This is a genomic window from Acidilobus sp. 7A, assembly GCF_003431325.1.
Lineage (GTDB): Archaea > Thermoproteota > Thermoprotei_A > Sulfolobales > Acidilobaceae > Acidilobus.
On sequence record NZ_CP010515.1, the window covers coordinates 748121 to 804990 of the forward strand.

Annotated in this window: 60 protein-coding genes (2 of these 60 running past the window's edge); 31 read left to right on the forward strand and 29 right to left on the reverse strand. The window is 60.4% G+C overall.

Annotated features, from left to right (window positions below; genetic code table 11):
- From SE86_RS03805 to SE86_RS03820, 4 genes are all read left to right on the forward strand, one after another.
- Positions 1 to 534, forward strand: partial view of an alcohol dehydrogenase catalytic domain-containing protein gene (locus SE86_RS03805; protein ID WP_117355101.1) — the 3' portion only. The gene continues 459 nt to the left of window position 1, outside the view; 534 of the gene's 993 nt are visible here — the last part of the coding sequence; the start codon falls outside the window, past its left edge; its stop codon occupies positions 532 to 534.
- On the forward strand, positions 531 to 1295 hold the full coding sequence (locus SE86_RS03810; protein WP_117354353.1) for a CBS domain-containing protein: 765 nt from the start codon (positions 531 to 533) through the stop codon (positions 1293 to 1295). The genes SE86_RS03805 and SE86_RS03810 overlap by 4 nt, the downstream gene beginning before the upstream one ends.
- A gap of 156 nt (positions 1296 to 1451) precedes the next feature.
- Positions 1452 to 2750 (forward strand): histidine--tRNA ligase, encoded by a 1299-nt coding sequence (gene hisS / locus SE86_RS03815; protein ID WP_117354354.1) that lies wholly within the window; start codon positions 1452 to 1454, stop codon positions 2748 to 2750.
- Positions 2750 to 3505, forward strand: coding sequence for a PEP/pyruvate-binding domain-containing protein (locus SE86_RS03820; protein ID WP_117354355.1), 756 nt, complete (start codon positions 2750 to 2752; stop codon positions 3503 to 3505). Before hisS ends, SE86_RS03820 begins: the two co-directional genes overlap by 1 nt.
- Here SE86_RS03820 and SE86_RS03825 read toward each other — a convergent pair.
- The 3 genes from SE86_RS03825 to SE86_RS03835 form a co-directional block, all read right to left on the reverse strand.
- The gene (locus SE86_RS03825) at positions 3489 to 4001 is read right to left on the reverse strand and encodes a hypothetical protein (RefSeq protein WP_148666768.1); all 513 of its coding nucleotides are present in this window, start codon (positions 3999 to 4001) and stop codon (positions 3489 to 3491) included. The genes SE86_RS03820 and SE86_RS03825 overlap by 17 nt on opposite strands.
- Positions 4002 to 4057: 56 nt before the next feature.
- A complete protein-coding gene (locus tag SE86_RS03830; RefSeq protein ID WP_117354357.1) occupies positions 4058 to 4465 on the reverse strand; it encodes a hypothetical protein in 408 nt (135 codons plus the stop codon).
- A 135-nt stretch (positions 4466 to 4600) separates the two neighbouring features.
- Positions 4601 to 4771: a ribbon-helix-helix protein, CopG family gene (locus SE86_RS03835; protein ID WP_117355102.1), complete on the reverse strand. Its 171-nt coding sequence runs from the start codon at positions 4769 to 4771 to the stop codon at positions 4601 to 4603.
- Positions 4772 to 4953: 182 nt separating this feature from the next.
- Here SE86_RS03835 and SE86_RS03840 point away from each other — a divergent pair, with 182 nt between their 5' ends.
- Entirely contained in the window at positions 4954 to 5313 is a 360-nt protein-coding gene (locus tag SE86_RS03840; RefSeq protein ID WP_211096721.1) for a hypothetical protein, read from the forward strand.
- Here the strand turns inward: SE86_RS03840 and SE86_RS03845 are convergent.
- Both SE86_RS03845 and SE86_RS03850 read right to left on the reverse strand, forming a co-directional pair.
- Positions 5303 to 6337: a DUF1152 domain-containing protein gene (locus SE86_RS03845; protein ID WP_117354358.1), complete on the reverse strand. Its 1035-nt coding sequence runs from the start codon at positions 6335 to 6337 to the stop codon at positions 5303 to 5305. The genes SE86_RS03840 and SE86_RS03845 overlap by 11 nt on opposite strands.
- 89 nt (positions 6338 to 6426) lie before the next feature.
- Positions 6427 to 7191, reverse strand: coding sequence for an SDR family oxidoreductase (locus tag SE86_RS03850; RefSeq protein WP_117354359.1), 765 nt, complete (start codon positions 7189 to 7191; stop codon positions 6427 to 6429).
- 105 nt (positions 7192 to 7296) lie between these two features.
- Here SE86_RS03850 and SE86_RS03855 point away from each other — a divergent pair, with 105 nt between their 5' ends.
- Genes SE86_RS03855 through SE86_RS03870 form a run of 4 tightly spaced genes read left to right on the forward strand, consistent with a single transcriptional unit; the run spans position 7297 to position 9922 of the window.
- The gene (locus SE86_RS03855; RefSeq protein WP_117354360.1) at positions 7297 to 8193 is read left to right on the forward strand and encodes an ABC transporter ATP-binding protein; all 897 of its coding nucleotides are present in this window, start codon (positions 7297 to 7299) and stop codon (positions 8191 to 8193) included.
- A 3-nt stretch (positions 8194 to 8196) separates the two neighbouring features.
- The gene (locus SE86_RS03860; RefSeq protein WP_117354361.1) at positions 8197 to 8955 is read left to right on the forward strand and encodes a hypothetical protein; all 759 of its coding nucleotides are present in this window, start codon (positions 8197 to 8199) and stop codon (positions 8953 to 8955) included.
- A complete protein-coding gene (locus SE86_RS03865; RefSeq protein ID WP_117354362.1) occupies positions 8952 to 9566 on the forward strand; it encodes a hypothetical protein in 615 nt (204 codons plus the stop codon). The genes SE86_RS03860 and SE86_RS03865 overlap by 4 nt, the downstream gene beginning before the upstream one ends.
- 44 nt (positions 9567 to 9610) lie before the next feature.
- Positions 9611 to 9922, forward strand: coding sequence for an RNA-binding protein (locus SE86_RS03870; protein WP_117354363.1), 312 nt, complete (start codon positions 9611 to 9613; stop codon positions 9920 to 9922).
- On the opposite strand, the gene SE86_RS03875 is transcribed toward SE86_RS03870, so the two are convergent.
- Positions 9891 to 11225, reverse strand: a complete 1335-nt coding sequence (locus SE86_RS03875; RefSeq protein ID WP_117355104.1) for a signal recognition particle protein Srp54 — start codon at positions 11223 to 11225, stop codon at positions 9891 to 9893. The two genes, SE86_RS03870 and SE86_RS03875, sit on opposite strands and share 32 nt — an antisense overlap.
- Positions 11226 to 11298: 73 nt before the next feature.
- Here SE86_RS03875 and SE86_RS03880 point away from each other — a divergent pair, with 73 nt between their 5' ends.
- Positions 11299 to 12390 (forward strand): DUF711 family protein, encoded by a 1092-nt coding sequence (locus SE86_RS03880; protein WP_211096723.1) that lies wholly within the window; start codon positions 11299 to 11301, stop codon positions 12388 to 12390.
- On the opposite strand, the gene SE86_RS03885 is transcribed toward SE86_RS03880, so the two are convergent.
- Positions 12387 to 12833 (reverse strand): hypothetical protein, encoded by a 447-nt coding sequence (locus tag SE86_RS03885; RefSeq protein WP_117354365.1) that lies wholly within the window; start codon positions 12831 to 12833, stop codon positions 12387 to 12389. The two genes, SE86_RS03880 and SE86_RS03885, sit on opposite strands and share 4 nt — an antisense overlap.
- A 131-nt stretch (positions 12834 to 12964) precedes the next feature.
- On the opposite strand from SE86_RS03885, the gene SE86_RS03890 reads away from it, so the two are divergent.
- From SE86_RS03890 to SE86_RS03925, 8 genes are all read left to right on the forward strand, one after another.
- Entirely contained in the window at positions 12965 to 13588 is a 624-nt protein-coding gene (locus SE86_RS03890; RefSeq protein WP_117354366.1) for an archaellin/type IV pilin N-terminal domain-containing protein, read from the forward strand.
- A 325-nt stretch (positions 13589 to 13913) separates the two neighbouring features.
- The gene (locus SE86_RS03895; protein ID WP_117354367.1) at positions 13914 to 14624 is read left to right on the forward strand and encodes a hypothetical protein; all 711 of its coding nucleotides are present in this window, start codon (positions 13914 to 13916) and stop codon (positions 14622 to 14624) included.
- Positions 14625 to 14628: 4 nt separating this feature from the next.
- Positions 14629 to 15000 carry a hypothetical protein gene (locus SE86_RS03900; RefSeq protein ID WP_117354368.1) on the forward strand — a complete coding sequence of 124 codons (372 nt, stop codon included), beginning with the start codon at positions 14629 to 14631 and terminating at the stop codon, positions 14998 to 15000.
- A gap of 131 nt (positions 15001 to 15131) precedes the next feature.
- Entirely contained in the window at positions 15132 to 15521 is a 390-nt protein-coding gene (locus tag SE86_RS03905; protein ID WP_117354369.1) for a hypothetical protein, read from the forward strand.
- On the forward strand, positions 15491 to 16309 hold the full coding sequence (locus tag SE86_RS03910) for an ATPase domain-containing protein (protein WP_117354370.1): 819 nt from the start codon (positions 15491 to 15493) through the stop codon (positions 16307 to 16309). Before SE86_RS03905 ends, SE86_RS03910 begins: the two co-directional genes overlap by 31 nt.
- A 149-nt stretch (positions 16310 to 16458) precedes the next feature.
- Positions 16459 to 18021 (forward strand): type II/IV secretion system ATPase subunit, encoded by a 1563-nt coding sequence (locus tag SE86_RS03915; protein WP_117355105.1) that lies wholly within the window; start codon positions 16459 to 16461, stop codon positions 18019 to 18021.
- Positions 18018 to 19655 (forward strand): type II secretion system F family protein, encoded by a 1638-nt coding sequence (locus tag SE86_RS03920; RefSeq protein WP_211096725.1) that lies wholly within the window; start codon positions 18018 to 18020, stop codon positions 19653 to 19655. Before SE86_RS03915 ends, SE86_RS03920 begins: the two co-directional genes overlap by 4 nt.
- A 619-nt stretch (positions 19656 to 20274) precedes the next feature.
- The gene (locus SE86_RS03925; RefSeq protein WP_117354371.1) at positions 20275 to 21111 is read left to right on the forward strand and encodes a deoxyribonuclease IV; all 837 of its coding nucleotides are present in this window, start codon (positions 20275 to 20277) and stop codon (positions 21109 to 21111) included.
- Between the two features lie 417 nt (positions 21112 to 21528).
- Here the strand turns inward: SE86_RS03925 and SE86_RS03930 are convergent, their stop codons facing one another.
- Positions 21529 to 21849, reverse strand: a complete 321-nt coding sequence (locus tag SE86_RS03930; protein WP_117354372.1) for a hypothetical protein — start codon at positions 21847 to 21849, stop codon at positions 21529 to 21531.
- A 386-nt stretch (positions 21850 to 22235) separates the two neighbouring features.
- Here SE86_RS03930 and SE86_RS03935 point away from each other — a divergent pair, with 386 nt between their 5' ends.
- Complete coding sequence (locus SE86_RS03935) at positions 22236 to 24743, forward strand: tRNA(Met) cytidine acetyltransferase TmcA (protein WP_117355107.1); 2508 nt, start codon at positions 22236 to 22238, stop codon at positions 24741 to 24743.
- Positions 24744 to 24764: 21 nt separating this feature from the next.
- Here the strand turns inward: SE86_RS03935 and SE86_RS03940 are convergent, their stop codons facing one another.
- The 3 genes from SE86_RS03940 to SE86_RS03950 all read right to left on the reverse strand — a co-directional run bounded on the left by SE86_RS03940 (position 24765) and on the right by SE86_RS03950 (position 26531).
- Positions 24765 to 25253 (reverse strand): class I SAM-dependent methyltransferase, encoded by a 489-nt coding sequence (locus tag SE86_RS03940; RefSeq protein ID WP_117354373.1) that lies wholly within the window; start codon positions 25251 to 25253, stop codon positions 24765 to 24767.
- 198 nt (positions 25254 to 25451) lie between these two features.
- On the reverse strand, positions 25452 to 25943 hold the full coding sequence (locus SE86_RS03945) for a flavin reductase family protein (RefSeq protein WP_211096457.1): 492 nt from the start codon (positions 25941 to 25943) through the stop codon (positions 25452 to 25454).
- 15 nt (positions 25944 to 25958) lie between these two features.
- Positions 25959 to 26531, reverse strand: coding sequence for a hypothetical protein (locus tag SE86_RS03950; protein WP_117354374.1), 573 nt, complete (start codon positions 26529 to 26531; stop codon positions 25959 to 25961).
- A gap of 310 nt (positions 26532 to 26841) precedes the next feature.
- Between SE86_RS03950 and SE86_RS08345 the strand changes: the two genes are divergently transcribed.
- A complete protein-coding gene (locus tag SE86_RS08345; RefSeq protein WP_211096458.1) occupies positions 26842 to 27282 on the forward strand; it encodes a TspO/MBR family protein in 441 nt (146 codons plus the stop codon).
- 296 nt (positions 27283 to 27578) lie between these two features.
- On the opposite strand, the gene SE86_RS03960 is transcribed toward SE86_RS08345, so the two are convergent.
- The 3 genes from SE86_RS03960 to mvk all read right to left on the reverse strand — a co-directional run bounded on the left by SE86_RS03960 (position 27579) and on the right by mvk (position 30648).
- Positions 27579 to 28346, reverse strand: a complete 768-nt coding sequence (locus SE86_RS03960; RefSeq protein ID WP_117354376.1) for an ABC transporter permease — start codon at positions 28344 to 28346, stop codon at positions 27579 to 27581.
- Positions 28347 to 28349: 3 nt separating this feature from the next.
- Positions 28350 to 29360 carry an ABC transporter ATP-binding protein gene (locus SE86_RS03965; protein WP_174221358.1) on the reverse strand — a complete coding sequence of 337 codons (1011 nt, stop codon included), beginning with the start codon at positions 29358 to 29360 and terminating at the stop codon, positions 28350 to 28352.
- A 316-nt stretch (positions 29361 to 29676) separates the two neighbouring features.
- Complete coding sequence (gene mvk / locus SE86_RS03970) at positions 29677 to 30648, reverse strand: mevalonate kinase (RefSeq protein WP_158543113.1); 972 nt, start codon at positions 30646 to 30648, stop codon at positions 29677 to 29679.
- A 233-nt stretch (positions 30649 to 30881) separates the two neighbouring features.
- Here mvk and SE86_RS03975 point away from each other — a divergent pair, with 233 nt between their 5' ends.
- Positions 30882 to 32789, forward strand: coding sequence for an AMP-binding protein (locus SE86_RS03975; protein ID WP_117354379.1), 1908 nt, complete (start codon positions 30882 to 30884; stop codon positions 32787 to 32789).
- Between the two features lie 494 nt (positions 32790 to 33283).
- On the opposite strand, the gene SE86_RS03980 is transcribed toward SE86_RS03975, so the two are convergent.
- From SE86_RS03980 to gcvH, 6 genes are all read right to left on the reverse strand, one after another.
- Positions 33284 to 34057 carry a tRNA (adenine-N1)-methyltransferase gene (locus SE86_RS03980; RefSeq protein ID WP_236747358.1) on the reverse strand — a complete coding sequence of 258 codons (774 nt, stop codon included), beginning with the start codon at positions 34055 to 34057 and terminating at the stop codon, positions 33284 to 33286.
- A gap of 112 nt (positions 34058 to 34169) precedes the next feature.
- Positions 34170 to 35078 carry a succinate dehydrogenase/fumarate reductase iron-sulfur subunit gene (locus tag SE86_RS03985; RefSeq protein WP_211096459.1) on the reverse strand — a complete coding sequence of 303 codons (909 nt, stop codon included), beginning with the start codon at positions 35076 to 35078 and terminating at the stop codon, positions 34170 to 34172.
- A gap of 11 nt (positions 35079 to 35089) precedes the next feature.
- The gene (locus SE86_RS03990; RefSeq protein ID WP_117354381.1) at positions 35090 to 35446 is read right to left on the reverse strand and encodes a succinate:quinone oxidoreductase; all 357 of its coding nucleotides are present in this window, start codon (positions 35444 to 35446) and stop codon (positions 35090 to 35092) included.
- Positions 35447 to 35457: 11 nt separating this feature from the next.
- Positions 35458 to 35961: a succinate dehydrogenase gene (locus SE86_RS03995; RefSeq protein WP_117355110.1), complete on the reverse strand. Its 504-nt coding sequence runs from the start codon at positions 35959 to 35961 to the stop codon at positions 35458 to 35460.
- A gap of 4 nt (positions 35962 to 35965) precedes the next feature.
- Positions 35966 to 37717 carry a succinate dehydrogenase/fumarate reductase flavoprotein subunit gene (locus tag SE86_RS04000; RefSeq protein WP_174221335.1) on the reverse strand — a complete coding sequence of 584 codons (1752 nt, stop codon included), beginning with the start codon at positions 37715 to 37717 and terminating at the stop codon, positions 35966 to 35968.
- A 105-nt stretch (positions 37718 to 37822) separates the two neighbouring features.
- Entirely contained in the window at positions 37823 to 38248 is a 426-nt protein-coding gene (gcvH, locus tag SE86_RS04005; RefSeq protein ID WP_117354382.1) for a glycine cleavage system protein GcvH, read from the reverse strand.
- A gap of 204 nt (positions 38249 to 38452) precedes the next feature.
- Here gcvH and tldD point away from each other — a divergent pair, with 204 nt between their 5' ends.
- From tldD to SE86_RS04025, 4 genes are read left to right on the forward strand one after another with little or no spacing between them, the layout of a single operon-like run.
- Positions 38453 to 39790 (forward strand): zinc metalloprotease TldD, encoded by a 1338-nt coding sequence (tldD, locus tag SE86_RS04010; RefSeq protein WP_117354383.1) that lies wholly within the window; start codon positions 38453 to 38455, stop codon positions 39788 to 39790.
- A gap of 1 nt (position 39791) precedes the next feature.
- Positions 39792 to 41048, forward strand: coding sequence for a TldD/PmbA family protein (locus SE86_RS04015; protein WP_117354384.1), 1257 nt, complete (start codon positions 39792 to 39794; stop codon positions 41046 to 41048).
- Between the two features lie 48 nt (positions 41049 to 41096).
- Complete coding sequence (locus SE86_RS04020) at positions 41097 to 41600, forward strand: hypothetical protein (protein ID WP_117354385.1); 504 nt, start codon at positions 41097 to 41099, stop codon at positions 41598 to 41600.
- Between the two features lie 10 nt (positions 41601 to 41610).
- The gene (locus SE86_RS04025; protein WP_117354386.1) at positions 41611 to 43272 is read left to right on the forward strand and encodes an SLC13 family permease; all 1662 of its coding nucleotides are present in this window, start codon (positions 41611 to 41613) and stop codon (positions 43270 to 43272) included.
- Between the two features lie 101 nt (positions 43273 to 43373).
- On the opposite strand, the gene SE86_RS04030 is transcribed toward SE86_RS04025, so the two are convergent.
- The 4 genes from SE86_RS04030 to SE86_RS04045 form a co-directional block, all read right to left on the reverse strand.
- Positions 43374 to 44552, reverse strand: coding sequence for an MFS transporter (locus tag SE86_RS04030; RefSeq protein WP_117354387.1), 1179 nt, complete (start codon positions 44550 to 44552; stop codon positions 43374 to 43376).
- Positions 44553 to 44606: 54 nt separating this feature from the next.
- On the reverse strand, positions 44607 to 46058 hold the full coding sequence (locus tag SE86_RS04035; RefSeq protein ID WP_211096461.1) for an APC family permease: 1452 nt from the start codon (positions 46056 to 46058) through the stop codon (positions 44607 to 44609).
- A 52-nt stretch (positions 46059 to 46110) separates the two neighbouring features.
- The gene (locus SE86_RS04040; RefSeq protein ID WP_211096462.1) at positions 46111 to 47271 is read right to left on the reverse strand and encodes an alanine--glyoxylate aminotransferase family protein; all 1161 of its coding nucleotides are present in this window, start codon (positions 47269 to 47271) and stop codon (positions 46111 to 46113) included.
- A gap of 467 nt (positions 47272 to 47738) precedes the next feature.
- Positions 47739 to 49463 (reverse strand): M28 family peptidase, encoded by a 1725-nt coding sequence (locus tag SE86_RS04045; RefSeq protein WP_117354388.1) that lies wholly within the window; start codon positions 49461 to 49463, stop codon positions 47739 to 47741.
- A 71-nt stretch (positions 49464 to 49534) separates the two neighbouring features.
- Between SE86_RS04045 and SE86_RS04050 the strand changes: the two genes are divergently transcribed.
- Together SE86_RS04050 and SE86_RS04055 are read left to right on the forward strand one after the other, a co-directional pair.
- Positions 49535 to 49903 carry a hypothetical protein gene (locus SE86_RS04050; protein ID WP_117354389.1) on the forward strand — a complete coding sequence of 123 codons (369 nt, stop codon included), beginning with the start codon at positions 49535 to 49537 and terminating at the stop codon, positions 49901 to 49903.
- A 493-nt stretch (positions 49904 to 50396) separates the two neighbouring features.
- Positions 50397 to 51164, forward strand: a complete 768-nt coding sequence (locus SE86_RS04055; protein ID WP_148666769.1) for an enoyl-CoA hydratase/isomerase family protein — start codon at positions 50397 to 50399, stop codon at positions 51162 to 51164.
- On the opposite strand, the gene upp is transcribed toward SE86_RS04055, so the two are convergent.
- Positions 51161 to 51805, reverse strand: a complete 645-nt coding sequence (gene upp / locus SE86_RS04060; RefSeq protein WP_117354391.1) for a uracil phosphoribosyltransferase — start codon at positions 51803 to 51805, stop codon at positions 51161 to 51163. The two genes, SE86_RS04055 and upp, sit on opposite strands and share 4 nt — an antisense overlap.
- A 122-nt stretch (positions 51806 to 51927) precedes the next feature.
- Between upp and SE86_RS04065 the strand changes: the two genes are divergently transcribed.
- The 3 genes from SE86_RS04065 to SE86_RS04075 are packed head-to-tail and all read left to right on the forward strand — an operon-like array spanning position 51928 to position 54090.
- Positions 51928 to 52266, forward strand: coding sequence for a hypothetical protein (locus SE86_RS04065; RefSeq protein WP_117354392.1), 339 nt, complete (start codon positions 51928 to 51930; stop codon positions 52264 to 52266).
- Between the two features lie 10 nt (positions 52267 to 52276).
- Positions 52277 to 53305 carry a V-type ATPase subunit gene (locus SE86_RS04070; RefSeq protein ID WP_117354393.1) on the forward strand — a complete coding sequence of 343 codons (1029 nt, stop codon included), beginning with the start codon at positions 52277 to 52279 and terminating at the stop codon, positions 53303 to 53305.
- 35 nt (positions 53306 to 53340) lie between these two features.
- A complete protein-coding gene (locus SE86_RS04075; RefSeq protein ID WP_117354394.1) occupies positions 53341 to 54090 on the forward strand; it encodes a methyltransferase domain-containing protein in 750 nt (249 codons plus the stop codon).
- A 213-nt stretch (positions 54091 to 54303) separates the two neighbouring features.
- Here the strand turns inward: SE86_RS04075 and SE86_RS04080 are convergent, their stop codons facing one another.
- Both SE86_RS04080 and SE86_RS04085 read right to left on the reverse strand, forming a co-directional pair.
- Entirely contained in the window at positions 54304 to 54534 is a 231-nt protein-coding gene (locus SE86_RS04080) for a sulfurtransferase TusA family protein (RefSeq protein ID WP_117354395.1), read from the reverse strand.
- A gap of 54 nt (positions 54535 to 54588) precedes the next feature.
- Positions 54589 to 54933: a hypothetical protein gene (locus tag SE86_RS04085; protein WP_117354396.1), complete on the reverse strand. Its 345-nt coding sequence runs from the start codon at positions 54931 to 54933 to the stop codon at positions 54589 to 54591.
- A gap of 77 nt (positions 54934 to 55010) precedes the next feature.
- Here SE86_RS04085 and SE86_RS04090 point away from each other — a divergent pair, with 77 nt between their 5' ends.
- On the forward strand, positions 55011 to 56075 hold the full coding sequence (locus SE86_RS04090) for an FAD-dependent oxidoreductase (RefSeq protein WP_174221336.1): 1065 nt from the start codon (positions 55011 to 55013) through the stop codon (positions 56073 to 56075).
- Here the strand turns inward: SE86_RS04090 and SE86_RS04095 are convergent.
- On the reverse strand, positions 56072 to 56506 hold the full coding sequence (locus SE86_RS04095) for an NUDIX domain-containing protein (RefSeq protein ID WP_117354398.1): 435 nt from the start codon (positions 56504 to 56506) through the stop codon (positions 56072 to 56074). The two genes, SE86_RS04090 and SE86_RS04095, sit on opposite strands and share 4 nt — an antisense overlap.
- Positions 56507 to 56640: 134 nt before the next feature.
- Positions 56641 to 56870, reverse strand: the 3' portion of a protein-coding gene (locus tag SE86_RS04100) for a hypothetical protein (RefSeq protein ID WP_211096463.1). It continues 70 nt past the right edge of the window; the window shows 230 of its 300 coding nt (coding positions 71-300); its start codon lies off the right edge, out of view; the stop codon is at positions 56641 to 56643.

The following is a 56870-nucleotide window of genomic DNA, read 5'->3' on the forward strand; positions in this document are numbered from 1 at the left end:
GCGGGCGTCTCGCCGGGTGACGTGGTTGTAATAGTTGGGGCCTCGGGCAACACGGGCCAGTTTGCGCTCCAGCTCGCAAAGATGATGGGAGCCAGGGTGTTAGCGGTGAGCAGCAAGAAGTGGCCACTTGAGCTGGGGGCCGACGAGGTGGCGCCAGTAGAGCAGAGCTACGAGGTCCTGAGGAAGATGACGGGCGGCAGGCTGGCTGATGTCGTGGTAGACGCCGTGGGGACCCCCACGCTGCCGACAAGCTTGAAGCTACTCGACAGCAGGGGGAGGCTCATAATATTTGGGGCCCTGAGGGGCAGCTCCCTCTCGCTCTCGGCCACGGACCTCTACAGCAGGGAGCTCAGGATAGTGGGCACCACGGGCGGCACCAGGGGCGAGTTTATGAGGCTCATAGACATGGCCTCCCGAGGCCTGCTCAAGGTGAAGGTCTGGAGGAGGCATCGGCTCACGGAGGCCAGGGAGGCGTTAAAGCTTCTGTTCTCAAGGGAAAGGGACGGCAGAGTGATGCTGGTGGCAGGAAGTTGAGCGAGAACGTCATAGCTGTTGCCTCGAGGCCTGTGCTCTCAATAGGGGCTGACAGCAGCGTTAAGGAGGCCGCTGAGTTCATGGCCTCGAGGAACGTGAGGAGGCTACTCGTAACAGAGGGCGGCAGGGCTGTAGGCGTCTTTAGCGCCTTCCACCTCATAAGGGCCCTCGCGACCGGGACCGACCCCTCAGCAAAGAGCGTCTCAGAGGCAGGCCTTGAGGTCCCGGTCTACGTCGAGCCCACGACGCCAGTGATAGAGGCCGCGAGGATCATGGCCTCCAGGGACGTGACCTCTGTTTTAGTGGGCAGCGAGGACAACCCGCTCGGGATACTTACAACGCATGACGTGGTCTTCTCCCTCCCCTCGCTTAGGTTCGGCCGCGAGGACCTCCACGGCGCCCTAGTCCAGGGCTACCCGACGCTTGACCCTGAGGCAACGCTTCTTGAGGCAGCATCCGTCATAAGCTCAAGGGGAGTGAGCGGGGTCCTGATAATGGATGGCGACGACTTCATAGGGGCCCTGACGGTCAGGGAGGTTCTTCAGGCCTACGCCTCAGGAGGGAGCCAGGCCCTCTCCTCAAGGGTCGCCGACTTCCCCATGCCCCCGCTCGCTCACACAGACGAGGGGGCCAGCGTTGGGGAGGTAGCTGAGGCCATGGAGTCAGTGGGCTCAGACATGGCGGTGGTGTTCTGCGGCAGGCGCGCCTGCGGCGCAGTTGACGATATAACTTTGACCAGATGGCTGGCCTCAAGGCTTTGAGCCTCGTTGCCGTGACAAAATGAGCGACAGGCCTCACCCCTCAGGGCGGGGAGGGGGTCAGATACATGGTTCCCAGGCAGCCGTAGAGGGGCTGTCGGCCTGCACCGCTGAGCTAAGCCTTAAGTTACGCTCCCCCTAGCCTTCCTAGGGTCAGCTTTGGTTGAGCTGAGGCCGCCGAGGGGCTTCAGGGACGTGCCACCGGAGCTTGCAATTCTCAGGAAGGACCTCATATCAAGGCTTGAGGCAGTCTACAGGAGGTATGGCTTCGACCCCCTTGAGACGCCCGCCGTTGAGCACTGGGAGGTCCTGGCAGGGAAATACGGCGAGGAGGCCGAGGGGAGGCTGATATGGAGGTTCAAGGACCCTTGGAGCGACAGGGAGTACGCCCTAAGGTACGACCTGACGGTTCCCCTTGCAAGGTTTGTGGCCTCCCACCCTGAGATGCCGATGCCCTTCAAGAGGTACCAGATAGCCCCCGTGTGGCGCCACGACGAGCCCCAGAAGGGCAGGTACAGGGAGTTCTACCAAGCCGACGCAGACATAGTGGGTAGCCCGTACCCTGAGGCCGACGCTGAGGTCATAAACCTCCTCATGGATGCCCTTGAGGCCCTAGGCATAAGCTCAGGCTACAGGGTCCTAATAAATGACAGGAGGATACTGGCGGGCATATTTGAGGTCGAGCTCTCGCTGAGCAACCCCCTGGCGGTCTACAGGGCAATAGACAGGCTTGACAAGGTCGGCGAGCAGGGGGTCAGGGCTGAGCTCGAGGGCCTCCTGGGCCCCTCGGCGGCCTCAAAGGTTATGGAGCTCATATCGCTGAGGGGTGACGTGGCCGATATAGCTGACAGGCTGCTGAGGGAGCACGGCTCAAACAAGGCCGTCGCTGAGGGCGCAGGGCACCTGAAGGAGGTTGCGGGCCTCGTGAAGAGGCCCTCAGTCCTGGCCTTCGACATGTCCCTGGTGAGGGGCCTCGACTACTACACAGGCCCCATACTGGAGGTTGTGCTTGACAGGCCTAAGATCGGGAGCGTCGCTGGGGGCGGAAGATACGACAACCTGATAGCCCTGTTTGCCAAGAGGCCAGTGCCCGCAACTGGGGTGAGCATAGGCATTGACAGGCTCATAGACGCAGGCATTGAGGTAGGCCTCTTCAGCGCCTCGAGGAGGACCTACACGCAGGTCGTGGTGGTTAACGTAAGGCCTGAGAGCTACAGGTACGCATGGAAGGTGGCAGACAGCCTCAGGTCATGGGGCTTCAGCGTGAGGGTTGACCTGAACAGGTCAGGCCAGGACGAGCAGAGGAGGAAGGCCTCAAGGCTTGAGGTACCGCTCCTCGCCTTCATAGGCCCGCAGGAGGAGGCCTCAGGAACAGTGACCCTGTTCTCGCCCTCTAGGGGCGAGAGGGTCACGGTGAAGCTGGAGGAGGCAAGGGAGGCCGTGGAGAGGCTGCTGTAATGAGCCTGACACCTCTTGAAGAGGCCGGCCCCCAGCACGGGTCCAAGGCCTACAGGCTCCGCCTTCTCGCGTCGGCGGGCCTCAGGGTGCCGAGGGGCGTAGTAATGTCATCCTTGGACCTCGTCGCTGCAGGTGAGAGGGAGATAGCCAGGGCCTGCGAGCTCGCTGGCTGCAGCTTCCCTGTGGCCGTGAGGCTCAGCCCGCCCCTCAGCGCGGGCCTCAGGGTTGAGTACGCCCTCTCAGCCCTAGGCCTCAGGGTGGCCGGCTCGCCAAGTGAGGCCAGGGCGGAGGGCCTCAGGCTCCTGGCCGAGGCCTCAAGGCTTCTCGGCGGGGCGGGCCCCGCAGGCCTGATACTGCAGGCCCTGGTCATCCCAAAGGCAGCCGGCGCCGCCTACACGGCGAGCCCAATAACGTGGGCTAAGAAGGTCATAGTCGAGGCGGTCCCAGGTCTTGCCGACGTCTTCATGAGCGTCGGCTCCCCCAACGACTCCTTTGTCTTCAGCCCCTTGCTTCAGCTGCTTGAGAGAAGAGTCATGAAGAAGGACCTCGTCAGGGTCTACTCCTCTGGCCGCATAGACTCAGCCCCAGCCTCGGACCCGTGGGCCCAGTCCATCAGCGACGACGAGGCCGCTGAGGTGGCTAGGGAGGCCCTCAGGGCCTCAGAGGCCATAGGCGACGACGTGGAGCTTGAGTGGGCCTACCAGGGCGGCGTCTGGGCCCTCGGCGCCAGGCCCCTCCTCAGAAGTCAACTCTGACGTAGCTCTCCTCGTTAGGCGTGTACTCGCCCTTAGAGTCAAGGGTGCTGAAGACTTCAGCTATCTCGGACGGAGGGCCATTCACGAAGAGTATGCCTACGTTGCTATCCTCCATAATGTTGCCTAGGTAGAGGTAGGCCGCCGTGGTCATGGTGCCCTTCCTCGAGTAGTAGACGAGGACGACGTTCCCCTTAGCTCCCTCGGCCCACTCAAGCAGGTGGCCTATTTCATAGCTGGCCTCGGCGGCCAGGAGGGCGTGCCTGGGCGGCAGCACTACTATCAGGGCCGTGGCCCTCCTCAGCCTGGCCTCCACCTTAGGCATCTCAGAGCCCAGTTTAACCTCCCTCGGCGACCAGCCCTCTACGGCCTTCACTACCTCGGCCTTCTCCCTCTCCGCCTGCTCGACGCTGGGCCTCTGAAGCGAGCGGGCTCTGCCCTCTATCTCTTTATGTATCTCCTCAGCGCCAACTACTTCGAAGCCACCGTAATAGCTCACGCTACCGTTGTCCCTAGGCAATAATCTTCATCAATCCTCATATTTAATCGTTGCGCCTAAGGACCTCCACCTTGCCCACAGGGCCCTGGGAACCCCTGCGGTAAGAGGTAGAGGTCCCTACGCTCGATCATGAACACACATAAAATGACTGAGGTAAGGGCGTGGGGCAAACGGCTCGGACCTAATGGCAGCTGTCCTGGCAACTTAACCCACCCTTCTCGATCCTCCAGTAGCCTCCTGAAGGCCGTCAATGAGCTCCTCCTGCGCCTCCCCGTTCCGTAGAGCTTGCCAGCAAAGGAGCTAACGACCTCTAGCAGGTTCTCCATCAGCTCCTGGCGGTCCTCTGACCCATCGCCTAATACGACCTCTACCCTGACGTCATGCTTGTCAAAGAGGTGCTCGAGGTCGAACCTTGCCAGCCTGTCCCTGTAAGTTACAGCGACAATGTCCACTTGCCCGCTCATGACGTGGTCAAACGGCTTCCCAGCTACCTTCTATTTCAAGAGGAGGGTCTTGCTCAGAAAAGTGTTTTGCGCGCTAAAGCGTTGGCCATGCCGTTCATGGGACAGTGCCTGCAGGGCAGGAGCGCAGTAAGGACTTTAAGTGTAGATCTTCACGTACTTGCCCACGTAGGGCCTGTCCCTCTCGGCGTTTATGTACTGCTTGAGGGCTCTCCTTATGACCTCGGACTTAGGTATGCCTCTCTTCCTGCTGTACTCCTCAAGGAGCTCAAGCAGGTCATCCTCAAGCTTGAAGCTTAACACCCTCATCCTGGACACCTCACCTGGCACCCTTTGGCAGGGCTCCGGTACTACTTCGGTACTACTAGAGGCTTTATTGAAAGCGGAGCCAGACTACAAGAGTCCACTTGCAATAGGAATCTATAGAGCATAAGAGTATATTAGGCCTCCTGCAGTACTACTCTTACAACGGAGAGACAGAGGGGAGGGGAGTGCCAACTGTACACCTCTCGCTGAGCGACGCCATGTACAAGCAGCTGAAGGAGAAGAGTGACGAGATAGGGATCCAGATAACTGACCTGATAAAGCTATACATAAAGATGGGCCTCCAGGGCGGCCTAGCCTCAAGGCAGGAGGGGAGCGCCGACGTCCTAATGGCTAACCTCTCAAACAGGCTTGACAAGGTCGAGAGGGACCTGAAGCTCAAGGTCACAATGATGGAGGGCAGGTACAGGCAGCTGGAGGAGGCCCTGGACTACATACTCCAGAGGCTCGACACCCTCGAGGACCTTGTGGGCGAGGTCAAGGCTAAGAAGGCTCTCGACGTGGAGCAGGAGAGCGTCAACACTTGAGTGGCTTGCAGCCCTGCCTTATCAGCCTTCCTATACCCTCCCTCCTGATGTCCTCAAGTGTCATGGGCCTCGGGCTTGTGGCGCCCCTCATTTCAAACAGGTCATACTCAAGGTCGAGCTCGGTGTAAATGCACCTAGAGTTGAGTGACTGCCTGGCCTGCGATATGCCCATAGTGCCGTCAACTGCCTGGGCCAGGGGGCTCCTTAAGTAGACAACCTCTGTGTCAAGCACATAGGTCGAGGCCAGAGCCATGGAGAGCCTGACAGACCTGCTGCCCTCCCTCATCTTCACGGGCCCCTGCCTCCCCCTGAAGGCAAGCAGCGGCATCAGGGAGGCCTCGGTCTCAATGGCCTTGGTCGCCCTCTCAAGGACCTCAGCCTCAGCCTCGTTTATGCCGTAGACCCCAACCAGCCCTCCTCTGCTGGCGACGTCAGAGATATATGACAGCACGAGCTCTGTCGGCAGCTCCCCGTCGGCGCCGGGGCCATGAACCGCCAGGAGGCTGTCCACCTTAGCCGAGCGCAGCCCCGTTAGAGACACGGAGTCAGCCAGGGGGCTCCAGAGGCTGTCCTCGCAGCCCAAGGCAAGAACGTCGCCGCCGACGTCAACGCCGAGGACGAGCTCGACCCCCAGCTGGTCCCTTGAGGCCTCCAGGGCCCTCCTCACGCCCTCGCTGCCCTTGCTCAGGTCAACGAAGAGGACCTTCTCGTTGAGGAGCTCTGCAGCCCTGACGACCTGAGGCTTCACCTCCCTGCCGAACCTGAGCGCGTAGGAGCCCTTGTCCACGAGGGCGGCGGAGTCGCCGATAACGTCAATGTCAACCATGGCCTCAAGCGGTATGGGGCCTGGGTAAGGGTCTATGCTGTACCTCTCCCAGACCACCGAGCCCAGGAGGGGCCTCCCGCCCAGCCTCCTCACCTTCTCGTACAGGTACATCGCCCCAGCGACGTCGCCGCCGCCACCTATGCCGAGGACCAGCACCTTCCTCCCTGAGACGGCCTCCTCAAGGCTCCTGAACTTCAAAGGGGCCCCTTGGGTCTGCGAGGGGGGCAAAGTTAAAAGGGGATAGCCTTGGGCTACGATATGGATTCTCCATGTAACAGGAATCCATATCATACCGCCTGCAGGGTCGCCCCGTCAAAGAGCACCGTCGCGCCCGTGAGGTACTCTGGGGAGAAGGCAAGCCATGCTATGACCTCCCTCAGCTCCTCCGGCCTGCCGAGCCTCCTGAGGGGTGACATGGAGGCCACCTTAGTCCAGTAGTCGTTGGCGCTGAGCCCCTCCCTGGCCGCCAGGGCACCTATGAGCCTCTCCGCCCCCGGCGTCCTGAAGCTGCCGAGCTCAAGGACCAGCACCCTGAGCCTGTCGGGGTACTTCCTCGAGAAGAGCTTCGCCATGGCCGGGAGGTCTGCCCTTACAACGTCGCTCAGCCCTGTTGGCCACATGGGGGAGCGGGATGAGAAGCTAGATATGAGTATAACTGTAGCCTTTTTGCCGTTGACCCTGGCGAGCCTGCCCATGAACCTGGCGGGGAAGGTTATGTACATCCTCTGGGCCTGCTCCCAGTCGTCCCAGGAGGCGTCGGCGGGCTCGCAGGGCTCACAGGGAGGGTTGCCGTAGCTCAGGACTGCGACGTCTATGTCACCCAGCTTCCCCCTGGCTTCGTCCACTATTGACTCCGAGCCCCTCTGGGAGATGTCTGCATGGTAAGCGAGGGCCCTGACCCCGTACCTAGCTGAGATGTCCCTTGCCACCCCCTCGAGCCTCTCCCTCCCCCTGGCAATGAGCAGCAGGTCGCAGCCCCTTGACGCCAGCGCGTGGGCTGCCTCAAGGCCTACGCCGCTGCTGGCGCCCGTCACGACGGCTGAGCATATCAAGGGCGCTCACATTAACTCCAGGAGGGGCTGAGGATTTGAGCTTAAGCCGCCAGCAATACCTTAGCTATTAAAGCTTCTGGGCACCTCGGCCGCGGGGCCGGGCGCTTGGCCGAGACAGTATTAGAGCTTAGGGACGTGGTGAAGAGGTTCGGCAGCAGGGAGGCGTTGAGGGGGGTCAGCCTGAGGCTTGGCGGCGGCGAGTTCATGGGCCTCGTGGGCCCCAACGGCGCAGGCAAGACAACGCTGATCAGGGTCTCCCTCGGCCTCCTGAGGAGGGACTCCGGCGAGGTCAGGCTCCTCGGCGGGGACCCCTTCATTGACCCCACGGCGAGGGAGGGCGTGGGCGTGATATTTGAGAGGCCTTCCCTGCCGCCCACTATGCCCGTGGCTGAGCTCCTTGAGAGGGTCGCAAGGATATACGGGGCCTCAAGGGACGACGTAAAGGAGGCCGTGGAGCTGGCGGGCCTTAAGGGGTACGAGGCAAGGCCCTTCGGGCAGCTCTCGGCGGGGCTGAAGCAGAGGGCTGCTATAGCCCACGCGCTCCTCTCAGACCCCAAGTTCATAGTTGCAGACGAGCCCACGAGCAACCTTGACCCAGTTGAGAGGGTTGCCGTGCTCCAGCTGCTCTCGCGCCTCAAGAAGGAGAGGGGGGTTACCATACTGCTCTCGAGCCACGTGCTCTCAGAGGTCCTCAAGGTCGTTGACAGGATAGCCGTAATCAAGTCAGGCAAGGTGGTAGCTGAGGGAGCGCCTGACGAGGTCGTGGGCTCGCTCAAGATAGCCAGGATAAGGGCCCCTGACCCAGCCTCCCTAGCTAAGGCGCTCGCTGGGAGGGGGCTAAGCGCGGAGCCTGGGCTTCAGGACGTGACAGTTAAGCTGAGGGGCCAGGAGGACGAGAGGCTCATGCTGCTTGTCCTCGCTGACGCCGTGGCCTCAGGCCTCAGGTATTACGGCATAGACCTGGTGGAGCCCGGCCTGGAGGAGCTGCTGAAGGAGGTGTGAGCCTTGTCCATCAGGAGGAGCCTTGAGCTGCTCTACCTTGACCTCTGGGACGCCCTCAGGCCGCCGGCCTTTGACATAATGCTCCTGGTGGTCGCGGCCCTCGGGGGAGCCCTCTCTGTGCTTCAGCCCATCACGAGCCCCGTCGAGGCCCTCAGCCCAGAGTTCACCTTCAGCTCGGCCCAGCTGGCGCTCTTCGTCACGACAATTTACATAGCCATCAGGGTCTCCTCTGACTTCGTTAACATAATCCAGGGCGGCATAATGCAGGTATACATGAGCTACCCGCTCTCAAGGGGCTCCGTGGCCTCAGTGCTTTACGTGACCAGGTCCCTGCTGCCCGCCGTGATACTCCTCGGCGTCCCGGCGGCCGTAACTGCAATAGTTCTTTACCCGGTTGTCCTGAAGGGCCCGGCCGAGTACCTAGCCATGTGGCTTTCCTACCTGCTTCAGAGCCAGTTCTACGGGATCATATTCCTGGTGCTGGCTAGCAGGTTCAGGTCCACAGGGACAGCAATAGTGGCCAGCATCTCTTTCTACTTCGGCTACGTCGCCATCTCGGGCGTGCTCTACCTCATAGGGTTCCTTGACAACATACAGTCGCTCATAGACGCGTCAAACGCCATGGGCTTCTACTACGTGGCCTACTACGGCCTCACTGGCCAGAGCTTCCCGGCCTGGGAGTACCTTGTAGTTCCGCTGCTCTACGTTGTCTTATTAGTCCTCTACTTCTACTACTTCGAGAGGAGGTTCGAGCCGACTTGAGGTGGCTGAGGTCAGCCGTGGCGAGGGCCCTGCTCTTCATAGCTGTGGCGCTCATAATATCGAGCGTCGTGGCCACCTACTATGGCGCTCAGCTGAGCACCTCATACAGCACTTCAGTGCCATCGTCAAAGGTCGGCGCAGTGGCTATAGTGGTGCTGCCCAGCTCGCAGGGAATAGCCAAGGTCAACGTTACTGGGGCCTCCCAGGTGCTCTACCTGAGCCTTGGCGTCAACCCGCTTAGCCTCCTTGAGGAGCTCCACGGCGTCGGCATCTCCATAGTCAGCCTCTCGACCCACGAGGACTTCAGGGCGGGCGTGCTGATAGAGGTGGCAGGCATGGCTGGCAACCCTATATTCGTTGAGCAGGCCTTCCAGGGCGTCGTAAAGTACTCCAAGCCGGTCAACGGGCTTTACACTATAAGCAGCCCCGTTAACAGCAACAGCAGCCTAGTCGTGGTTGCAATTCCGAGCGACAACAGCTCCGTCGTTAACGTTGGCGTGAGCTACAGGGTCACGGGCTACGGGAGGCTCTCAACACTTGGGGCCCTCGCGGCCGCGGCAGTCCTGGCAGTAATCTCCGTGGCCTATGACTGGCTGAGCGGGAGGGCCTAAGCACTTATATTTCCTTAAGGCTACTGACCGCTAAGGCGATGTAGATGTCGCAGGGGCAGCAGGAGGTCGAGGTGCTCATAGGTAAGAAGCCGGCAGTAAACTACGTGCTTGCTATAATTGAGGCCTTCAACTCCTCGCCCAACGCCCTAGTCAAGGTAAAGGCGAGGGGGAAGGCAATATGCAAGGCAGTTGACGTAATAGGGGCGGTCAGGGGCAGGTACTTCAAGAACCTCTACGTTAAGTCGTTCAGCGCGGACTACGAGGAGGTTACGATGCAGGACGGCAGCAAGGTGAAGCTCCCAGCGGTTGAAATAGCGGTGGCGCTCACTCCTCAGCCTTCAGGCCAAACCTCCTGAGGAGCGACCTGTCCCTCTTAAGCCTCTTCACTACCGTCTTCACCGACCTGTAGTAGGCCAGCAGTTCCTTCACGTCGTTAACTGTGGCCCCGCTCCCTATGGCTATCCTCCTCATCCTGCCTCTGTCTATCATGTCAGGGTTATCAAGCTCCTCGTAGGTCATGCTCTCTATTATATGGAGCCACCTCTTAATCTTCTCCTCTCCCAGCTTAGCCTGCTCGTCCCCTATCTTGACGGGGAGCGTGGAGGTGGGCAGCATCTCAAGGACCCTGCTGAGGGGGCCAAGCCTCCTTATAGACTTGAGCTGGGCGTATATGGTCCTCATGTTGACCCTGCCCTTCTCTATGTCCTCCTCAACGACCTTAACCGCCCTCTCCTCGGCCTCAGCCTCCCTCACCCTCTCCAGCAGGGACTCTACGTCGCCGAGGCCGAGGACCCTCGCCACAAACCTGCGGGGGTCGAAGGGCTCGAGCTCCTCCACCTTCTCCCCTGTGCCTATGAACTTGACCCTGGCGCCCGTGGCGGCAACCGCTGAGAGGACGCCGCCTCCCCTCGCGGTGCCGTCAAGCTTTGTGACTATGATGCTCCCTATGGGCGTTGCCTCGTGGAACCTCCTCGCCAAATCGTAGGCCTTCTGGCCTATGGCGGCGTCTATTACGAGGGCCACCTCGTCAGGCCTCACTGCGTCAGCTATCCTCCTCATCTCATCAAGGAGCGCCTGCTCGTCGCCGTAGCCGTGCCTCCCGGCGGTGTCGACGATTATGACCTGGGCCCCCCTCGAGGCCAGCTCCTTGAGGCCCCTGGAGGCTATCTCCTCGGCCCTGCCTGACTGCTCGCCGTAGAAGAGGGCCCCGGAGAGCTGGGCCAGGGTCCTGAGCTGCTCAAGGGCCCCTGGCCTGTAGGTGTCAGTGCTGACTAGGCCCACCCTGTAGCCCCTGGCGCTGTAGAACCTGGCTAGCTTCCCGGCCGTCGTTGTCTTGCCGGAGCCCTGGACGCCCACCAGCAGGATGACCCACGGCAGCTTCCTCGGCTCAGCGCCTGGCTGCTCCTCGCCCCCGAAGAGGCTCACAAGCTGGTCATAGACTACCTTGAGGAACCAGTCCCTCCTGCTGACCCCAGCTGGAGGCTCCTGCTGGAGGGCCGCCTGCCTTATGGAGTCACTAAGCTTCTTGACCAGGGCAACGTTGACGTCAGCCCTTATCAGCTCCCTCTGCAGGTCCCTTATGAACTCCTCGACTGAGTCCTTGTAGCTCGGCCCGCCGCCCAGGAACTTCCTCACTGCCTCCTTAAGGCCCTCCAGCACCAAAACCTTTCCCAGCACACCTCTAGCGTTGAGGCTAATATACTGTGAGCTGCTAAAAGGGGCGGTGCCAGCCGTGAGCTTTGAGGTCAGGGCAGTAACACTTCACCTTGGAGTCACGGCCTCGGAGGCCGACGAGCTTTCAGAGGCCCTCGAGGGCGCGGTGAGCTCCCTACTGGAGGCCGTCGACTCAGCTGCATCAGAGGTCGGCAGGAGGCCGACGTACGTCAGGGTAGCCCTTCCCAGCCCAGGGGGCGCTGAGCTCAGGGGCCTCGCGAAGGCCCTCGAGGGGCTGGCCTCCCAGGCGGCTATAAGCGTCGGGCAGCTGGAGCTGAGCGTCAGCCCAGAGGACCTTAAGGCGCTGGCCTCCGCCGGCCTCTACGCCTCCCTCATGCTGAGGGAGCCGAGCTGGCAGCAGGCGAGGGCGGCGGCCTCCCTCATAGCGTCTGTGGCATCAGAGGACCCCTCCCTTGCTACCAGGGTTGCTGTCAACGTCTCTGGGGAGGACCACTTCATAACACCATACTACCCTCTGGCCTCAGCGATCCCTGGGAGGCGCCTGGTCACGGCCGCCCTGACCTACCCCTCGTTCCTTGCAGCGGCCTACAGGTCAGGGGGGCTCGGCGGCCTCACGAAGGCAATAGCTGAGGCCCACGGGGTCGCGGAGGCCCTTGCAAAGGCCGTGGCCTCAGGGGTCAACGCTGAGTATGCCGGGGTCGACCTCAGCGTCTCACCCTGGATGGAGGACTCATCGCTGGGGCTCGTCGAGGAGGTCTCAGGCGTCAGGATGCCGAGGCCTGGCTTCGTAGTGGGCGTCAGGCTGGTCAACGAGGCCGTAGAGGCCGCCTCGTCAGGCCTTAGGGCTGTCGGCTTCAACGAGGTCATGCTCCCCGTGGGCGAGGACTCAAAGCTCAAGGCTAGGGTAAGCGAGGGCGACGTCAACGCCAGGTACCTTGCCATGCTCACTGGGGCCTGCGTGGCCGGCCTAGACATGGTTGCCGTGCCTGCCGACACGCAGGGGGTGGCAGGGCTCATACTTGACGTGGCCTCCTACTCAAGGGCCAAGGGGAGGACGCTGGGGGTGAGGGTCATACCTGTGGAAGGCGCGGAGCCTGGGGACAAGGTAGACCTTGACCGCTTCGGCGAGGCCCCAGTAATTGCCATCTAGCCGCTGTAGGTGAACTGGCAGCTCGCCTGGTAGCCTGAGGCCGTGAACACGGCGACCCTGTAGGGCTCATATGGGTTAAGGGCCATAACGTACATGACTATGGGCGCGTAGTGCCTGGGCGGCACGTATAATTGGGTCGTGTTGGAGGCGTCCTCAAAGCCGGAGCTGTCGTACAGGTATGCGCCTGAGATCTCGACTCCCGAGGTGCCGTTGTTGTAGGCCAACGCGTAGACCTCAAGCAGTCCCTGGGGGGTGCTAACAGCGCCGCAGGACAGCAGCGAGACCCTCTGCTGTTCTATTGATATACCTGGCGACCCCACCCATGATGATATTATAGGGGCCAGCCTGGCAAGCATGGCGGCCACGAGTACGGCCGCCATAAATATAGCTATCGCTGTTAAGTTCTCCCTCAGTGGAAGCCCTGGGAGCCTCGGCCTCCTCAAGCTGGGGACCGGTAATACCCTGCGGGCTGGGAAGTATTACAGGGGCCAGGCCTAGGCCTTAATCAAGTTCCCATATGCCTGAGCGTACCCTTATGTATATGGGCACAATATAATATCCCTGGCCTGAGAACATGCCCAGGAGAAATAGGAAGGGAATGGTGGGCATCGACACGGCCATAATCCTCATAGCGTTCGTCCTGGTGGCAGCCGCGGTGGCGTTCGTGACTCTCGATATGGGAATGACCTCGGCCCAGAAGGCCAAGCAGACTATGGAGAGCGGCCTCCAGGAGTCCTCGACGGCGCTGCAGGTCGACGGCGACGTTATGGCTTACGTTAACACAAGCGGTAATGTGCAGGTTATATACATACCGCTGGGCGTGACCCCTGGCACCGGCTACGTGAGCTTTGCCAAGAACCTATTGTCGGTATCGCTGATAGGCGGCAACATGAGCTACGCTAACATATACAACGGCGTCGCTGAGATGATCAGTGGCTCAAATTCAAACCTGACCGCTATTGCAGTTAGCCTCAAAGGTACTGGAGCCGACGCCGTGGTCTACTTCATACATGGCAACATAACGCCCTTCGTGCTGGGTCCCTACGGCCAGGCCCTGCTGGTTATACACCTGCCGTACGGGCTGCCTGCATATAAGAGCTTCACGGTCACAATATCTCCCAGCGTAGGAGGGGCCATCACTGTAAGCAGGATCATACCGCCTGACAACGTGACTAACACGGTAATAGATCTCGGATGAGGTGCGCAGCTTTGCGCACCAAGGGACCTAACAGACAACCTTCTTTTTTTGTAGCTGAGGGCTCCGCCAGGGCAGTGAGCGAGGTCTCAGCCGCCCTGGCGGGCCTCTTCCTTGCACTTGGCGTTGTGGGGGCACTTATTATCGTCGAGGGCCGCGGCCTCCTGGCGTTCGTGCTTGGAATAACGGCCCTACTGGTTGCAGCCCTCGACGTTCCTGTGCCCCTCTCAGTTATGTTTAGCCTCAAGGGCAGCTGCAGTCCCCCAGCTTTTTTCCTCTCGGGGCCAGGCCCCTCAGCGAAGAGCTCGGCCCAGCAAGGTTCACGCCCGTGGGGGTCCTGGAGTCCCTCTTTCTCAGGAAGGTCACACTTGCAAGGGGGTGCGTGGCCGTGAGCGAGCAGCAGAAGCCCCAGGAGCAGCAACAGCAGGTCGCCCAGGGCCCTGGGGAGCTCACGGAGGTGGCCAGGATGCTGAGGGACGCCGCGGCACAGCTCAGGTCAATAATTGACAGCGTCAACAACCCCCTGGCCGCCATAGCTGCCAACGCTATGCAGCCGCAGCCTCAGGCCAGGCAGGAGCCGTCCAGCAGGACCCAGGCAGGAGTCGCAGAGCGCGCCGAGGCCCAAGGGCCCTTGGTCGAGGAGCGGCCAAGCGAGGTAGAGGTTGCAGCCCCATTGACAGCAGCTCCTCTTCAAGCTGAAGAGTCAAGGCAGGTGGCCTCCCAGGGCATGAATGTGGAGAAGGTCATGAAGCTTCTGAGCCTCTTTGCTGACATGAGCGCGCTGTCAAGCGACTTCTTTGAGAACGTGGTAAAGGCCATGGGCTCCCTTGGTGTGTTAAGCGAGGGCGAGAGGGACGCCCTGGTTTACCTGCTTAACACCATAAAGCTTGGAATGGACAAGGGCCTGTCGCCCCAGGAGGTCATCTCGCTCCTCGCCATACTATTTAGCGAGGCTGGGGTCAGCAGCGACGATGTCATAAGGAGCGGCCTGACCAAGGTAATACTCTCGAAGCTCAGCAGGCAGGAGGAGTCGAGGTGAGAGCTTGAGCGACGTTGCGGTGAGTCACACGATCTTCATAATAGTTACCGTGATACTGGTCTCGGCGGTCAGCGCCGCGGTTATACTTAAGACATACCAGATAATGAGCGCTTACTCCCAGAGGTCCAGCGCTGAGGCCCAGTCGCTGGAGACGCAGCTGACCCCTGTGTACGCCTACTATAACGCCTCCGACTCCTCATACTACATCTTCGTCAGGAACAGCGGCTACCTCACCTTAACTCAGGCGGAGCTCAGGTACGTTGAGGTCTTCCTTGGCCCCGCCAACGGCACCCTGAACATGTACCTCTACTCACAGCAAGGCGGCCCGGGGACCTGGGGGCTAGTTACCATCTACGGCTCCCAGGGGGCCAGCTGAGCCCGGGCGCCATGGCTGAGATAGTTGTGAGGACCGGGGCTAACTTCGGCAACACAGTTCACGTCATAGTGTCGCTGCCGGACGGCCAGGAGTTCAGCACATACCTTCAGCAGTCCCCTTAGGTGGTACGCGTGGGCGTTGAGGTAGCCGTAGGTATGGCAATAGCTGCAGTCGCCCTGGTGGTGGTGCTGGGGTCCCTGGCTGGAATGATATTGAACGCCTACCAGGTCGCATCGCTGCCGCGCAGCTACCAGCCCCTGGCTTACGTCAGGGTGCCCTCGGCGCTCCTCGCTGCTAATAACAGGACGCTGCTCGTAAACGTGACAAACTACGGCCAGGAGCCCCTGTACCTGGTCGAGGACACCTACGTTATAGTTCTTTACTACACGCCCGCGGGACGTGAGGTCCAGGTGTTCAACCTGACCTCAAGCCCTCCTGTGCTCTACTTCGTGGGCGGTACTCAGCGCCTTACTCGGCCGGCTCAGGGCTCATGCCAGGCGAGACCATGGAGCTCAACCTGACGCTGTCGCAGCAGGCCCTAAGGGGTCAGCCAATAACGGTAACAGTGGTACCCCTTAAAGCACCCCTGCCCAGTATTCCTTTACACCGGGCCCCTAAAGTGATACTCAGCACTGGGAACGAAGAGGTGGACTCAAGGCTTGGAGGAGGCATACCTCACCCAAGCCTTATAGCCATTGAGGGCGACAACGGCTCGGGCAAAACCAGCATCGCGCTCCTGCTCGCACAGACCTACCTGAGGGCGGGCCTCTCGGTGGCTTACTTCACCAACGAGGGAAGCAGCTACACTTTCATAAGCAAGGCTAAGGAGTCCGGCTTCGACCTCTTCGGCTACTTCATCGGGGGGTCGCTGAGGGTCTACACCATGAACGTGGGGATTCCAGTGACAAGAGACACCGCTGAGAGGCTCCTGGGGGCCCTCGCTTACGTGTTCACCTCAGGGAAGCTGAACTTCAACGCAGCTGTGATAGACACGCTCTCATACCTGTCATCGGCCGCCCCAGAGGGCTCAATAAAGATGCTCTTCGAGGCCCTCAGGAAGTCTGCTGACAGAGGCATGAGCGTGGTCGTCACGTTTCACCCTAACACGCTGCCGAAGACACTCTCGGAGCCCATAAAGGCTACCTGCGACGGCTACATCAGGCTGAGCGAGGCGAGCCTCGGCGGCAGGAGGCTAAAGGTGCTGACTGTGGTTAAGTTCAAGGGCCTCCCCTCCGGGGCCCAGAGCTCCATAACCTTTGACGTGGACCCCGCCTTTGGCATCAAGGTGATACCCATAGTTCTGTCCTAAGGTGATGGCTTTTGAGGTTCAGCCTGTTGCCCAGAAGGCATAGGGGCGCTGGGCCTGCAGAGGTCAAAGAGCCCGACTTCGGCGAGAGACCCCAGTACCTTCAGGACTACATTTCGAAGGTCAGCGGCGAGCTGGGGGAGCCTGTTTACATGGAGAAGCTCGACTCCTCGCTGAAGAAGCAGAGGGCCTACAACGTGGTTTACCCAGTGGGAGGGGGCGTTTTCATCCACGCCTACTCTATCAAGGGCAGCGACATGGGTAAGTACGCAGTTATAGAGCCCCCAAGGCCCTCGCTCGAGCTCATGAAGGCGATAGACGTCGCCCTGGCAAACGTGATAAGCGGCGAGGCCCCAGAGTCGGCGGAGGAGAGGAAGAGGCTTCTCCTCTCACTCCTGGACAGGATACTTGAGCCAACGGACTCTGAGGTGGACTACTCGTCACTAGCCAGCGACATTGAGCTCAGGAGGGTTCCAGTGAAGAGGGAGTGGGCTGACTACGTAAAATACCACGTCATCAGGGACAAGATAGGGGTTGGGGTGCTGGAGCCCTTCCTCAGGGACCCCTACCTTGAGGACATATCGGCCAGCGGCGTTGGCAACATATACATAGTGCACAAGATATTCAACAGGATGGAGAGCAACGTGGGCTTCTCCTCAGAGGACGAGCTGGACTCCTTCGTGCTCAGGCTCGGCGAGAAGATAGGGAAGCCCATAACCAGGGCCAGGCCAATAGTGGACGCTACGCTGCCCGACGGAAGCAGGTTAAACATAGTGTTTGGCACTGACGTGAGCCTGAGGGGCACGAACTTCACGATAAGGAAGGCGTCAAAGGTGCCCATAAGCGTGACCCAGCTGATAGACTGGGGCACCATAGATGAGAGGGTCGCGGCCTATACGTGGATGCTGCTGAGGGAGGGCATGAGCGGCTTCATATGCGGCGAGACGGCCTCGGGGAAGACCACGGCGTTGAACGCCATAGCTGTCTTCATAAGGCCCACATATAAGGTTGTGACCATTGAGGACACTGCTGAGGTCCAGCTGCCCCACCCCAACTGGACCAGGGAGCTTGCCAGGGACACCGGGAGGCCTGAGACGAGCGTCGCCCTCTTCGACCTCCTCAGGGCCGCCCTGAGGCAGAGGCCTGACTACATAATTGTCGGTGAGATAAGGGGTGCCGAGGGCGCCGTGGCATTCCAGGCCATGCAGACGGGCCACCCAGTGCTCTCCACCTTCCACGCGGGCGACTTCACCAGGCTTATACAGAGGCTCACGGGACACCCCATAGATATACCCAAGCCCTACATGGATAACCTGAACTTCGCCTGGTTCCAGGCGTCCACGTACTCCAAGACGGGCCTGCTGGTCAGGAGAATGACGGCGCTTTACGAGATAGTGGGCTATGACCCTAACACGGACTCCGTGAGCGCAATTCCAGTGTTCACCTGGGACCCCTCCACGGACCGCTTCATGTTCTCGGGCAGGGGGTCCAGCTACCTGCTCGAGGAGAAGATAGCAAGGATGAGGGGCCTCCCCAGGAGGGACTACAGGCTCATATATGACGAGCTTGACATGAGGGCCGCCTTCCTCAGGGAGCTGGTCAACAGGAAGGTCTTTGACTACTTCCAGGTGTTCAAGGCTGTGGTGAAGGCTGAGAGCCTGGGCGTGGAGAGGGCCCTGGCGGAGCTGAGGGCAGGGAGGCTTGACCTATCTTGAGCCCCAGGGCGACAAAGCTTAAGATGCCAAGGCTAGGCCCGCTCCACGCCTCAGCGATAATCATAGCGGCTGGCCTCCTGCTGATGGCGTTGAGCAGGGGCAGGCTTGAGGTCCCCTCACTGCTCATAATGTTCTCTGGCGCTGGAGTTCTCCTCTACTGGCTGCTCTCCCACAGGACTTTCATAAAGCTTGACGTGGATTTCCTGTACTCCCTGCTTCACATGTACGTCGTCTCCACGGGGTCCCAGCCGCCGGGCGAGGTGGTTAGGAGCGCCTCCAAGGGGCCATATGGTCACTACTCAAAGGTCTACAGGAGGGCCGCGGAGCTCGCAAAGAGGTGGGGCTACACGGTGCCCGAGGCCCTCTCCCTATCATCAAGGGGCGAGAGGAACAAGGCTTTCAAGGAGTTCATGGAGAGGCTCTCGGTGATATCAGCTGTGGGCGAGGAGGTGACGTCCTTTCTAAAGGTCGAGTACGAGACCATAAAGTTCAACTACCAGAACTATTACAACAGAAGCCTTGATGCGCTCAACGTGCTCTACGGGGCCTACGCCTCAACCATGGTTTCAGTGATCTTTGCGGTCACTACAATGATGCTTCTGTTCTTCTTCTTTGGCGGCACCAGCCTTAGGATAGTTATACTGAGCTACATAGCAGCCCTGATAGCCATAGCGGTGCTGGGCGTGCTCGTGATACTGAAGGCCCCTAAGGACCTCTTCGAGGCCAGGAGGTCCAGGAACCCTACGGCGCTCCTTGCCGACCTGCTTGCTGTGGCCGGGCTCGTGCTGGGCGTGACTATATCATATATGATACTGTCCCATGGGGTTAACTACGTCACTGTGGGTATCTCATTCATAGTGTTTGGCCTACTCTTTATACCGGCAGGCTACGTAATAAACAACATGGAGAACACGATAGACGACTATGACAGGTTCTTCCCGGTCGTTATAAGGAGCCTGGGGATATACCTGTCCCAGGTGCCAGACCTGAGGCAGGCCATCAAGGAGCTCTCCAGGATAGAGGTAGGCAAGCTTAGGAAGCTGTTGGAGAACCTGCAGGCCTCCCTCTCCATGGGCGTCGACAAGAGCGTGGCCATGGCTAAGTTCGCGGCCCAGACCAGAAGTGAGAACATATACAGGTCACTTCAGGTGTTCTCGGAAGTCATAGATCACGGGGGTGACCTGAGCGAGGCGGGCGTGGCGCTCTCTGACCACATGAACCTCCTGCTTACGCTGAGGGAGAGGAAGCTGCAGGTGACTGGCAACTTCCTCTCGACGCTTATACTCATGCACGCCAGCGTAGTAGCAATAATGGCCTTCATGGCTGAGATGATGTACTACTTCTCACAGCTGCTCATACCCCTAAGGGCCAGCATAAGCGCCTCCTTCGCTAACGTCTTCGTCTTTGGCAACATTAACGTGCCCCTGCTGGAGTCCTCGACCATAATATTTGCAGCTGTGATAACACTCATAAATGCCTACATACTCGCTGTTACCAAGGTTGGGAGCCCTAGGTCATTCTACCTCTTCCTGGCAATACTGTCAATAATGAGTGGAGGCGCTATAGTTGGGGTGGCTGTCTTGATGTCATACCTTTTCCACATATTCCCAGTGGCCACAGCAGGCCTCCCCTAAGCTCGCCTCCTGCTCTAAACATATTCCCTAAGGTAAGAGTTCGGCCTTCATAGCGGCTAGCAGTCACCTCTAGTGGCTATTAGCCGCTCGGCCTCATCACTCCTCACCCCCTCCCCGCGCCTAGGTTAGGGAGCGTGGGCTCCCAGCCACGACGCGGGGAGCTTCACTGGGCGCCCTCTCCACCTCGCGACTGCTCATCGACTTCACGGTGGCGCCCTCCGCTCAAAAAGTTGATGGGAAAGTTTATAAAGGTGATGAGAGAGAATGGTTTTTTGATAGGCATATGGCCTCAGCTTACTTAATAGTATTAAGGGATTAGAAGGATTAAAAATAACGAGTAGTTACGTTAAAAAAGTTACAGACAGCCTCGGGGTCCTGCTTGAGGGGAAGAAGGCTTTCTACTTAGCGCTGCTGGTCAGCCTACGCGGCCTACTCGGTTTACGTATGCATCGTCCCTGCCCCTGGACCTTCGTGGGGCTGGCTCAGTTTCTCCACTCCCAGGCAACGTCGACGGGGCGCTCCTGATAAGGGGCTTCACAGTTACCCAGACACCCCTCCTTCCTAAGTATAAGCGTCTCCCCTTTTACCTCCCCCAACTAACTCCTAGCCGGGGAGAGGCTTGACCACTCTAAGGTTCGGGCCAGCCGGCAAGCCAACTAACTTCAGCGGCGACTATGAGGATGTGCCCCCCCTCCTCAGGCAGATGGGCCTTGACGCCCTAGAGTATGAGGCCGTCAGGGGCGTCAGGGTGGCCAGGGAGAAGGCTGAGAGGATAAGGGAGGTCGCCCAGCAGAATGACGTGGTCCTGAGCATGCACGCCCCCTACTTCATAAACCTGGCCAGCCCTGAGGAGGACACCGTTGCAAAGAGCGTAGAGAGGCTGAGGGAGGCCGCCCAGGCGTCCGAGTGGATGGGTGCCTACGCCGTCGTCTTCCACCCGGGCTACGTAAAGGGGAACGCGAGCAGGGAGGAGGCCCTCAGGAGAGTAGTAGAGGCCATGGGGAGGGTATTTGAGGGTCTCGAACTTAAGGTGGCATGGCTGGCCCCTGAGACCACCGGCAAGGAGTCACAGGTGGGCGACGTGGAGGAGACCATAAGGATATGCCAGTCCCATGAGAGGGTCAGGCCCGCTGTTGACTGGGCTCACCTCCACGCTAGGACTGAGGGGAAGGACATAAACAGCGAGGATGACGTGATAAAGGTGATAGACAGGATAGAGAAGGAGCTGGGCACGTGGGCGGTGAAGCCTCTGCACACTCACTTCTCAAAGATAGAGTACGGCAAGGGGGGCGAGAGGGAGCACCACACGCTTGGGGAGCAGGGCTTCGGGCCTGAGTGGGAGTACGTCTGCAAGGCCTATGTTGACACGGGCATAGATGGCGTGATAATAAGCGAGAGCCCCATACTTGAGCAGGACGCGCTGCTCATGAAGAGGGTCTGCGAGAAGTACCTGTGACGATCAAAATCGTGCCGCTGACGCCGCTAACGTTAATGTTCGGCAATAACGCCCCCTCCTAAGGCTATTAAATTAAGGCGCCTGTAGGGCTGAACCCTTTTCACGTCAATAGAGATCCTTCATGGTATTACGTCCGAACAGGCTAAGTGGTGACCCCTCACCTGATGGGGGAGATGCCCCAAGGGCTAGGGGAACGGGGCCTTAGATGGGGCCTCGCGCCGCTGGGCTTGACGGCTGCCCATGAGCCACGCCGATTGCCTATGAGACGCGGGCGATGTGGGGGTCCCTGCGCTCTATCATGAATAAGCAGGTGATTGAGGTGAGTGCGTAGGGACAAACGGTCTGTCCGCTTTAAGGCCTCCTTTGACGAGAGCGAGCTGGCGGGCCCTCTCCAGGGAGCGTTATCAGCGGAGAAGCCTAGCGGTCGCCGCCGGCCGTCGCCCTGGCCTCGGCCCCGGCCTTGATGTCAAGGAGCGACACCTCCGTGAGAACCTTCGCCCTCTCTATAACAGCCATTGCCTCGGGCACCAGCAGGTACCTGAGCCTGTACAGGCCTTCAAGAGGCACGTAAACAGTGCCCTCCTCGGTGTGGCCGCAGACCTCACACTTGAAGTGGTACTTGACCTCTATGAAGGTGTCTCCGTCCCTGTTGACGGGCCCTGACACCACGTAGCTGTATGTCCCTGGGGCCCCGCAGGAGGGACAGACGGCTGGCCTCTCTATTGCCCTCGTCTCCAAGTCGGCCCCCGTAATACTCTTGCGGGGCCCTATTAAAGGGGCTGAAGCTCTTGAGCGGGCCAGGCCAAGGCCTGAGCCGCCTGGCGGTGGGCCAGTTATCAGCATCCTCTGATGGCAACTAACGTCTTAAGCATCTGCAGCGCCGCTTGAGGTGCTACATCTCCACTGGGCTCAGCGGCATCACAAGTACGTCATAAGCGGCCGTCAGCCCCAACGGCACGAGGTCCCCCATCTACGGTGACTAAGGCCCTCTGGCGGCCTGGGGCATGGCTCCAATCGCCGCCCAGGCCCCTCAGCGACGGCAAACGTCGTCAAAGCCTTTAGACATAGCCTCTGAACGCTTGTTATAAGTCCGCCCCATACCCTTAACTGCGGCCGTGGTGGCCGTGAGAAGGAGTCCCGAGGAGAGGGAGAGGGTAAAGAGGGAGGCTGAGGAGGCCTCATACGAGCTCGGCAAGGAGATGCCTGAGTCCCTGCTGAGGCTCAGGCGCCTCCTCAGGAAGGCCGTAAAGTACGCGGCCGCCTCGGGGACCAGGGTCATGGTTGTGCTGAGCGGCTCCGACCCAGTTAAGGTCGGGGTCGCCACGGCATTCACGTTAATAACGTACGAGCAGGTCATGAGGTCGCTCAAGGGGAGGCCGCAGATAAGGGTCCTCTACGCCTTCAACCAGTACTTTGAGGACTCCCAGCTGAGGAAGGAGCTTGTCAAGAGGTCAGTCAAGGAGAGGGGCAACTTGCTCAAGCTCTCAATAATAAAGTCGGAGGACGCCAGGAGGTACCTCGGCACCACCTTCCAGGGCCTCGTGCTCGACCTTGTCAACGACCTGAGGCCCAACAGGCTCGGCATACTAGTTGGCATAGTCGAGGGGGGCGGCATGATAGTCCTTCAGGCCCCCTCGTGGGATTCGTGGGACCAGCAGCTGACGGAGTTTAAGAGGAACCTCGTAGTGCCGGGCCATGAGCAGCCGAGGCACGTCTTCATAAGCTGGTTCAAGAGGAAGCTGCTGGAGCACAACAGGAACGTTTTCGTGATAGACCTTGATAACGACAGGCTGGTCAGCGGGGAGCCGGTCAAGCTGCCCCCTGCCAAGGAGAGGCAGGTGAGCCTGCCTGAGGAGGCGGAGTTCCCAAGGGAGCTCTACTCGCTGGCCCTCACGCAGGACCAGGTGGAGGCCATAAGGCAGGCAGAGTGGCTCATAGAGCCGCCGGGGAGGGGCAGGAGGAAGCTGCTTGTCATAACAGCGGACAGGGGCAGGGGGAAGAGCTGCGCCGCTGGCATAGCTATGGCGGGGCTCGCCAAGGCGCTGGGCGGCCAGAGGAGGCTCAGAGTTGTGGTGACCTCGCCTGACCTCCAGAACACCCAGAGCCTCATGGAGCTTGCTAAGAAGGCCTTCGAGGCTGAGGGGCTCGACGTCGAAGTCATCGCTGACAGGGGCCTCATAGAGGGCTTCAAGGGGAAGGGCTTCATCATAAAGTACGTCAGCCCAGACAGGGTGCCTGAGGCAGAGGCCGACATAGTTATAATAGACGAGGCCAGCGGCCTGCCGGTCCCCCTCCTGCACAAGATATGGAGGAGCCACTCAAGGGTGCTTGTCGCCTCAACAGTGCACGGCTACGAGGGGGCCGGCAGGGGCTTCAGCGTCAGGTTCCTCGGAGAGGTCAAGCAGGACCCCAACACTGAGCTCAGGCAGTTTGAGATGAGGGAGCCCATAAGGTACTCCGAGGACGACCCGATAGAGGCCTGGCTCTTCGACGTGCTCCTCCTTGACGCGGAGCCCGCAAAGCTCGAGGAGCCAGACCTGACTGACATAAAGGAGGGGAGGCTCCAATACCTCGTGCTTGAGCCTGAGGAGCTCTTCCTCAAGAGGGAGGACCTGCTCAGGCAGGCCTTCGGCATATACGTGCAGGCCCACTACAGGAACGAGCCTGACGACCTGGCCCTCGTGGCTGACGCCCCGCACTACAGCATAAGGGCGGTGGCGACGGGCTCAGGCAGGATAGTGGCGGCCTCCCTCCTCGCAGAGGAGGGAGGGCTTGACGAGGAGCTCTGCAACACCCTCCTCAACCAGGACAAGACCAAGGGCAACATCATACCTGACAGGGTCATAAAGCACCTCAGGGTGCCATCCTTCGGCAGGCTGAGGGGCTGGAGGATTGTTAGAATAGCAACCCACCCGAGCGTCCAGGACAGGGGCGTCGGCTCGGCCCTCCTGAGGTTCATATTCGACGAGGCCGTGAAGAGGGGCTACGACTGGGTGGGCAGCGGCTTCGGCGTTAACGAGAGGCTCGTGAGGTTCTGGCACAGGAACGGCTTCCAGCTGATACACGTAAGCCCTGACAGGAACCCTGTCAGCGGGGAGTTCACGGTCCTGGTCCTCAGGCCGATAGGCGAGCAGGCCTCAAAGCTCGCGGCTGTGGCAAACAGGGAGGTCAAGGTAAAGCTTCTTGAGGCGCTGCAGGACAGCTACAGGGGCATGGAGCCTGACGTAGCCGCCGCCATGCTGAGCTCAACAGCGCCCGTGACGGAGGAGGTGCCTCCCCTGACGGAGCTCAGGTACCAGAGGCTGTGGGCCTACCTCTACGGACCTATGACCTATGAGACCAGCAACGACGTCATAAAGGAGGTAGTGAGCGCCTACTGGGCCAGGGCGCCGCTCGACAGGGGGCTCCTAACGAGGGAGGAGGAGCTGGCGCTCATAGTTAAGGTCATGCAGGGCAGGCCTTGGCCCGAGGTCTCAAGGGAGCTCGGCATTCAGTTCGAGGACGCTCTCTCCCTCGTGAGGGCCGCCGTCAGGAAGATAGCTGAGAGGTACTACGGCCTCGGCGAGGGCTCCATGAAGGCGCTGGGCTTTGACGAGCTGGACAGCCCGGCAAGCGCAGTAGGCAAAAAGTAGGGCTAGCTAAAGAAATGCCTCTTAAACGTCAGAGTCCCCTATGACGTAGACGTAAAGGGTCCTCTGCCAGCCTCCTCTATCGCCTATTACCTTGACGGGCTTCCAGCCAGGTATCTGGAAGTCAAGCGTCACGACCCTGGTGCCTGGCTTCAGCTCCTGCTTGAGCTTAGGCTTGAGCGCCTCGTTGACGCTGGTCAGCAGGTACATGTAGACGACAGTGGCCTCAGATATGGGTACCCTGAAGAAGTCGCCGTGAATTATCTCAACCCTGCTATCGAGGCCCTCCCTCTTGACCCTCTCGGTGGCCTCCTTGTAGAGCTCATCCCTCAGCTCGACGCCCACCGCCTTCTTTACCGGGTACCTCTTGGCGGCCTCAACCACTATCCTGCCGTCGCCGCAGCCGAGGTCGTAGAGGACGTCGCCCTCCTTGAGGTCAAGCGCCTGGAAAACAAGGTCAAGCACCTCTGGCCTCGTGGGCACAAACGGCACCGACGGACCTCCCAACGCCATGGCTATCCACCCTAGGTCCTCTTCAAACCCCTCATTATCCCCCGTAGTGGGTACCCTTATTACGCGTTGGCCCCGTACTGTTAAAGGCCTTTTCTCCATGCGTTTGCTAGCGCGCGGCAACAAGGGCCTGCGGCCCCTGCGATTGAATATCAGTGAGGCCCTTCGTGGCCTCACAGTAGAATTAGGCCAGCCGTGAGCCTAGGAGACCTCGCAGCCCTGAGTGGTAGTGTACTCCCTGTTATAGTAGAGCAGGGGGCACCTGACCTGGGGCGCCTCGCCATCTATGACCTCGCCTACTACTATTGAGTGGTCGCCGCCGTCGTAGATAGCCCACCTCCTGGCGACAAGGTACGGCCTGGCGAGAGGCAGCATGGGTCCATACTTCCCCTCAACGTAGTTAACCCTCCTCAGCCTGTCAAGGGGGTCCCCTGGCTCAGCCATTATGCGGGAGACCCACTCATCCTCCTTTGAGAGGAGGGTCACTATAAAGTGGGGGGCATTGACAAGGACCTCATGGCTCCTGCTGGACTTATCTATGCACACGAGTATGAGAGGGGGATTTACGCTGAGGCTCGTCATGCTGCTCACTGTAAGGGCCGCGTAGGAGCCCCCGGCTCCCCTCGCCGTTACAACGTAGACCTGCTGGGCTGCCGACCTCATGAAGCCCTTTACCAGCTCCCCTGCGTCCAAGTCACGTCCCGGGGCCTAGTGTGTGGCCAAATTAAACGTCCTTCTCGCCTTCCTCTCCTCGCCTCCCCCGCCTCCCTCATCCTGACCCTCTTCCTCCTCACCCCCCTTCATCTGGGCCCTGTAGACCTCATATGAGACCTCCATGGCGTACTTAAGGGCAGCCTTTGCCTTGAGGAACTCGAGCGTGGAGTAGAGGCCGTCGAACTTTATCTCCGCCACGCTGCCGTCAGGCCTCTCCTTGATTGTGAGCTTCACGCCTCCGCCCTCCCCAGTAGCCTGCTCCCCGCCCTGGTAGGCCTTGATCTCGGCCTCAACAGTGTCGAGGTACTCCCTGACCTCCTTGGGCAGCGCAAGCGGTATGTCAGGCACAACCCTCACGTAGCCCTCGCCCCTGAGGAGCCTGGCAACCCTCCTCCTGCCCACCTTGACGTCCTCGGCCCTCTCCGCTGGGCTCACCTTGCCCGCGTCCTCTATGTATGAGAGCAGCGTCCTGAGGGCGTTAAGTTCATCCTCGAGCTCCTGTATCCTCCTCTTAAGGTAGGCCTCAAGGGTCTCCTTGCTGACGGCCCTCTCAGACTGCTGGCTCAAGGCCCACTCCCTGAAAACATTAGACTAAAGGAGGCTTTCGCAGGGAGGGGCAAGTAACACCTGCGGCCAGTATGCTCCCTGTCCTAGCACTCCTCCACCACGATTTTTATGGTGGCCTTATTCATTTTAGTTACCTTATTCACGGCTAACCCTGCTTACTGCAGCGGTTTGTCTTCAATAAAGAAAAAGTAACTCCTGCCGTAGTGATCAGTTTTATCATTGAAGAAAGGCTTTAGTTTGTCAGGGTCCCAGCGTTTACTATGGCATATTCGCTGTGGTCCGAAACTTAACCGCTTTAATCGCATTTATAGTGCTATGCGAACTAGCAGGCGTAATCGGCTCAATATTTACTATACCTGCGATTCCGAGCTGGTATTCTACGCTGAGAAAGCCTTGGTTTAATCCACCCAACTGGCTTTTTGGACCTGTATGGCTTATACTTTACTTCTTGATGGGGCTGTCACTCTACCTGGTATTTGAAAGCGGAGGGAATAGAGCAATAGTAGAGCCCGCGTTATGGGCTTTTGGTGTTCAGTTGGTTTTGAATGTGCTGTGGTCCGTGTTGTTCTTTGGTATGCATAAACTGTTTTACAGTTTCGTTGAGATAGTGCTGCTTTGGATCTCTATAGCAGTCACTACAGTACTGTTCTTCATGACTAGTAGAGCTGCGGCATACCTACTGCTTCCTTACATAGCGTGGGTAACCTTTGCGGCTTTACTAAACTATTATGTATTCATACTGAATACCTAGTTTTAAAAGATGGCTTAAAACTTTGCGAAAGTATAACCCTATTCAAGCTCGAGGAATAGGGGCTATGCAACTAGGAGGGCGCTCCTTGAGATCGCGTCGCCGCCTAAGCTTACGCCCCCTTGAAAACGTACCTATACATGCTGTGTAGGTCTCCTCAGCCTAGGCGGGCCTCTCGTCTGGGCTGATGCTAACAACACTTTACGGGGTGTCCACCTCTTCAAATGAAGTACAGGTAGCAATCTCCCGTCTCAATGGGCGGAGGGACTGCGATGCCTCGCCTTTAGCATCTGGCGCCGTTACTCTATTATCTTGCTTAGCTCCTTTATGGCTATGGCTAGGAAGAGGACGTTAAATATAGTTAGCGCCAGCAGGTCCATGGAGATGTCCAGCTTATCGTACAGTATCAGGCCCCTCGTCGCGTCCACTGCATACGTAAGCGGGTTAAACAGGGCAACGGCTTGGAGCGGCTTAGGCATTATCTTTAGAGGGTATAGCGCGTTACTTGTGAAGAACAGCGGCATCGATATCGCGCCAATTATCCCCATGAACCTCTCCCTGGTCTTCATCACTGACGCCAGGAGTATCGACATGGCTGTAAAACCTATGTCCACATATATAACTATGAGGTAGCCTGCTGTCAGCAGCAGAGGGTTGTCGGTGAACTTAGCCCCAACCAGGGCCGCTGAGGCCAGCACTATTATGTACTGCGTTGACGCCCTCACGGACCCCGCAAGGGCCCTCCCTATAACTATGTTTGCCCTCGGGATCGGCGATGAGAGGAGCCTCTTGAGGACGCCTGACTCCCTCTCGAACACCATCATGATGCCGTAGCCTAGCGCTATGAAGGTCGCTGACTGGAACACGACGCCAGGGGCTATGAAGGAGGTGTAGTCCTGGACGCCTAGCGCTACCCTGTGGGCCATGACGACGCTGAAGACTGTCACCCAGAGGATCGGCTGTACGGCCCTAGTGACAATTTCCACCGGGTCGTGCCACACCCTCCTTAGCTCCATCTCAACCATAGCCAAGACGCTTGTGAACGCCCTCAGCGTCCTGGCGTTCATGGCTCAGCCACCCCTCCTGATCATACCCCTGGTCGACAGGACCTCCCTTACGCGCTCCCTCTCCTCCCCCTCAGAGATCCCTCTGCCCGTGAGCTTGATGAAGACGTCGTCAAGGGAGGCCTCTACGACCCTCGCCTCAAGCACTTTGATGTCAGCGCTGTAGAGCCCCTCTATAATCTTTGGCAGCGCCGTCGCGGGCTCCTTCGTGACGACCGAGATCTCACCGTTGTTACCAGCGACCGCGCTGAAGCCGAGCCCCGAGAGTACCTCCTTGGCCCTCTCCGCGTCCCCGCCTACCCGAAGGACTACCTTGTCAACTCCGTAGGTCTTCTTGAGCTCTAGGGGCGTTCCCTCCGCTATTATCTTCCCCCTGTTAATCATGGAGATCCTCTCCGCGTACCTGTCTGCCTCGTCCATGTAATGGGTTGCAAAGAATATGGTAGTGCCATACTCCTTCTTGTATGATAAAAGGCTTTCCCATACGAGCATCCTCGCCCTCGGGTCTAAGCCGATGGTGGGCTCATCAAGTATAATCAGCCTTGGCCTGCTCATCAGCGCTATGGCTATCTCTAACCTCCTTATCATGCCGCCGGAGTACGTCTTCACGAGCCTCCTAGATGCCTCCCTCAGCCCCATGAACTCTAGGGCCTCCTCAACGACTTCGGCCCTCCTGCTGGACTCTATACCGTATATCTTGGCGTATATGAGGGCGTTCTCATACCCGGTCAGGTCGGTCCACAGGCTCATCTCCTGGGGCACGTAGCCTATCAGCTCCCTGACCCTCTCCCCCTGGGACGAGACGTCAAAGCCGAAGACCTTGACAGAGCCCCGAGTAGGCTTGATCTGGGTGGTGACGATCCTTATGAGTGTGGTTTTGCCAGCCCCGTTGGGGCCTAGGATAGCGTGGGAGGCCCCCTCCTCAACGGTGAGGTTGACGCCGTTTAACGCGGTGACGCCGCCGGAGTAGACTTTAACTAGATCCCTTACCTCTACGGCTAACGTTACTAAAGTCACCAAGGGTGTAACGGAAAACCGAGCTTATAGGTTTAATGCAATAATTAATTGAAAAGTTTGCTTTAAAAAAATATAGTGGCACTGTGAGAAGGAAGCACTAAATAACCTCAAGCGCTTAGGACGCGAGGCCGCAAGGCTGCTCTCAAGCGCATAAAAGCCCTAGTCCATGAGGCCCTGCGCTCTTCGAGGAGGCTTGGAGAGCGCGCTTACCTAACAATGCCATACAATGACGCCTTGGCCCGCGCCTGGCATTGTTACGAGCAAGATAGATTGCTAGCCGCCACGCGTCACCCAGCAGGGCGAGGCTTCCGTGAAGCTAAGGATTCACCTTGATAACCCTTGTCCCAGGGGCTCCACCATCAAGTACCCTGACCCAGCTCGACCTGGAGGTGAGGGCAGCCGCCACCCTCTCGGCCTCGCCGGGCCTTGTAATGGCTATTATTGAGCCTCCCCAGCCTGCCCCCGTCAGCTTGGCGCCTAGCGCCCCAGCCCTCCTGGCCGCGTAGACAAGCTCCTCAAGCTCAGGGGTTGAGACGCCTATGGCGGAGAGGAGGCCGTGGTTTATGTTCATGAGGGCCCCTATGTCCTCGAGCTGGTTGCCCCTTATGGCCGACCAGGCCAGGTCGATCAGCTGCTCGACAAGGCCCAGCAGGGAGACCCTGAGGGGGCCGACCCTGTCAAGGAACTTCAGCACGTTGAGCACTGGGGCCGCCGTGCTCCTCCTCAAGCCAGAGTCCGCCACCACCAGGGGCACGCTGAGCCCTCCCTGGAGCCTCTCCAGGACGCCCTGTCCCCTCCTGAAGACTATGGTGCCGCCGTAGACCACAGTAGCGGGGTCAACGCCGCTTGGGTTCCCGTGGGCCACCCTCTCGCCCTCCATGGTCACCTCGAAAAGCTCCTCAGGGTCTATGTCCTGGCCCGCCAGGGCTGTAAGGGCAGCCGCGGCGGCCGCTGAGGCGGAGGCGCTTGAGCCCAGTCCAGCCGATGGGGGTATGTCGCTCTCTACGGTGAGCCTGGCCGGAGGCACGTCATAGTCCCTTGAGCGCAGGGCCCTTATTATTGATAACAGGGGCTCAAGCTCCCTTGAGCTGCACGTCAGCTCAGGGCCCGTGACGCACCTCAGGCCGAGCGACGTCGACTCTATCTCGAGCGGCCACGAGGCCTTCTCTATCGCGGTTGCAACTGTAGGCAGGTCAAGGGCTGTGGCTATGGCCCTTGAGCCGTTGACCACGAAGTGCTCGCCGAACAGTATCACCTTGGCTGGCGCGCTGGCCCTCGAGTACTTCATAGGCATCCTAGCAGAATCCGCTGTTGACCTTTATTATGCTTGCCGCGTCTTTCTATAACAGTTGTCGAGTAGCCCCCACCTATTCAACATTACAGCCTTCAAGCCAAGGCCTCCCAGCAGCCGCTGTCTGCAAGGCATCTGGTTGGCGTATAGTTGGCCACAATATCTTATACAGACCCTCATTAACGACTTAATACCGCTTTATAGGAGTTCTAAAATAGTGGGAATAAGGCGTGGAGGAGTTTTACTCCTTCAAGAGGGTCAAGGCCCTCACCGAGAGGGCCTCCAGGGACCCTGCGGGCTTCTGGGCCCAGCAGGCCAACCTGATATCGTGGTTCAGGTACCCCGAGAAGGCGCTCGAGGGAACACCGCCCTACGAGAGGTGGTTCGTCGGCGGCCTGACAAACGTTGCCTACAACGCCGCCGACAGGCACCTCGAGGAGTTCCCCAACAAGGTGGCCTTCTACTGGACAAACGAGTCCCTTGACGTGAAGGCCATCACATTCAGGGACCTGTACCTCGAGGTCAACAGGGCCGCCCACGTCCTCAGGGAGCTCGGCGTTAAGCACGGCGACGTTGTCTCAATGATGATGCCCAGCATACCTGAGGCTGTCTACTTCGGCCTGGCCGTCCACAGGCTCGGCGCGGTGCTGGCCATCCACTACACGGGCCTCAGCGACGACGTCCTGGCCTTCAGGCTCCAGGACGCCAGCTCCAAGGTCATGGTGGTGGCGTCCAAGGGCTTCAGGGCCGGCCAGGAGGTCAGGATAAAGGACATGGTCGACAGGGTCCTGGAGCGGTACCAGACGCCTGTTGAGAAGGTGCTTGTTGTGAGCAGGGGCTTCTCGGACTTCAACCTCAGGGGCGGCAGGGACGTGGTCTATGAGGACATAGCGCCCAAGGGCAAGGTCTACGTCCCCCCTGAGCCCGTCGAGGCCAACGAGGTGGGCACCATATACTACACCAGCGGCACCACCGGGAGGCCTAAGGGGATAACCCAGACCCAGGGGGGCTACGTGGTGGCGCTCAACTGGACCTTCAAGGCCCTCTTCAACCTGGGACCTAACGACGTCTGGTGGACGATATCTGAGCTCGGCTGGCCGGTTTGGCCCATGGCTAACCTCTACACGGCCCCCGCCTCAGGCGTCACGGCTGTGCTCTTCGAGGGCTACGTGGGGGCCAGGCCTGACCTGTTCGCGAGGGTCATCGAGAGGTTCGGCGTGACCCACGTGTGGTCATCAACGACGACCCTCTACGCCCTCAAGGGCCTTGGCGCAGAGTCCGTCAGGGGGGCGGACACGTCAAGCCTCAGGGTCATACTTAACACCGGCGAGCCGCTTAACGTGGGCGCCTGGCAGTGGTTCAGGGAGAACCTGCCCGACGTAATGATAGGCGACGCCTACTGGATGACGGAGCACCTCAGCCCTGTGGCAGGGACCCCCTATGGCATGGGCGAGATACCCTTCAGGCCAGGGTCGGCCGGGATAGCCTTCTCCCCGACCCAGGTCTTCATACTTGACGACGAGGGCAGGCCCCTGCCCCCAGGCCAGAAGGGCTACATCGCCCTCAAGCCGCTCAGCCCGGCCCTGGGGAAGATGTGGAACGACCCCAACCTTGAGAGGTACGCCAAGACCTACTGGAGCAGGTTCCCAGGCTACTTCTACACGGGGGACTACGGCTATATGGACGAGGACGGCTACCTGTACGTACTCGGCAGGGCCGACGACGTCCTGGCCGCCGGGGGCCAGAGGGTAGGAACTATGGAGGTCGAGAGCACCATAGGCACCCACCCCGCCGTGGCTGAGGTCGCAGCAGCCGGCATGCCCGTGCCAGGCGGGAAGGGCGAGGCCCTGCTGGCCTTTGTCGTCCTGAGGCCGGGCTACCAGCCCTCTGACCAGCTGGCCAACGACATAAAGGCGTACGCCAGGAACGCCGGCTTCATCGTGGACAGGGTCGTCTTCGTCAGGAAGCTGCCCAAGACAAAGAGCGGCAAGATTATGAGGAGAGTAATCAGGGCCGTCCTCAGGCAGGAGCCGCTGGGGGACACATCAACGCTTGACGACCCAGCTGCCTTTGAGGAGACGAGGAAGCTCATAGAGCAGGTCAGGGACGAGTTCAAGAGGGCTATGCAGGGGCCCTAAATTACTTGACGACCAGGGCAGGTATCACTTTAGGCTCCACGACAGCTGTAATTATGTTGACGTCGCTAAACGCGCTGGCGGGCCACTCAAGGCGCTTAGGTACTACTAAGTACATGCCACGGACTTGAAGTAGCGATAGCTGAAAAAGCCGCACCTCCGCCGAAGGGTCTGATAAAAACAAAAGGCAAACCTCGCCCTTAAGGGCGGGGAGGGGTCAGAGGGCAGCATGGCAGCGTTGCAAGCGCAAAAACTCAGCGTGTAAAAGGACTATCTGAGGAGGCTCTTCAGTGAGGTGTTTGAGTAAACCTAAGCATCCCTTCCACTTTTCTTTTTCCCTTTAATTTCTACCTCTGCCTTAACAGGTCCTCCAGCGCCTCGCCGCCCCTCGTTTCATAAGATCATGTCGTACAATTATCTTCGCCTTAAAGCGCTTCAATGAGAATATCATAAGACCCCCATTAAAACTCTAAACTTGCCATATAAAGGTGGCACGTTTATGAGGTTAGGGATCTGAGGAGCACTATCATGCCCGTGTGCCCTATCATCCTCACGCTTGGCCTCAGCGCCTCGGCCCTCGCCTCCCACTCCCTCTTTACCACCTCGCTGACCTCCTGCACGGCGAAGCCGCCGAGGCGGGACACTGCCTCAAGGAGCTTTATGACCTGGTTAACGGTTGGCACGAAGACCACAACGGGGGCAGCGGGCCTCAGGGCCCTCCCTACTGAGGGCAGGGCCTCCCAGGGGTCAGGCATGTCAAGGAAGGCGGCGTCCAGGTCCCTCTCCTCAACGCCGGCCTTCACGTCCCCCTTCTTTACCTTAACGCACCCCTCAAGGCCAGCAGCCTTAACATTTGCGGAAGCTATCTCTATCATGTCATCCCTCACCTCGTAGGTGAAGACTGAGCCGCCTGGGCACACGTGGGCGGCTATCCATATTGTGAGGAAGCCGCTGCCGGCCCCGGCCTCAAGCACTCTCATGCCCGGCGTGAGGCCGGCGAGGGAGGTCATGTAACCAGCGTCCTTCGGGTAGACCACCTGGCTCCTTCTGGGGTAGACGTGCATCATCATGTCGTAGAGGGTCGGCCTTAGCACGTAGGCCGCTCCCCTCTCAAGCTCAAGCCTTGAGCCCCAGGCAGCGCCCACGAGCTGGGAACCCCTGACAGCCCCGGCGAAGGTTGAGTACGAGGCCTTCCCCCTGGCCCTGAAGACGTAGGTCTTCCTCCTCTCCCTGCCCTCAACGAGCAGTAGCACCCAGTCGCCCTCGCCCACAGCGGACAAGCCGCATCCTTCAGCTCAGGGGACCGCCAGCTTATAGGGAGCTCGCTGACGCGTGCAGGTGACGCCTAAGAAAAAGGAAAGAAAAGGGGTTTAGGAGGAGCGCTCACTCCTCGGGCAACTTTATAACTACGGGCTCCTCCTCGAGCTTCTTCAGGTCAACGCCCGGCAGCAGGGTCGCCTCAGGCGGCAGCTGTATCCTCTCACCCTTCTCAGGCGGCGGCCCCACGACCTTGCTTACTCTCCTCTTGTAAAGGCCCAACCTATACCTGAACAGCTTGCTCCTTAGCGCCTGTATCGCCCCAGCTGGGTCGACGGCCTTCGGGCAGACGGCGCTGCAGGAGGCGGCGAAGTGACACCTGTGGCAGCCGTGCTCCGTGTCAACTATCAGGAACCTCTCGCCCCAGCCCTCGTCCCTTACGTCATTTACGAACCTGAGGGCGTACATGAGCGCCTGAGGCCCAAGGAACTGGGGGTCAGCCGCCACAACTGGGCAGGCGGCGTAGCAGAGGCCGCAGTAGATGCAGTTAGTGTACTGATATGTCTGAAGGTACTCGTCCGGGTACATGTCGTACTGTCCCTTGGGGCTCTCCTGCTCCTCCTTGTCCTTCCTTATGAGGTACGGCTTGACGCTCCTGTGCTTGTTGAAGAAGTCCATGAAGTCAGTCATCAGGTCCCTTATCACTGGGAAGTTGTAAAGCGGCTCAACCGTCATAACTGGGTTGGCCTCGCTGACCACCTCTGTCAGCTGCGTCTGGCACGCAAGCCTCGGGGTCCCATTGATTGTCATGCCGCAGCTGCCGCATATGCCCTGCCTGCAGCTGTACCTCAGCACCAGCGTGTGGTCCTGCTCCTCCTTTATCTTGAGCAGCGCGTCGAGAACAGTCATGCCCCTATGGGCTTCTATCTTGTACTCCTGCCACCACATCCTCTTGGCCTCAGGGTCGTACCTCCTTACCCTCACGATGACCTGTTTGGGTGGAACCCTCCTCGCGGCCTCTACGTCCATCGCCATGTGCTATCACCTCATGGGAGAGGCGGAAGCTTGACCACCGTGACGGTGGCTATGGCGGCGAACACTAAGAAGACTATCCAGAACAGCACGTTGATGGTCGTCTCGTAGAGCTTTCCCTGGTGAAGCTCAAGCAGCATCCCCTTTACCCCGTTGAGGCCGTGGAACAGGGCCACGTAGGCCAGCAGAAGCAGGGCCCAGCCGTAGGAGACGTAGTCATGGTAGACCCAGGAGGAAGTGAGCGTCTGGTCCATGGTGGACGCGCCCCATATCCATGGGACCCTCTGGAGCAGGTGGAAGCCGAGCAGCCCAATCATGAGTATAGCAGTTATGTACTGCCAGAGCTGAATACTTGAGGCCCTACCAGCCATCCCCCATCACCTCACGAGAATATTATCACCCCAGCTATGAGCCACAGTACTATCCAGACGACAAAAACTGCGTAAAGCCACTGGCGCTGGGCCGCCCTGAATGTACCAGGCACATAAGGCGGCCTCGGGTCGCCAGGCCTCCCAACCCCTACCCCGAAGAACTCAGCCAGGAGCAGCCTGACCCCGTTGGGGGCGTGGAAGAGCACGGCGCCGGCCACTATGAACTCGCCTATCCTGAACGCCAGGCCCGACTCTATCGCCATTATGTGGTTCCACAGCGCCCAGCCCGAGAGCCCGCTATACGGGAAGTACTGGGACCAGACGGGCGAGTCAGTCTCAATTATGTGGGCCAGCAGGAAGGCCAGTATTATGAAGCCCGTCACCCTGTGGAGCACGAAGGCGACCCTCTCGGGGTTGTCCCTGGTCCTGACCGTCCAGGGGTTTAGGCTTGACCTCCAGAAGCCAGGCCTGTTAGGTAGCTCCTCCGGGTCCCTCCTGCCCTCTGCCAAGGTCATCACCTCAGTACTTCCTCTCCACAGGCTTCCAGGTAGTGAGCGTCACGGGCTGGTATGTAAACGAGACGCCGAGGTTCGTACTTACGTCCTTTACCGCAATTGTGTGCTTGAGCCAGTTCACATCGTCCCTCTTGGGGTAGTCGGTCCTGTAGTGGGCGCCCCTGCTCTCGGTCCTGTTGAGGGCTGCCGCCGCGACGATCACGGCGTCCTGGAGCATGTTGTACGTCTCCAGGGCGGCCACCAGGTCCGTGTTGTAAATGGTGTCCTTGTCCTCGATGTAAACCGACGTCAGGAAGGAGTCCCTGAGCTTGAGGAGCTCTGAGAGGCCCTCGCTCATGTTGGTGTTGTCCCTGAAGACGTAGAAGTCCTTCATCATTATGTCGTGCATCTGTTTCTTCACCTGGTACGAGGGGGTGCCGCTCTCCCTCTTCAGGAGCCCCCAGACGAAGTCCTCCTCCTTCTTGGCCACATCAGGCTCCGGGCTTGAGGGCTCGCCTGCCTTGAGGGCGTACTCGCCGGCCAGCATCCCAGTTATCCTTCCGCTCACGAGGCACTCCGCCGTGGCGTTCCCCCCGAGCCTGTTGGCCCCGTGCACCGAGGCCGCGGCCGCCTCGCCTGCGGCGAAGAGGCCCTTGACCCACTTGCCGTCTGGCGTCATAACGCGATAGTATATGTCCGTTGCTATGCCCCCCATGTGGTAGTGCGCTGCCGGGAACACGGGCAGAGGCTCCTCGACGGGGTCTATGCCGACGTACCTTATCCCTATCTCCCTAATGTTCGGCAGCTTCTCGTTGATCTTCTCCTCGCCCAGGTGGGTCATGTCAAGCTGGACGTACGGCATGCCCGAGGCCTCATCTATGAACGCCCTGCCCTGCAGGTACTCCGTGTATATCGCCCTGGAGACCACATCCCTTGGGGCCAGGTCGAGGAACTTCGGCGCGTACCTCGTCATGAACCTCTCCCCGTTCTTGTTCTTAAGTATGGCGCCCTCCCCCCTGGCGCCCTCGGTTATCAGGATGCCGTTGGGCACCAGGCCGGTTGGGTGGAACTGGACCATCTCCGGGTCCTTTATCGCGAGGCCGGCCCTGTAGGCCGCTGCCATCCCGTCGCCTGTCACCGTGTGGGCGTAGGTCGTGAACGGGTAGAGCCTGCCCAGGCCTCCCATTGCTATTATGGCTGCCTTGCTCCTGAACATGTACAGCTTGCCGTCCTTGAGGTTTATGGCGAAGAGGCCCTTGTAGGCGTTGTTCTCAATTATGAAGTCCGTGACGAACCACTCGTCATACCTCTCCCAGCCGTCGTACTGGAGCAGCTTGTTGTAAAGGGTCCTCATAGCTGCGTGCCCGAGCCTGTCGGCAGCCATGGTAGTTCTTGGGAAGCTGTGGCCCCCGAAGGGCCTCTGCATTATCCTTCCGTCAGGCCTGCGGCTCCACGGCATGCCCCAGTGGTCCAGAAGCAGTATCTCCTCAGGCATGATCTTAACGAAGTTCCAGACCACGTCCTGGTCAGCAAGGAAGTCAGACCCCTTTATCGTGTCCCAGGCGTGCAGGGTGAAGCTGTCGCCCTCCTGAGGGTAGAGGGCCGCCGCCGTGCCGCCCTCGGCGGCCACGCTGTGGCTCCTCATGAGCTGTACTTTGCTTACCATGCCCACGTTGAGCTTGTCGCCGTACCTCCTCTTTATCTCAACGGCGGCCCTAAGACCCGCTATGCCCGACCCTACGATTACGATGTCATGATAAATGGTCTCCACGGGCATTCAGGGCTTCGCCTCTTGTTAACTTACACAGGGGAGAAGGCACAGGAGGTTTAAAAGCAAGAAGTAATTGTTTACACATATACATCTTAAGGTAACAGCTAATGACTACTTGGCCCTCAACTTCAAGCTCTCAACGTAGGACGAGTGGTCCAGGAACTTGGACTTGTCGAGAATCCCCTTGACCTCTATCACCGCTATCCAGCCGCCGTCATATGGCTCCTTGTTTATAAGCTCAGGCCTGTCCAGGAGCTGCTCGTTGACATCCTTAACGGTGCCCGTGACGGGCGAGTAGACCTCCGCCGTCGCCTTAACGGACTCCAGGACAGCGAGGTCCATGCCCTCCTTGACCTCCTGGCCCACCTTGGGCAGGTCAACGCCGACTATGTCCTTGAGCTGCCTCTGGGCGTAGTCAGTTATCCCGACCCTTATGGAGCTGCCCTCTACCTTAATCCACTCGTCGCTCTGCGTGTAGAGCAGGGAGTCGTCAACTAGGAAGGTCACCTTCCCGAGGCTCATCATGTACCTTGCCAAGCCAGACGCCCCGAGCTTTGCCTGAGGTGGATAATTTATATATGTTCAAAGGGCCGCTCTCATCATCTATCAGCACATCGCAGCAGGGTTACACGAAGGTCTTGGCAGGGTCGGCCGACCAAGCTTAATGTTAACATCTTGAGCCTCGAAAACATTATTAATGCTTTAAACCTTGGGCCGCTGAGCCTCCTTCGGCGTAGGGCTGTGGAGTCCATAGACGAGGCGATGAGGCTCGGAGCCTCCTTCGCTGACCTAAGGTACTTCAGGGCTAGAACCATGGCGGTCAGCAGCACGGAGTCCAGGGAGGTCGTAAACAACTACGGCGTGAGCGAGGGCCATGCCCTGAGGGTCCTCGTCAACGGCTCCTGGGGCTACTACACCACCTCTGAGAGCTCGGTAGGCGCAGGGGCGGCGCGCGAGGCCTTCAAGTCGGCCTCCGGCCAGGGGAACGTCAGGGTCTACGAGCTCAGACCGCTGAGGGACAGGGTTGAGGTCAAGGTGAGGAGACCCCTGGCCGAGGACCCCGCTGAAGTGATGAGGGAGCTCAGGAGGATAAGGGAGCAGGTGAGGGCCCAGGAGCCCAGGGTTAAGTCAATAACCGTCAACTACTCCCAGGTGGAGTACGACAAGGGCTACTGGAGCAGCGACGGCAGGGACCTGGAGCTAAGGTACTCGATATCGAGGGTTTCGCTTACGGCGGTCGCCAGGGAGGGCGACGTCGTGGCCTCAGCCTACGCCTCAAAGTCCACCTACCTCGGCTACGCCCTTGAGGTGTTTGATGTAAATGAGCTCATAGACCTGCTGCTGAGGAGGCTGAGGTCCCAGCTCAAGGGGGTGACGGTGAGGCCGGGCCAGTACCAGGTGGTGCTGAGCCCTGACGTCTCTGGCGTCTTCGCCCACGAGGCCCTGGGCCACCTGGCGGAGGCGGACATAGCGGTTGACGGCATACTCGGGAAGCTGAGGGGCAGGAGGGTGGCGGCTGACTTCGTCAACGTCTCTGACTCGCCCCAGCTTGACGACCCGATGGCCATAGGCATAACCCCGTACGACGACGAGGGCGTGAGGGGAAGGGAGGTCAAGATAATAGAGGGAGGCGTCATGAGGGAGCTCATGAACGACAGGTCCTACGCCGCCTCCCTGGGCGAGGAGCCCACGGGCAACGGGAGGGCGGAGGACTTCAGGAGCAGCGTCGTGGTGAGGATGAGGAACACCTACTTCAAGCCCGGCGACATGAGTCTCGAGGAGCTGCTGGAGGGCGTGAAGGACGGCTTCCTGATGGAGTCTGTGATGGGAGGACAGACGAGCAATGACGGCACGTTCCAGTTCGGCATACAGGAGGGCTACCGCGTTGTTAACGGGGAGGTGAGGGAGCCCATAAGGGGCGCCGGCATAGCGGGCTACACCATAGAGACCATAGGCAACATAGACGGGGTCAGCAGGGACTTCAAGGTGTGGCCCGGTGTGTGCGGCAAGGCAGGGCAGAGTGTCTTCGTGGGCACTGGCGGGCCCTACGTCAGGGTCTCTAAGATGAAGGTGGGATGAGATGGAGGCTATCTCAAGGCTCCTGGGCGAGGCCTCAGCCTCAGGGGCGCAGGCAGAGGTGATCTACGTCAGGTCGCGCTCAGTGGAGCTCTCCTGGGAGAAGATGAAGCAGTACGGCATGACTTACGTCGAGGAGGGCTGCGGCCTCAGGGTCGTCAAAGATGGCAGGGTTGGCTTCGCTTACTCTAACAGGTGCAGCGGGGACCTAGTCAAGATGGCCCTCTCGGCCGCCAAGGCCTCGGAGCCGGACAGCGCCAACTCCCTGCCCGCCCCCGAGCCCGTGCAGCCCATCGAGGGCTCCTACGACAGCTCCCTCGAGGAGCCCTGGGAGGCCCTGAGGGGCTTCATGGAGGCGGTGCTCTCCTACAGGGGAGGGCACCTTAACATAATCTCTGCAAGGGCATGGGGAGGCACCGCCCTGGTCAGCGTGGCGAGCACGGAGGGCGTCGACGTCAGCTCCAGCGCCTCCTTCGTCGGCGCCGCGGCCACGGGCAACTACATGGGGGAGAGCTACGTCGGGCCTGAGATATACGAGTACGGCGACTCAAGGGCGGCCAGGGGCGTCAAAGTTGACGACTTCATGAGGGAGCTCTCGAGGAAGGCGGAGCTGACAGGCAAGAGGGAGCAGCTGAAGAGGACTGACAGGCCGGTGGCGCTCACCCCTAAGGCCATCAACGAGCTCCTCTTCCCCCTGCTAAACCACGCCGTAAGCCTTGAGAGCGTCTACAGGTCAAGGTCCCCGCTCAAGCCAGGGGACTTCGTGGGCAACAGGGTCACAGTAATTGATAACCCGAGGCTGCCGGAGGGCGCCTGGTCCAGGCCCTTCGACGGCGAGGGCCTGCCGACTAGGGAGGTCGCAGTGATTGACGCAGGCACCTTCAGGACGCCGCTCTCAAACACCTTCTGGGCCAACAAGGCTGGCGGGGTCAACACCCACTCCTCCTGGAGGACCTTCATGACGCTCCCAGCAATATCAGCTACCTACCTAGTGATTGACGCTCAGGGCGCCGGCGACCTGGGGGACGCGGTCTTTGTTGATCAGGTCCAGGGGGTTCACACGAGCAACTTCGACACAGGCGAGTTCGCTGTAAACGCGGCGATAGCCTGGGACGGCGACGGGGGGCTGAGGGAGTTCGTGCTCTCAGGCGACCTAAAGCAGCTTCTTGGGGGTCTAGTGGGCCTGGCCCCAGACAGGAGGAGGTACGGGAGGGTGGTCAGCGGCACGGCCCTAGTGCAGGGCCTCCGCATCTCCTCATGAGCGTCTCAGCTTTTATTTCCCGGCGGACATCAGCAGGCACGAGCAGCCTTGGGCGCCTCAAGGGCCTTCGCAATAGTAGTGCTCGTAATATTCCTGGTCGCCATCTTCTCAGCGCTAGCCTACGTCGTACCGCTGCCCCGCAGGGGCCAGCTAACTACGTCAACGCGTGCAGCCTCAAGCACCAGGACGGCCAGGGTAACCAGAACTACATCAACGACAGCCACTGAGACCACAACTAGCCCGCCTGCCCCGCAGGGCAGCGCCCTCGCCATAGTTGAGGTGATCCCAAGGAACACGAGCGGGGTCCTTAACGTCACCGCCCTGGTTTTCTATGACGGCTTCAACTCAACCAACCTCACCTACGCCGCGCTTAGGTGGCCCAACGGCACGGTGGCCTGCAGCAGGGAGCTGAACATAACCGTGAAGTACTACTCTGACACCAGGGTATGGGTGAGCTGCGAGGGCGTGCCCTTCAGGCCGGGTGAACAGATCTACATAACAGTGATGGGTTCAGCTAACGAGACCGCGTCCTACGAGATTACCGTTCCCTGAGGTGTAGCACTTGCTCTCCATAAAGGCCTACGAGGCCCTCGCTTTGCTGGCCTTCTCTGCTGCACTGCTGATCTCAAGGAGGCTGAGGCACGACGTAGTGGGCGTCATAACTGCCCTGGCCCTTGTGGCCCTCGGGCTGGTTAGTCCATTACAGGCGCTCTCTAACCTGTCCTCAGTGGCCGTGGTGGTCCTCGCCTCAGCCATGATAATAGCTGGCGTCGTGGCCGACTCAGGAGTCCTTGACGTCCTGGGCGACAGAATAGCCTCGAGGGTCACGAGCGGCCTCCTGGTAATAGTAATCGTACTGTTGATATCACTGTTCAGCTCCGGCTTCGTGAGCGACGTGGCCCTGACGTTCATGTTCATGCCCCTGATATACAGCGTGGCGTCACGTGTGAGGAGGCCCGCCTCTAGGTACCTGATGCTGCTCTCATATGCAGCCATACTCGGCGGGAGGTACACTATAATTGGCACCTCGTCAAACATAGTGCTTGAGGGCCTCTGGACCCAGAGGTTTGGGAGGCCCCTTGGCATATTCTCGACGCTCCCGGTTGGCCTCGCTGCCGCCCTGGCCGGCCTTGGGGTTGCCATAGCCTTAGTGCCCCTCCTGGTCAGGGGGAGCGCCAAGGGGACTGCAAGCCTTGAGATGGTTGGGAAGCATGAGATACTGATAGAGGCTGACGTTGAGGAGGGGAGCGAAGTGGTCGGCCTAAACATAAGGCAGGCTGAGGAGAAGCTGGGGGCCAGGATAAGGCTGCTGAGGGGGGCGCTGTCGATATACTCGAGACGCACAATAAGGGCAGGGGACAAGCTCATACTTTCAGTTGAGAGGGACAGGCTGCCGGTCATAATGAGCGTCAAGGGCCTCAGGACAGGGCTTGGCCAGGGCCCCTTCTACGAGCTCCTGGTCACGGGGAGCTCCGCAGTTGTTGGAAACACTATATATGAGGTTAACATGAGGCTCAGGGACGTTAAGGTTGTTGGCGTTGCCACCAGGAACAGCCTCGGGAGCATAAGGAGCTACGCCCTGGCCCCGGGCGACATAGTCCTTGTAGAGGGCGATGAGAAGGCCGTGGCGCAGGCGGCCGACGCCTACAGGCTCACGCCGCTGACCACGACGCCCGTCAAGTCGCTTAACGTCAGGGCCGCGGCCTCAGGCCTCCTGGGACTCTCCGTGGCCCTAGCTGCCTCAGCTGCCGGACTCAACATGGCGCTGAGCTTCCTTGCCGGGGCGCTGCTTGCAGTCATCCCGCAGCCAGGGTCGCTGAGGAAGGTCTACTCCTACGTGGACTGGTCGGCAATAGTCTTCATCGGCACCTACCTCTCGATGGGGGAGGCGCTGATAAGCTCAGGGCTTGGGAGCGCCATGAGCTTCATGGCCTCCTCCCCGCTCCTGCTCATGCTGGCCGGCGTTGTCCTTGCAAACCTGGTGGGCAACGTGGCGTCGGCGATAATACTTGGACCCCTGGCCATCAGCTCGCCCCACCCCCTCACAGCAGTGATTGCCCTCTCCATGGCCGTGTCATCAACTTTCATAACGCCGTTCTCCCACCCGGCCAACCTGGTTGTCTACTCAGCTGGGGGCTACACCCCCAGTGACTTCGCCAAGGCCGGCGTGCCCGTGGCTCTGACAGTAATTGTGGTCACGGCCCTGATGCTTCACCTGTTCTAGGTGCTCAGGCAGCTCGTGCTGCGGTCATCGCGGCCCCGCGCTCTCCAGAGGTGCATCCTCCTCATCGCAGTTTTAGCATTCTTTGGGCGGCCTAATAAGCTTCAGCTCACCTCAGGCCCCCTGAGGTACCAGGCTATCGACGCCGTTGCCCCCACGGCCCAGAGGACCACGTTATATATCATGTACTGGAGCTGTGTGAAGTTCGCCAGGTAGAACACTGAGGCGGCGTAGAGCGCGTAAGGCACTACCCTGACTATTGCTATTGCCGTGCCCCTGTAGCCGACAGGGAATGCGAGGGGCTCGAGTATGACCCTCGCCGCCCACGCCATCTCCCCGAAGACCCCGTTGACCAGGAGGAGGTAGGTGAAGAGCATGAAGCTGTGAGCGACGTAGCCGAGGACCGCGGCTGCGACAGCCATGGAGGCCAGGCCGCCAACGTAGCTCACAGCCGTCAGCGCCCTGCTCCCGGCCGGCCTTAGGACTGCCAGAGCGAGCGGGCCCCCCACGAGCTCGCCGACGTTGTAAATCACCAGCAACAGGCCTGTGCTCCTGGGGAAGAGGTAGGGGCCTATGGTGAGGGCAAGGAAGGCGTAGGTGAGCGCAGTGGCTATGACGAGGGAGGTGAGCACGGCGACCCTGAAGGCCAGCCCAGGCCCCTCGCCCGGCCCCGCCACCCTGCCCCTGGCCTCCTCTGGCAGGGACTCCCACTCAGGCGACTCGGGCAGCAGGAACCTGGTGACCAGGAGCACAGCAATGGCAGCCCCGAGGGTTACGGCGAGCGAGTATATGGCGGCGCTGACAGGTATTGCGTTGCTCTGGTAGAGCATCATTATGAGGCCGTCTATGAGGACCCCAAGGTTGGATATGTCAGTTATAAGTATCAGCGCCGCCGTCCTTTGGCCCCTCCCGAAGACCTCGGCGAGGTAGGCCAGCACAGCCGGCATTTCGCCGCCGAGGCCGACCTGAGCCACGGCGAGGCTCGCTATGAGGGCCGCCAGGGGCCATCTGTACTCAAGGGCCAGGAGGGCCGCGAGGGAGCCAAGGCCGTAGAGGGCGAGGGTCACTATGAATGAGGGCTTCCTGCCAATGACGTCAGCTAGCCTGCCCACAGTCAAGTTGCCTATCAGCGTGCCCACCGGTATCATGAGGAACATGAGCGTGTCGGCCCACTGCGGCGCCGAGGACCATATTGCCACCACGGGAACCATGCCGAGGACCAGGCCGTAGGCAACCATGGAGACGCTCATGGAGGCAGCTATCAGGGCCCTGCCGGCCTTCAAGGGGGTGCGCCTGGAGGGCCTGGGCGCCTGAGGGAAAAGAGGCCTGCTGAACGTTCAGTACTGTGAGGTCCTAGGCCATGAAGTGACAGACATGGGCCTCCTCAGCCTCCTCGCTATTAGGTAGGCGGCGATGGACGCCACCAGCGAGGCCAGGAAGACGTACATGTAGGTTATGTACGCCACTGAGAAGTAGAAGGTTATACCGAGCAGGGCTATGCCAACCGCTATCACGGCCTTGCCAACAGGGCCGATGACCTTCACTGCTGAGGCTGCCACAAGCGCTAGGCTGAACACGTAGAACAGCGTGTCGGCGGCATATGCTATCTCCATAGCATTATAGGTGAGGGCGACGCCCCTGTAGCCCATGGCGGCCGCTATAGCGTATGACATTATTGTTGAGAGCACCGCGAGGGCGCTGCTTGTAAAGAGCGCGACGTCGGGCGACCTAAACTTCAAGTGGACGGAGCTGAGTGGGCGGGGCATGAGGCCGTCCCTCGACATGCCGTATAGCATCCTGGCAGTGGCGTTGAGCGTCGCCAGGTAGCAGCTGAGGACGCTTATGAGTACGCTGATAGCAAAGACTACCTCCCCCGGGTAGCCCAGGTACGCCCTTATGAGCGCGTATACAGGGTTAAGGCCCGCCCCTTCGGCCGCGCTGATGAAGCTGCTTATGCTTCCCTGGCTCACGCCTATGTCCACCAGGACGGAGTACATGACTATGACGTAGAGGAGCCCCATGAGGAGGGTTGCCGAGAGCGTCGCCCAGGGCACGGACCTCCTCGGGTCCCTGGCCTCCTCTGATATCATGGTGCTGACCTCAAAGCCCATGAAGTACGTTATCCCGAATACGAGCCCAGCGCTTATGGCCTTCAGCACGGCCGGGAGGCTAGACTGGAAGGTCGCCTGGGGCGTGAAGGGGTAGAGGCTGAGGCTCGACAGGTGGGTCGCTACGCTGAGGGCTGAGAAGGCCAATAGCACGGCGACCTCGATTGAGGTCAGGGCCACCTCCGTCCTCACGCTCGGCCTTATGCCAAGGTAGGCTATAGCAAGGTCTAGGACGATTGGGGCAGAGACCAGTATAAGGGGGCTCACCTTGACGCCCGTAATCGCATATATGCTCTCGTAGCCCAGGTAGCCGAAGGCTATAGCCACTGAGCCTACGCCAAGCACGCTGTAAAATATAGTGTAGACGAAGCCGTTGACGAAGCCCGCGCCCTCGCCGAAGCCCTCCTTGACGTAGTCGTAAAAGCTGGCGGCGTTCACATATCTTTTGGACAGGACGTATATGGCGTACACCACGGGCAGCACGCCGAGGAGTGTTATAAGCATGGCAAGCGGTGCGGCCCCCAGGCTGCTGCCTATTATGAAGGCGGCCCCGCCCGCAACGCTGTAGGCCGGAGCCTGGCCCGCGAGGGAGTTGTAGAAGGCCTCCAGAGGGCTCACGGCCGAGCTCCTAAGAGAGCGTTGCTTCAGCTCAACAGCAACGTCCGTCGCCTCGCCCCTCAAGGCGCTCACAGACCTAGCCTGACCTAAGGAGGAAAAGGGCTCTGCTGAACGTTCAGTATCTGAAGCCCTCTAGGGCAGCCCTTGAGGCTTCCTCGGGGCTCACGTTAAGGCCCAGGTCCCTGAGGGCCGAGCCCAGGGCCAGGAAGGCCCTGGCCAGCCTCTCAGCCGAGGCCTGGACCCCCATGTGGCCCACCCTTATCAGCTTGCCCTGGAGGGGCCCCCAGCTGCCGGCTATCATTGTGTTATACTTCCTCCATGCCAGCTCCCTCACCCTCGCCTCGTCAACCCCCCTGGGCAGCTCCATGGCCGTCACCGTCGGGGAGCTGTGCTCCACAATGTCAGGGTAGTGGGCGAGGCCTAGGGCTTCAACGGCCCTCCAGGCCGCTGACCTGGCGGCCAGGTGCCTCCTGTAGGCGCTCTCAAGGCCCTCGGCCAGCACTACGTCTATAGCCCTTGAGACGGCGTAGAGCAGGGGCTCGCTGACAGTGTAAGGGAACAGACCTTTCTCGTCAAGCCATGACTCCCACTGGAGGAGGCTCATGTAGTAGCCCTGGTAGTTTACCTTCCTGGCCCTCTCCATGGCCGCCTCGCTGACGCTCATCAGCGTGACCCCGGCTGGGGCGTTGAGGGCCTTCTGGCTGCCCCCTATGGCTATGTCAACCCCCCAGCTGTCAACGCTGAGCGGCACGGCGCCCACTGTGGAGACCACGTCGGCTATCACGAGGAGGCCGTAGGACTTGGCGACCTTGGCCACGCCGGAGAGGTCATTCAGCATGGCCGATGGGGTGTCGCAGTGCACCACAGTTACAGCGACGGCGTCCCTGTTGGCCTCTATGACCCTCTCCAGCTGGCCCAGGTCAACTGCCCTCCTCCAGTCAGCGCCGAGCTTAACTGGGACGCCGCCGTAGGCCCTGACCAGGTCGGCGAAGGAGTCGCCGTAGACCCCGTTGTCAACAACTATCACCTTGTCACCCCTGCTGATCAAGTTAGCTATGGCAGCCTCGAGGCCAAGCATGGCCTCCCCTATCATCAGGTAAACCCTCGACTTGGTGGCCCCGAAGAGCCTGGCGGCCCTCGACCTCAGGTCGCTGTAGAAGCTGAGGAAGTCAGGGTCTAGGTCTGAGTTCGTCTCAGGCCTGAGCATGGCACTCATGACGTCGTACGGCACCTCTGTGGGCCCGGGGGTCATTATAAGCCTGTCCGGGAAGCTCAAGGCAGGTCAAGGGCCTTAAGGGCTTGCGGGGAAAAACGCTTTGCTGAGCGTTCTCTACCTAAATGCTGGCCTGCGGCTATTAGCTTGGACGCGAGGGCCCCAGGGGCGCCTCTAAACGCCTAGAGGGCCCCATCGAGCCTCTACGAGTGAAGGCCTTAGCGGTAAGCTTTTGAGTCCTGGCTTCGATTTAAACGAGGGGCTGGGGCTCAGGGCTCAGCCTGGACTGGATTCATCATGATCAGTTGCCACGCGGTACATCATTGCCCCAGCCCCTTGTAATTGTCTGTATAGAGTACTCTTACAGGACCCCAGGCCGGGAGCTACCTCCTTGACTGCCAGCTCTGGGCGAGTTCGGAGGCGGTCGATGGCTGACGCCCGCTCATCAATTATCCTGACCTTGCGGGAGAGGCCACCTGCGTTTCAACGTAGGCCTTCACAAGGCAAAGCTACTGCTCTGGCGTCAGCGCTCAGCCAAGCTCCACCATCTTTATGTCGGCCAGCAGGTTGAAGAGCTCTAACAGCCTATCAACGGAGACTGAGCCCGTGCCGTACTCGGCGGCCAGCAGCGAGGCCACCTCGCCGAGCGTCCTCTCCGGGATAGCCAAGAACATGCCCTCCCTGAGGTAAACCGTGGCGGCACCTGGCCCGCTCTCAGCCAGGAGCTGCGCCACCCTCAGGGCGGCGTCAAGGGACCTCCTGGCTATGACCCTGGGGCCCTCTATCATGGGCGGCCTTGACTTTACTGTCACGTCAGCCTTCGGCGGCCACCCCTCGGGGGCCCCCTGGGACCCCTCAATGCCCAGGGCCCTGGCCATAAAGCTCCTGGCGAGGGCCGCAGCGGTCGGGTCGCCCCTGAGCAGGTGCCCTCTGACCACCGACGAGAGCAGCTCGCCCCTGAAGCCTGCCGGGTCCGGGGGCGAGGCGGAGAGCAGGTAAATTGAGGAGGCGGCTATGGCAGAGGACAGCCTAAGCATGCGCCTTGACACGGAGTCGAGGTCGTCCAGGTCAGTGTGGTAGTTGACGTCGGGCCAGCCGTTGAGCATGGCTGAGGGTATGCCGAGCGCTGAGGCCACGTCGTGGTCGCTGCCGCCATCGTAGGGCACCAGCCTGAGGGAGTCGAAGCCGAGGAGCTCCGAGGCCAGCCGGGAGGCCTCCATGAGGGCGGCGTCTGCCTGGCCGAGGGCTGAGAGGCTGCTCGCCACCACCCTCAGCGGGCCGTTCCCGCCGCCGGGCTCAGCCCCAACCATGTCGAAGTTGAGGAGCTGGGTCACCTGCCCCTTCACAGTCTTGGTGAGGGCCACGGAGCTGCCCGTGTACTCGGGCACCCAGATGAAGCGCACGGTCCAGGGGGGCTGCTCCAGGGCGCCGGAGTCTATCAGCCTCGAGAGCGCTATTGCGGCCTCTGTGAGCGCCGCCGAGCCGCTCCCGTTGTCGTTGGCCCCCGGCGTCGGGTGACATATGTGGGCCATAGCCGCTGGGCCCTTCCCGTCCTTGTCGCCGACCCATGCGACGACTATCGGGAACCCGGGGTCCCTCCTGACGTCGGAGTCCACGAGCAGGCTCAGCCTCCTGCCGGCGCGGAGGGCCTCCACGAGGCCCCTTGGGATTGAGACCGCTGGCACCGTGCTGTTAGCAGCCTCCGTCCTGCTCAGGAAGAGGCTCTTGTAAGGCACGGCCTCAGGAGGGGCTGACTCGCTGTAGAGGGCAACCGCGGCGGCCCCCGCCTCGCTGGCCAGCCTGTAGACTATGTAGGGGTCGCCGGGGCTCACTACTACCTTGCCCTTAGCGTTTGAGTACGACTCGGGCCTCCACCACTCCCTGTCAACCATGAGTGGCTCCCCGCTCACCTCGCCGCCGCTGGGCGGCGAGTGGGCGGCCACAAGCGTTGGGTGGGCCTCAAGCGTTAGCTCACCGCCGCCCTCAGCCTTCACGTAGGCCCTGTGCACCGCCCACCCAGTAGGGGAGGGCACCCAGTCAGGCACGTTAGTGCCCCCGAACTTCACCAGCTCCACCTCAAGCGAGTCCCCGGCCTCCTCAAGGAGCACCTCCTGGACGTGCTTTGCGGCGTCGACGAGATCTATGGTGCCCTGCACCCTGTTGTAGGCCGTGAGAGACGCCAGGACCCTCATGGCCCTGTGGTCGCTCACCCCTGAGGCGACAGCCCTCACCACTTCCTCGGCAGCCTTGGCCACGTCAAGTGCCCCAGGACAAGGGCGTTAGCTAAGCATAAATCCTTACCTGCAGCTGGACTCCAGGGCTACCATTGAAGGCCGAGGGCCTCGCCACAGGCTACAGGGTTGACGGTGACTCCGTCGTCGTGGAGACGCCGGCTGGCGAGCTCAGGGTGAAGGGCAGGGCTATAGAGGGCAGGGCAAGCCTTGGGGGCGGCAAGGCAGCTGCAGCGCTCGTTGTATCCCTCCTCCTCGCGGCCCTGATGATAGCTGGCTACCCGCCCTGGTCCCTGAGGGCCAGCTTCGCCATATCAGTAGCCTACTACGGCGTCCTACTTGGGCTGGCCTTCGCTGCCTACCTCTCGGCGGACGCGGCCAGGCCCAGGAGGGCTGTGATAGTGGAGGGGCCGGGCTACAGGAGGGCATTCATAGTGATAAACGACTGCAAACCCCGCCCTTAAGGGCGGGGAGGAGGTCAGAGGTGACTTCAAGGCCGCTGGCGCGGCCAACTGATGGGAGAGGTCGCGCCGACGGCGGCTGACGCCATAGCGCCCTCCGAGCCACGGAGGCCCAATCGAGCCAAAAAGCATACGCTAAGCTGTAGGTGAATTAACGTGAGATTCCAAGACAGCGCGTAGATGAGGTCTGCCAGAGGATTACGCCCAGGAAGCGACGTCCGCTGCCGGTGAAAGACCCCTACGAGGGCCCTAACGAAAAAGGCCCTAGAGCCGCTTCCTGACGTAGACTCCTATCATGTTCCCTATTACGCAGTAGAGTTCGGCCGGCCCCCGCGTCGTGGCTGGGAGGCAATGCTCCCTAACCTAGGCGCGGGGAGGGGGAGGAGTGATGAGGCCTAGCGGCTAGCAGTCACTAAAGGTGACTGCTAGCCGCTATGAAGGCCGAACTCTAGCTTGCTTTAATATCCCCTCAAGATAGCTGACAGAGGTGACAGGCATGGTCATAAGGGTCGAGAGGACCGAGCACACATCCTGGGTCATAGTGGACAGGCAGGAGTCGGGCAACGCACTGGGCTACGCGGACCTCCAGGAGCTCATGAGGGTCATGTCAGAGGAGTGCTCGAGCAGCTCAACAGCTGCAGTTGCAATAACGGGCGCGGGGGAGAAGTTCTTCATAACCGGCATAGACCTCAGGGAGTCGGCGGACGCCCAGAACGAGGAGGACGCCTGGAGGCTCATGTACGACGGCCTCGGGGGCTTCTGCAGGGCCGCCTTCAGCTGCAGGAAGCCCGTCATAGCTGCCATCAACGGCTACGCCCTGGGCGCGGGCTTCGAGGTCCTCTACGCCGCGGACCTCGCTTACGCCGTCAGGTGGGCCAAGTTCGGCCTGCCCCCCGTACGCTACGGCATGGTGCCCCCCGCCTCCTCAACAATAGGCATGCTCCTTGGCCCCTCCAAGCTGATATCCTACCTAGTGCTCACAGGCGACTACATAGGCGCGGAGGAGGCCGAGAGGGCGGGCATAATAAACGGCGTCGTTGACAGCGTCGAGGAGCTGAGGAGGAAGGTTGAGGAGGTGTCAGCGAAGATAGCCATGGCCGAGCCCAGGGCCCTCGCGGAGGCCAGGGCGCTGATGGCCGAGGCCAAGATGCAGGCGCTCAGCGACAAGGGCGTGAGGACGCTGGCCGCCCTCACCGCGAGGCCAGTTGTGAGGGAGAGAATCCTTCAGTTCCTGGAGGGCAGGAGGAGGAAGGGGAGCGCCTAGCCCGGCGTCACGCCCAGGCCCCTGTCCCCGGCGTCCCCCAGGCCGGGCACTATGAAGAAGGAGGCGTTCAGCTCTGGGTCGACGGCCAGCGTGTACACTGTGACGTCAGGGTGCCTTGATGTTATGTAGGCCAGCCCCTGCCTTGAGGCTATGACTGATCCCACTATAACCTTGCCGGAGCCTAGCGACTTGACCTCGTTTATCACCCTGTCCACGGTCTTTCCCGTCGCCAGCATAGGGTCAACGACTACCGCGACCCCTCCGTGCACCCTGGGCAGCCTCCTGTAGTAGAGCTCCACCCTGACGCCGTCCCTCTCCTCCACCCTCCTGGCCGCCACGAGGCCTACCCGGGCCTGTGGGTATACGTCTGAGAAGCCCTCGAGCAGGGGGAGGGCGGCGCCCAGAATGCCAACGAGCAGGGGCTGCGAGGCCAGCTCAAGCTCCTCGGCCTGGACGCCCAGGGGCGTGGTCACAGCCTCCTTGGTCCACTCCAGCTCCCTTGAGGCCATTATTGCCAGTAGCCTGCCGGCCTCCCTCATGTAGAGCCTGAAGGCGGGCGGGTCCGTCCTCCTGTCCCTCAGCTTGAGGAGCAGCCACCTAGCGTAGGGCAGCTCCTCGCCAAGCACTCGGACGCGCTCCAAGCGCTGACGCCCCAGCTATCTGCCTGCAGAGGTTTTTAGGACTAGCTGGTGAGCCCTTGGCACATTCTAAAGTATTTTAAAAGCTTTTAAGTAAGGTTAAGGCCCTAAGCCTGGGAAGCGGGTTGTCTTCAAAGGGGCCAGTTGACAGGCTGCTGGGTGCCGTGCTGACCTTCGAGTCCAAGATAAGGGAGACCGAGGCCTACGTGAAGGAGCAGCAGGCGGCCATAGTTAAGCTGGCGGACGGCCTCTCAGCCAATATGTCGTCCTCGGTGGAGCCCCTGCTCCAGGAGGCACTGAAGGAGCTCCAGGAGGCATATGATGCAGAGAGGAGGAGGGTTGAGGAGGACATGCAGAGGAGGCTGCAGGAGGCTGAGCGGGGCCTGAGGGAGCAGGTGGAGAGGAACAGGGAGACCGCCGTGCAGGCAGTGCTGGACACGATAAAGAAGGCGCTGTCAGGCTGAGGTGCGGCCCTTGCCAGGGTCTGCCGACTACGCCCGCCTGGTCCCCGTGCTCAGGTACATGAAGTCAAGGATGCTGGGGCCTAAGCTGAAGGAGATAGCCCCTCCCCTCAGCGAGGCCGTCATGGCGCTGAGGGAAAGCCTGTACTCGCGGGCCGCGGAGGCCAAGGACCCTGAGTCGCTCGAGAGGGCGCTCGCCGCGGTCTACTTCTCAAACCTTGAGGAGGTCTACAGGCTGGCCCCAGCTGAGGCAAGGGGGCTCATAAACGCCTTCGGGAGGCTCAGGGAGCTCGAGGACCTTATGACTGTGGCCAGGGCTCTCGCCGAGGGCCAGCCCCCGCCCAGGTGGCTGCCCTCAATGGAGTGGGGGCTCAGCTCCACCGCCCACGTGCTGCAGGAGCTTGAGGCGTCGGCGAGCCTCTCAAGGCTTCAGGAGGCGGTGAGGGACAGGGACCTTAAGAGGGCAGTAGCCATGGCGTTGGAGGCCTATACGGATCTCAGGCAGCCTGAGGTCTTCACCTTCCTCTCGCTGCTCGGCGGCTCCCTCGTGCTCAGGGGGGCCCTTGCGGCCGTAGGCGGCCCTGAGGCAAAGGACGTGGAGAGGATCATGTGCCCCCTGGTGGAGGAGAGGGCGGCCCTTGGGCTCCTGGAGGCCTGGGCACTAAGGCTGAACCCCAAGACCTTTGCTAGGGCGGTGGAGGGGCCGAAGGTCTGCGGCGTTGACTGGGCCCTCCTGGCGGCGGCGTACGAGAGGGGCCTCGAGGGCGAGGTCACAGGACTGGTCATGGACGTCTCCCCGGCCCTGAGGTACGTCAAGCTTGAGGGCAGGAGCGTTAAGGAGCTCATGGCCTCAGCCAGGAGGTCAGCGAGGCTAGCCGCCCACAGGGCCTCCCTCGCGGCCTTCGAGGGCTACCCCTTCACGCCTGCCCTTGTGGCTGCTGCACTGACGCTCCTGACGCTTGAGGTTGACAGCGTTAGGGCCCTGGTCGGCGGCATAATGCTGAACCTGACGCAGGAGGAGCTTGAGCAAGCCGTTATTTAGTAGCTTGCCCAGAGCTGCCTTGGAGCTGGGCCCCGATGTCAGGCCTTGAGGGCGAGCTGTGGGACCTCATAGTTAATGACATACAGATGCTCTCAACCAAGGGCTGCTACGAGCCCGTGAGCGACGCCATAAGCCTCTACCTCGCCAGGAGGCTGAGGCTCCTGGCCGCGGCCTTGATAGGGTACGGCAGGGACCCCCCGTCTACAATACTTGACGCGGGCTGCGGCCCCGGCACCTCAACTAAGGTGCTGAGGACCCTCTACCCCAGGGCCAGGATAGTTGCCATGGACCCGGGCACCCTGAACCTCAGGAGGGCCGCGCTGGCTGCGGGCGACGGCACCGGGCCCGTGAGGGGGGTCTTTGAGGGCATGCCGTTCAGACAGGGGGCCTTCGACGGCGCGGTTGCTATGTTCTCCTTCAGGGACGCCGCCAACTACCTTGGGGCCCTAGACGAGTTCTCAAGGGTGTTGGCTGACGATGGGAGGCTCGCTATGGTCGACCTCTACAGGCCCGAGAGCCCCCTCGAGCTCGGCCTCTCGCTCTTCCACTTCAGGTACGTGGGGCCAGCCATAGGGCTGGCCATGGGCTGCGGCAAGGATGGGCTGAAGTTCGGTGACATACACAGGACGGTGCTTAGCATGATGACGCCGAGCCAGCTCATCAGGGAGGCCTCGAGGCGCTTCAGGGAGGTTAGCTTTAGGCCGACGCCTTTCCTGGTGGGCATACTATACGCCGAGGGGCCTAGGAGGGCGTTTACCCACGGCGCAACTAACCCTCACCATTGATTACTTTCAGCGCCGCGGGCGCCCCTCCTGATGCATTACCCGCGCCACCCTCAGGTCATAGGGGCTGATCGAGGGCAGCGCCGCTACCCTCCCATCCGCGGCCCCCTTTCGCCCTCGCCTCGTGAGCGGGGCCCATCATCAGCTGAGGACATTAAGGGGAGGCCAGGTAACTCCGTATTAAACGTGATGCGATGGCTTTAAAGGCGTTAAAGGTTATGTAGGGGCGCTCAGCCTCGTGAACCTGAACTTTATCACGCTCCCCTCCTTATCGACGTCAACCTTCACCCTTCTGTTGTCCTTTAGCGAGTAGGCTATCATGGCGGCGCAGCGCCACGAGTCCATTAAAACCTCCGCCTCCTCGCCGGGCGACAGGCCGTCTATGACCCTCATGGCCAGCACGTAGCCCTCGGGGCACTCCTTCCCCCTGTAGTCAAAGACCTTCAAGCGGCCTCCCCGTTCGCCCTTGCCTTAGGTGATCTTAACGGCTCCTCCTTACTCTCAGGCCGGGAACATCACGTTGGTGATTATGTACTCAACCAGGGACCTGTGCGGGTCACCCTCAAGGACCTCGTCAACGCTGTTCATGAGGCCCTCCTTCACCCTCTGCGCGCAGGCGGGGTCGTTGAACTTCTCGTTCCTCATTGCTAGGTAGAAGCCGGCCCCGCTCTCGTTGAAGTAGAGGAAGTATGCCCACTCCATGTCCTGGGACACCGCAGGTATGAGCGAGCCCGGCCTCAAGTACTTGAAGATCATCATGTGCTCCCCAAGCTCCTCTGGCAGGCCCGAGGGGCACACCATCCAGTTCGCGCCGCAGTCCTCGGCGCTCCCCCTCTCGCACTCCAAGGCGTTCGACACCGGGTTCTTGTCACCTTTAACGCATAAATTCCTTGCTATAGCTCTGCCCAGGGGTGCAGGTTAGCTTGAAGTTCCTCAGGTGTAAGCCTAACCAGGTGCCCCCAAGCAACGGAAAGAAGGTCGCCATAGTTGGGGCGGGCACGGCTGGCCTTGGGGCAGCTGGGCTGCTCAGGTGCAAGGGCTACGACGTCACGATCTACGACATGATGCCAGAGCCCGGAGGCATGCTCATCTTCGGCATACATGTGGACAGGATACCGAAGCCCCCGGTGAGGGAGGGCGTGAGGGAGCTGATGGACGCCGGCGTCGAGTTCGTGCTCAACACGAAGGTCGGCAACAGGAACCTCGAGAGGATGGACGAGCTGGTGAAGGCTAAGAACGTAGTTGACCTTGAGGATATCATAAAGTCATACGACGCCGTCCTCATAGCCACCGGCACCTGGACGAGCAACAAGTCAAACGTCCCTGGGGAGGAGATGCCCTGGGTCTACCCGGCCATGGAGTTCCTCATAGCCACCCACCTGGCTAAGTTCGGCTACAGGCCCTGGGACATAGTGCCTGACATCAAGGGCGATCTGCTCGTCGTGGGGGGCGGCTACACAGCTGAGGACGCTGCCTACGTGCCGAGGACCTACCCTGAGTACAAGGAGAGGATGAAGAAGATAGTGCTGAGCTACAGGAGGACCAGGAACGAGGCCCCCATGGGGCCCATGGAGATGACAAACCTCGAGGCCTCAGGGGTCGAGATCTGGGAGCTCACCGTGCCTATAGCCTACAGGGAGGAGGCCGGCAAGAGGATTGCAAGGATAATAAGGAACAGGCTGGTGCAGGTCCCAGGCGAGAGGAGGCCTAGGCCTGAGCCCATACCTGGGAGTGAGTTCGACGCATACTTCAACTTCGTCCTAGAGGCCATAGGCGAGAGGGCCACACCGCCCTTCGAGGGCGAGTGCTGCGGCATAAAGATCGACCCGAAGTGGGGTACAATAGTGGTCAACAAGGACATGATGACTGACAGGAAGGGGGTATTCGCCGCAGGCGACGTGGTGCACGGGCCAAGCCAGCTGGGGCCGGCCCTCAAGAGCGGCATGGACGCTGCGAACGCGATAATGAGGTACCTCAGCCAGCGCTAGCCCCTCTCCTTGGAGGAGAGGGCCATAGCTAGCATGACCGCCCTCCTCACGTTATCGTAGGTTTTAGCCCTGGCGAGCTCCTCAGGCGTCATCCACGTGCCCTCCCTCAGCTCCCCGCCGACCCTCCTGACCCTGAAGACCAGGTCGTAGTGTATGTGGGTCTCATCGGGGTACCTCACGGTCTCGAGGAGTATGACCATGGGCATTGGCTCGTCCGTGACCTCCCCGTCGCCTATGCCGTAGGTGGGCCCAACCGCCTCGACCCTGAGGCCCGTCTCCTCCTCGAACTCCCTTATGACGGCCTCCCTGGGGGTCTCGTTGGGCTCCACGTGGCCCCCTGGGTAGAGCCAGACGCCGAGCTTCCTGTGCCATATCATGAGGGCCCTGCCGCCCTCGACCAGGATGCCGCTGGCCACTATGCACTTCCTCAAGGCGATCCCGGGTGTTCTGAAAGGGGAAAATAAAAAGGGTGAAGGGCTAGGAGGGGAGGGCTCACCGCTTTGAGCTCCCCCGCTGCCCACGCCAAGATATAAAAGAGAAAGGAAATTAAGGGCCCTGCAGAGGGCTACTTAAGCAGCGACATTATCCTGCTGCTGTAGGGGCTCTCCTGTATAGCCTTCGTCAGGACGCGCTGGTCCCTCTCCCTCAGGTCTGGCGGAAGCCTTGACTGCGCCTCAAGCCTCATCTGAATGACCTGCTTAGCGGTCGCGTCAGGCAGCCTGGCTATTATGCCGACGTTGGTCTTGCAGACCTCCTTGTACTGGTCGTCGTTCGCGGCGGCTGAGAGCTGCTTCA

Coding starts and splice junctions, on each gene's coding strand:
- SE86_RS03870 (WP_117354363.1), top strand. CDS start 9,611: ATGTCGCAGGGGCAGCAGGAGGTCGAGGTGCTCATAGGTAAGAAGCCG.
- SE86_RS03890 (WP_117354366.1), top strand. CDS start 12,965: ATGCCCAGGAGAAATAGGAAGGGAATGGTGGGCATCGACACGGCCATA.
- mvk (WP_158543113.1), bottom strand. CDS start 30,648: ATGAAGTACTCGAGGGCCAGCGCGCCAGCCAAGGTGATACTGTTCGGC.
- SE86_RS03830 (WP_117354357.1), bottom strand. CDS start 4,465: ATGAGCGGGCAAGTGGACATTGTCGCTGTAACTTACAGGGACAGGCTG.
- SE86_RS04000 (WP_174221335.1), bottom strand. CDS start 37,717: ATGCCCGTGGAGACCATTTATCATGACATCGTAATCGTAGGGTCGGGC.
- SE86_RS03835 (WP_117355102.1), bottom strand. CDS start 4,771: ATGAGGGTGTTAAGCTTCAAGCTTGAGGATGACCTGCTTGAGCTCCTT.
- SE86_RS04015 (WP_117354384.1), top strand. CDS start 39,792: ATGGAGGCTATCTCAAGGCTCCTGGGCGAGGCCTCAGCCTCAGGGGCG.
- SE86_RS04055 (WP_148666769.1), top strand. CDS start 50,397: ATGGTCATAAGGGTCGAGAGGACCGAGCACACATCCTGGGTCATAGTG.
- SE86_RS03915 (WP_117355105.1), top strand. CDS start 16,459: ATGGAGAAGCTCGACTCCTCGCTGAAGAAGCAGAGGGCCTACAACGTG.
- SE86_RS03990 (WP_117354381.1), bottom strand. CDS start 35,446: ATGGCTGGTAGGGCCTCAAGTATTCAGCTCTGGCAGTACATAACTGCT.
- SE86_RS03960 (WP_117354376.1), bottom strand. CDS start 28,346: ATGAACGCCAGGACGCTGAGGGCGTTCACAAGCGTCTTGGCTATGGTT.
- SE86_RS03940 (WP_117354373.1), bottom strand. CDS start 25,253: ATGGCGTTGGGAGGTCCGTCGGTGCCGTTTGTGCCCACGAGGCCAGAG.
- SE86_RS03995 (WP_117355110.1), bottom strand. CDS start 35,961: ATGACCTTGGCAGAGGGCAGGAGGGACCCGGAGGAGCTACCTAACAGG.
- SE86_RS03820 (WP_117354355.1), top strand. CDS start 2,750: ATGAGCCTGACACCTCTTGAAGAGGCCGGCCCCCAGCACGGGTCCAAG.
- SE86_RS03985 (WP_211096459.1), bottom strand. CDS start 35,078: ATGGCGATGGACGTAGAGGCCGCGAGGAGGGTTCCACCCAAACAGGTC.
- SE86_RS04075 (WP_117354394.1), top strand. CDS start 53,341: ATGTCAGGCCTTGAGGGCGAGCTGTGGGACCTCATAGTTAATGACATA.
- SE86_RS03910 (WP_117354370.1), top strand. CDS start 15,491: ATGCCAGGCGAGACCATGGAGCTCAACCTGACGCTGTCGCAGCAGGCC.